General features: G+C 72.6%; 46 protein-coding genes. 28 read left to right on the top strand and 18 right to left on the bottom strand.

Annotation, left to right across the window (positions count from 1 at the left end; translation table 11 throughout):
* Positions 1-1,503: AfsR/SARP family transcriptional regulator (locus C229_RS35135; protein ID WP_026314200.1), on the bottom strand; the 1,503-nt coding region annotated here is incomplete at its 3' end.
* Positions 1,504-1,575: 72 nt separating this feature from the next.
* Between C229_RS35135 and C229_RS0127155 the strand changes: the two genes are divergently transcribed.
* From C229_RS0127155 to C229_RS35625, 4 genes are all read left to right on the top strand, one after another.
* Positions 1,576-2,655: a DUF4267 domain-containing protein gene (locus C229_RS0127155; protein WP_155885076.1), complete on the top strand. Its 1,080-nt coding sequence runs from the start codon at positions 1,576-1,578 to the stop codon at positions 2,653-2,655.
* 44 nt (positions 2,656-2,699) lie between these two features.
* The gene (locus tag C229_RS0127150; RefSeq protein WP_018658280.1) at positions 2,700-3,137 is read left to right on the top strand and encodes a MarR family winged helix-turn-helix transcriptional regulator; all 438 of its coding nucleotides are present in this window, start codon (positions 2,700-2,702) and stop codon (positions 3,135-3,137) included.
* A 104-nt stretch (positions 3,138-3,241) separates the two neighbouring features.
* Positions 3,242-4,045: an MFS transporter gene (locus C229_RS32400; protein WP_018658279.1), complete on the top strand. Its 804-nt coding sequence runs from the start codon at positions 3,242-3,244 to the stop codon at positions 4,043-4,045.
* The gene (locus tag C229_RS35625; RefSeq protein WP_018658278.1) at positions 4,030-4,317 is read left to right on the top strand and encodes a hypothetical protein; all 288 of its coding nucleotides are present in this window, start codon (positions 4,030-4,032) and stop codon (positions 4,315-4,317) included. Before C229_RS32400 ends, C229_RS35625 begins: the two co-directional genes overlap by 16 nt.
* 50 nt (positions 4,318-4,367) lie before the next feature.
* On the opposite strand, the gene C229_RS0127140 is transcribed toward C229_RS35625, so the two are convergent.
* On the bottom strand, positions 4,368-5,060 hold the full coding sequence (locus C229_RS0127140; RefSeq protein WP_026314199.1) for a hypothetical protein: 693 nt from the start codon (positions 5,058-5,060) through the stop codon (positions 4,368-4,370).
* Positions 5,061-5,306: 246 nt separating this feature from the next.
* Between C229_RS0127140 and C229_RS0127135 the strand changes: the two genes are divergently transcribed.
* Positions 5,307-6,287, top strand: a complete 981-nt coding sequence (locus C229_RS0127135) for a 4-hydroxy-3-methylbut-2-enyl diphosphate reductase (RefSeq protein ID WP_018658277.1) — start codon at positions 5,307-5,309, stop codon at positions 6,285-6,287.
* On the opposite strand, the gene C229_RS33225 is transcribed toward C229_RS0127135, so the two are convergent.
* From C229_RS33225 to C229_RS0127105, 6 genes are all read right to left on the bottom strand, one after another.
* On the bottom strand, positions 6,271-7,263 hold the full coding sequence (locus C229_RS33225; protein ID WP_018658276.1) for an AraC family transcriptional regulator: 993 nt from the start codon (positions 7,261-7,263) through the stop codon (positions 6,271-6,273). The genes C229_RS0127135 and C229_RS33225 overlap by 17 nt on opposite strands.
* A complete protein-coding gene (locus C229_RS0127125; RefSeq protein ID WP_018658275.1) occupies positions 7,260-8,351 on the bottom strand; it encodes an LLM class flavin-dependent oxidoreductase in 1,092 nt (363 codons plus the stop codon). The genes C229_RS33225 and C229_RS0127125 overlap by 4 nt, the downstream gene beginning before the upstream one ends.
* A gap of 134 nt (positions 8,352-8,485) precedes the next feature.
* Positions 8,486-8,767: a hypothetical protein gene (locus C229_RS0127120; protein ID WP_018658274.1), complete on the bottom strand. Its 282-nt coding sequence runs from the start codon at positions 8,765-8,767 to the stop codon at positions 8,486-8,488.
* An 86-nt stretch (positions 8,768-8,853) separates the two neighbouring features.
* Positions 8,854-9,249: a hypothetical protein gene (locus C229_RS0127115; protein ID WP_155885075.1), complete on the bottom strand. Its 396-nt coding sequence runs from the start codon at positions 9,247-9,249 to the stop codon at positions 8,854-8,856.
* A 376-nt stretch (positions 9,250-9,625) separates the two neighbouring features.
* Positions 9,626-10,459: an aggregation-promoting factor C-terminal-like domain-containing protein gene (locus C229_RS35620; protein ID WP_018658272.1), complete on the bottom strand. Its 834-nt coding sequence runs from the start codon at positions 10,457-10,459 to the stop codon at positions 9,626-9,628.
* Positions 10,460-10,530: 71 nt separating this feature from the next.
* The gene (locus tag C229_RS0127105) at positions 10,531-11,076 is read right to left on the bottom strand and encodes a MarR family winged helix-turn-helix transcriptional regulator (RefSeq protein WP_026314198.1); all 546 of its coding nucleotides are present in this window, start codon (positions 11,074-11,076) and stop codon (positions 10,531-10,533) included.
* 150 nt (positions 11,077-11,226) lie between these two features.
* Here C229_RS0127105 and C229_RS0127100 point away from each other — a divergent pair, with 150 nt between their 5' ends.
* From C229_RS0127100 to C229_RS0127055, 10 genes are read left to right on the top strand one after another with little or no spacing between them, the layout of a single operon-like run.
* Positions 11,227-12,030 (top strand): MlaE family ABC transporter permease, encoded by an 804-nt coding sequence (locus C229_RS0127100; protein ID WP_018658270.1) that lies wholly within the window; start codon positions 11,227-11,229, stop codon positions 12,028-12,030.
* The gene (locus C229_RS0127095; RefSeq protein ID WP_026314197.1) at positions 12,031-12,885 is read left to right on the top strand and encodes an MlaE family ABC transporter permease; all 855 of its coding nucleotides are present in this window, start codon (positions 12,031-12,033) and stop codon (positions 12,883-12,885) included.
* Positions 12,882-13,928: an MlaD family protein gene (locus C229_RS0127090; protein ID WP_018658268.1), complete on the top strand. Its 1,047-nt coding sequence runs from the start codon at positions 12,882-12,884 to the stop codon at positions 13,926-13,928. The genes C229_RS0127095 and C229_RS0127090 overlap by 4 nt, the downstream gene beginning before the upstream one ends.
* Complete coding sequence (locus C229_RS0127085; protein ID WP_026314196.1) at positions 13,925-14,998, top strand: MCE family protein; 1,074 nt, start codon at positions 13,925-13,927, stop codon at positions 14,996-14,998. Before C229_RS0127090 ends, C229_RS0127085 begins: the two co-directional genes overlap by 4 nt.
* Complete coding sequence (locus tag C229_RS0127080) at positions 14,998-16,032, top strand: MlaD family protein (RefSeq protein ID WP_018658266.1); 1,035 nt, start codon at positions 14,998-15,000, stop codon at positions 16,030-16,032. The genes C229_RS0127085 and C229_RS0127080 overlap by 1 nt, the downstream gene beginning before the upstream one ends.
* Complete coding sequence (locus C229_RS0127075; protein ID WP_018658265.1) at positions 16,032-17,069, top strand: MCE family protein; 1,038 nt, start codon at positions 16,032-16,034, stop codon at positions 17,067-17,069. The genes C229_RS0127080 and C229_RS0127075 overlap by 1 nt, the downstream gene beginning before the upstream one ends.
* Positions 17,066-18,217, top strand: a complete 1,152-nt coding sequence (locus C229_RS0127070; protein ID WP_018658264.1) for an MCE family protein — start codon at positions 17,066-17,068, stop codon at positions 18,215-18,217. The genes C229_RS0127075 and C229_RS0127070 overlap by 4 nt, the downstream gene beginning before the upstream one ends.
* Complete coding sequence (locus tag C229_RS0127065) at positions 18,214-19,533, top strand: MCE family protein (RefSeq protein WP_018658263.1); 1,320 nt, start codon at positions 18,214-18,216, stop codon at positions 19,531-19,533. The genes C229_RS0127070 and C229_RS0127065 overlap by 4 nt, the downstream gene beginning before the upstream one ends.
* Positions 19,534-19,558: 25 nt before the next feature.
* Positions 19,559-20,506, top strand: a complete 948-nt coding sequence (locus tag C229_RS0127060) for a hypothetical protein (RefSeq protein ID WP_026314195.1) — start codon at positions 19,559-19,561, stop codon at positions 20,504-20,506.
* A gap of 34 nt (positions 20,507-20,540) precedes the next feature.
* Positions 20,541-21,008 (top strand): MarR family winged helix-turn-helix transcriptional regulator, encoded by a 468-nt coding sequence (locus C229_RS0127055; RefSeq protein ID WP_018658262.1) that lies wholly within the window; start codon positions 20,541-20,543, stop codon positions 21,006-21,008.
* A gap of 4 nt (positions 21,009-21,012) precedes the next feature.
* Here C229_RS0127055 and C229_RS0127050 read toward each other — a convergent pair whose 3' ends face one another.
* Together C229_RS0127050 and rpsD are read right to left on the bottom strand one after the other, a co-directional pair.
* Positions 21,013-21,900, bottom strand: a complete 888-nt coding sequence (locus C229_RS0127050; RefSeq protein ID WP_018658261.1) for a TauD/TfdA dioxygenase family protein — start codon at positions 21,898-21,900, stop codon at positions 21,013-21,015.
* 92 nt (positions 21,901-21,992) lie between these two features.
* A complete protein-coding gene (rpsD, locus tag C229_RS0127045) occupies positions 21,993-22,598 on the bottom strand; it encodes a 30S ribosomal protein S4 (RefSeq protein WP_018658260.1) in 606 nt (201 codons plus the stop codon).
* A gap of 71 nt (positions 22,599-22,669) precedes the next feature.
* On the opposite strand from rpsD, the gene C229_RS0127040 reads away from it, so the two are divergent.
* Entirely contained in the window at positions 22,670-23,440 is a 771-nt protein-coding gene (locus C229_RS0127040) for a DUF2470 domain-containing protein (RefSeq protein WP_018658259.1), read from the top strand.
* A gap of 204 nt (positions 23,441-23,644) precedes the next feature.
* Here the strand turns inward: C229_RS0127040 and C229_RS0127035 are convergent, their stop codons facing one another.
* Both C229_RS0127035 and C229_RS0127030 read right to left on the bottom strand, forming a co-directional pair.
* Complete coding sequence (locus tag C229_RS0127035) at positions 23,645-24,793, bottom strand: DUF5925 domain-containing protein (RefSeq protein ID WP_051109150.1); 1,149 nt, start codon at positions 24,791-24,793, stop codon at positions 23,645-23,647.
* Positions 24,794-24,835: 42 nt separating this feature from the next.
* Positions 24,836-25,612, bottom strand: coding sequence for a lysophospholipid acyltransferase family protein (locus tag C229_RS0127030; protein WP_018658257.1), 777 nt, complete (start codon positions 25,610-25,612; stop codon positions 24,836-24,838).
* Between the two features lie 145 nt (positions 25,613-25,757).
* Between C229_RS0127030 and C229_RS0127025 the strand changes: the two genes are divergently transcribed.
* The gene (locus C229_RS0127025; RefSeq protein ID WP_018658256.1) at positions 25,758-26,615 is read left to right on the top strand and encodes a hypothetical protein; all 858 of its coding nucleotides are present in this window, start codon (positions 25,758-25,760) and stop codon (positions 26,613-26,615) included.
* A 15-nt stretch (positions 26,616-26,630) separates the two neighbouring features.
* On the opposite strand, the gene C229_RS0127020 is transcribed toward C229_RS0127025, so the two are convergent.
* Positions 26,631-27,305: a uracil-DNA glycosylase gene (locus C229_RS0127020; protein ID WP_018658255.1), complete on the bottom strand. Its 675-nt coding sequence runs from the start codon at positions 27,303-27,305 to the stop codon at positions 26,631-26,633.
* Positions 27,306-27,578: 273 nt separating this feature from the next.
* On the opposite strand from C229_RS0127020, the gene C229_RS0127015 reads away from it, so the two are divergent.
* Together C229_RS0127015 and C229_RS0127010 are read left to right on the top strand one after the other, a co-directional pair.
* On the top strand, positions 27,579-29,027 hold the full coding sequence (locus C229_RS0127015) for a WS/DGAT/MGAT family O-acyltransferase (RefSeq protein ID WP_018658254.1): 1,449 nt from the start codon (positions 27,579-27,581) through the stop codon (positions 29,025-29,027).
* A 10-nt stretch (positions 29,028-29,037) separates the two neighbouring features.
* Positions 29,038-29,631: an HD domain-containing protein gene (locus tag C229_RS0127010; protein ID WP_018658253.1), complete on the top strand. Its 594-nt coding sequence runs from the start codon at positions 29,038-29,040 to the stop codon at positions 29,629-29,631.
* 122 nt (positions 29,632-29,753) lie between these two features.
* Here C229_RS0127010 and C229_RS0127005 read toward each other — a convergent pair whose 3' ends face one another.
* The gene (locus C229_RS0127005; RefSeq protein ID WP_018658252.1) at positions 29,754-30,779 is read right to left on the bottom strand and encodes a hypothetical protein; all 1,026 of its coding nucleotides are present in this window, start codon (positions 30,777-30,779) and stop codon (positions 29,754-29,756) included.
* Between the two features lie 61 nt (positions 30,780-30,840).
* Here C229_RS0127005 and C229_RS0127000 point away from each other — a divergent pair, with 61 nt between their 5' ends.
* Positions 30,841-32,151 carry an MFS transporter gene (locus C229_RS0127000; protein ID WP_018658251.1) on the top strand — a complete coding sequence of 437 codons (1,311 nt, stop codon included), beginning with the start codon at positions 30,841-30,843 and terminating at the stop codon, positions 32,149-32,151.
* Here C229_RS0127000 and C229_RS0126995 read toward each other — a convergent pair.
* Both C229_RS0126995 and lpdA read right to left on the bottom strand, forming a co-directional pair.
* The gene (locus C229_RS0126995; RefSeq protein ID WP_155885074.1) at positions 32,141-32,938 is read right to left on the bottom strand and encodes a tyrosine-protein phosphatase; all 798 of its coding nucleotides are present in this window, start codon (positions 32,936-32,938) and stop codon (positions 32,141-32,143) included. The two genes, C229_RS0127000 and C229_RS0126995, sit on opposite strands and share 11 nt — an antisense overlap.
* 69 nt (positions 32,939-33,007) lie before the next feature.
* Entirely contained in the window at positions 33,008-34,408 is a 1,401-nt protein-coding gene (lpdA, locus tag C229_RS0126990) for a dihydrolipoyl dehydrogenase (RefSeq protein WP_026314194.1), read from the bottom strand.
* Positions 34,409-34,685: 277 nt separating this feature from the next.
* Between lpdA and C229_RS0126985 the strand changes: the two genes are divergently transcribed.
* From C229_RS0126985 to C229_RS0126960, 6 genes are all read left to right on the top strand, one after another.
* The gene (locus tag C229_RS0126985; RefSeq protein ID WP_018658248.1) at positions 34,686-35,378 is read left to right on the top strand and encodes a hypothetical protein; all 693 of its coding nucleotides are present in this window, start codon (positions 34,686-34,688) and stop codon (positions 35,376-35,378) included.
* A 49-nt stretch (positions 35,379-35,427) separates the two neighbouring features.
* Entirely contained in the window at positions 35,428-36,789 is a 1,362-nt protein-coding gene (locus C229_RS0126980) for an MFS transporter (protein ID WP_018658247.1), read from the top strand.
* 53 nt (positions 36,790-36,842) lie between these two features.
* Complete coding sequence (locus C229_RS0126975; RefSeq protein ID WP_018658246.1) at positions 36,843-38,195, top strand: MFS transporter; 1,353 nt, start codon at positions 36,843-36,845, stop codon at positions 38,193-38,195.
* 203 nt (positions 38,196-38,398) lie between these two features.
* Entirely contained in the window at positions 38,399-39,787 is a 1,389-nt protein-coding gene (locus tag C229_RS0126970) for a family 2B encapsulin nanocompartment shell protein (RefSeq protein WP_240487404.1), read from the top strand.
* A 39-nt stretch (positions 39,788-39,826) separates the two neighbouring features.
* Positions 39,827-41,197, top strand: a complete 1,371-nt coding sequence (locus C229_RS0126965) for a family 2B encapsulin nanocompartment shell protein (protein WP_018658244.1) — start codon at positions 39,827-39,829, stop codon at positions 41,195-41,197.
* Positions 41,198-41,208: 11 nt separating this feature from the next.
* Positions 41,209-42,243 carry a polyprenyl synthetase family protein gene (locus tag C229_RS0126960; protein WP_018658243.1) on the top strand — a complete coding sequence of 345 codons (1,035 nt, stop codon included), beginning with the start codon at positions 41,209-41,211 and terminating at the stop codon, positions 42,241-42,243.
* Between the two features lie 23 nt (positions 42,244-42,266).
* Here C229_RS0126960 and C229_RS0126955 read toward each other — a convergent pair whose 3' ends face one another.
* Positions 42,267-42,938 carry a TetR/AcrR family transcriptional regulator gene (locus C229_RS0126955; RefSeq protein WP_018658242.1) on the bottom strand — a complete coding sequence of 224 codons (672 nt, stop codon included), beginning with the start codon at positions 42,936-42,938 and terminating at the stop codon, positions 42,267-42,269.
* Positions 42,939-43,050: 112 nt separating this feature from the next.
* Here C229_RS0126955 and C229_RS0126950 point away from each other — a divergent pair, with 112 nt between their 5' ends.
* Both C229_RS0126950 and C229_RS0126945 read left to right on the top strand, forming a co-directional pair.
* The gene (locus tag C229_RS0126950) at positions 43,051-43,920 is read left to right on the top strand and encodes an esterase/lipase family protein (RefSeq protein ID WP_033424843.1); all 870 of its coding nucleotides are present in this window, start codon (positions 43,051-43,053) and stop codon (positions 43,918-43,920) included.
* Positions 43,921-43,953: 33 nt separating this feature from the next.
* Entirely contained in the window at positions 43,954-44,193 is a 240-nt protein-coding gene (locus tag C229_RS0126945) for a hypothetical protein (RefSeq protein WP_018658240.1), read from the top strand.
* Here C229_RS0126945 and C229_RS0126940 read toward each other — a convergent pair whose 3' ends face one another.
* Positions 44,194-44,838, bottom strand: coding sequence for a DUF5701 family protein (locus C229_RS0126940; RefSeq protein ID WP_018658239.1), 645 nt, complete (start codon positions 44,836-44,838; stop codon positions 44,194-44,196).
* Positions 44,839-44,928: the final 90 nt, after the last annotated feature.

Here is a 44,928-nt window from a genome sequence, read left to right as displayed (position 1 = left end):
CCGCCCCGCCACGTCCCCCAACGCGGCCAGCTCGCGCTCCCGCCCAACGAAAAGCCCACCCCCCGACACGCCCGCCCCCACACCGGACGCCCCCAACCCCGCCCCCGCACTCCCACCCACGCCCACGCCCGCGCCTGTGCCCGCGCCTGTGTTCGTGCTCATGTTCGTGCCCGTGCCTTGGCCCGTGCCCGTGCCCGTGCCCGCGCTCGTGCCCATGCCCGTGCTCGCGCCCGTGCCCGTGCCCGTGCCCGTGCCCGCGCTCGTGCCCATGCCCGTGCTCGCGCCTGGGCTCGTGCCCGCGCCCGCGCTCGTGCCCATGCCCGTGCTCGCGCCTGGGCTCGTGCCCGTGCCCGAGCCCGCGCTCATGCCCATGCCCATGCCCGCGGTCGTGCTCGCGCCTGGGCTCGTGCCCGTGCCCGCGCTCGCGTCCGTGCCTGCGCTCGCGTCCGTGCCTGCGCTCGCGTCCGTGCCTGCGCTCGCGTCCGTGCCTGCGCTCGTGCCCGTGCCTGCGCTCGTGCCCGCGCCCGCGCTCGCGTCCGTGCCCGTGCCCGTGCCCGCACCCGCGCTCACGCCCGCGCCCGCGCTCGTGCTCGTGCTCGTGCTCGTGCTCGTGCTCGTGCTCGTGCCTGCGCTCGTGTTCGTGGCCTTGGTCTCGTTTGGGGGTGTTTTTGGGTCTGTGCTCGTGCTCGTGTTCGGGGCTGTGTTGTTGGGCGGGTGGGGGGTGGTTGGGATTGGGGGGAAGGTGTCGGGGGTTTGGTTGAGGATTGCGGATTCGAGGGTGGTGAGGGTCGGGGAGGGGTCCAGGGCCAGGTGGGTGGTGAGGGTGGTGCGGGCCTGGCGGAGGGTGGTGAGGGCGTCGGCCTGGCGGGAGGAGCGCCAGAGGGCCAGGGCGTGGAGGCGCCAGGGTTCCTCGCGGAAGGGGGCGTCCTGGGTGAGGCGGGCGGCCTCGACGGTGGCGGTGGTGGTGTCGCCGGTGGCGAGGAGGGCGGTGGCGCGGAGTTCGCGGGCCGCCCAGTGGAGCTCGGTCAGGCGGGTGATCTCCGCGCGGGACCAGGGCTCGTCGGCGGCTTCGGCGTACGGGTCGCCGCGCCAGAGGGCCAGGGCGTCGGACAGCAGACGCAGGGCCTGCGCGGGCGCCGCCGCCCGCGCCTCGGTGAGCAGGTCCTCGAAGCGCCAGGCGTCGACGGCGTCGGACGGCAGACGCAGCGCGTAGCCGGGCGGGACGCTCACCAGGACGCGGGCGGGCGTGCGTGCCGGACGGTCGGGTTCCAGGAGCCGGCGCAGGTTCGAGACGTAGGCGTGCAGGGACGTGAGCGCCCGCGCGGGCGGCGCGCCGTGCCACAGGTCCTCGATGAGGCGGTCGACGGAGACCGTCCGCCCGCGCGCCGCCGCCAGGACGCCCAGCACCGCGCGCTGCCGCGGCCCGCCCAGGGCCAGCGGCCTGCCGTTCCGCTCGGCTTGGAACGCGCCGAGCACCCCGATCACCACCATGGTGACGATCATCGTATGTCACCCCAAGTGGCCTCCAAGTGCCGTCCAGGTCGCCTCCAATCGGCACCCTCCATCGTGAAGGGCATGAACACCAACGAAGCAACGACGTCCGCCGCGAACCACCTCGCATCCCCGTCAGGCGCCGCGAAAGCGGATCGGCCCGACACGCACTCCATGGTCGTCATCCACCGGGGCCTGCGCCGGGAGGCGCGGGTGCTCGCCGAGCAGATCGGAGCGGTGCGCGACGGCGACGCGCGCCGGGCGCGGGTGCTGTCCAAGCACCTGCGGGACTACCTGATCGGCCTGCACCACCACCACACGGGCGAGGACGAGCTGATCTGGCCGCTGCTCCTCGCCCGCGTCGACCTGGACTCCGACGTGGTGCTGCGCATGGAGGAGCAGCACGAACGCGTCGCCGCGACGATCGCGACCGTCCGCGAGAAGGCGGCGGGCTGGCGCGGTGACAAGGCCGGGAGCGCCGCCCTGGTCGCCGCCCTCGACGAGCACCGCGCGGTGCTGGCCGAGCACCTGGACGACGAGGAGGCCAACCTCCTCCCCATCGCGGAGCGCCACCTGACCGCCGCCGAGTGGAACGCGCAGGGCGAGCACTTCGCCCGCTCCGCCCGGCACCGGGCGCCGCTGTTCCTCGGCATCGTCCTGGAGGACGCCACGCCGGAGGAGCGCGCCGCGTTCCTGGGCGGGCTGCCCGCCCCCGTCCGCTGGGCCTGGAACGCCGTCGGACGGCCGCTGCACGCGCGCCGGGTCCGCCGGGTGCGCACCGACGAGCGCGTGTCCCGCGTCGGCCGCGTCCTGGCCGCGCTGACCGGCGTCGGCATCCTCTACGTCGGCGCGAGCTACCTCGCGGCGCCGGAGGCGACGGCGGCGGGGTTCGGCCTGCCCGCGTGGCCGACCGGTGACGCCGCCGCGTTCCTGACGCTCAAGGGCCTGCGCGACGCCGGGACGGGCCTGGCCGTGCTCGCCCTGCTGGCGGCGCGGCAGCACCGGGCGCTCGGCTGGGTGATGCTCGCGTTCGCGACGATCCCGGCGGGCGACGCCCTGACGGTCCTGGCGCACGACGGCTCCGTCGCCCGGGCGCTCGGCGTGCACGCCGCGACGGCGGTCGCGGTGCTGGCGTCGGGCCTGCTGCTGCTCCGGCGCAAGTGACGGGGGGTCCGCCGCGGGTGGGGCGGGCCGTAGGGTGTCGGCGTATGGGAGATGGCGCGGGTGCGCGCGACCGGGCGCTGGCGGAGCAGCTCGGCCTGCGGCTGCGGGGCGTGGTGCTGCTGCTGCGCAGGCTCACGGCCGACGAGGAGATCACGACGCAGCAGCTCGCGGTCCTCGGGTCGCTGGAGCGGGGCGGGCGCCGGATGACCGAGCTGGCGGACGAGCACGGCGTGCGGCTGCCGACGATGACCGCGCTCGTCAAGCGGCTGGAGCGCGACGGCCTGATCCGCCGGGGCCGGGACGCCTCGGACGCCCGGGTCGTCACCGTCGAGCTGACCGAGCGGGGCGGGACGGGCCTGCGCACCGCGCGTGATCGCCGCACCGCGATCCTCGCGGCCCGGATCGGCGCGCTCCCGGACGAGGAGCGCGCCGCCCTGGAGGCGGCGCTGCCCGCGCTCGACCGCCTCTTCCACGGACCCTGACCGCCACCGGCCGACCGCCGGAAAGGGCCTGGCTCCGCGCGGTTCGCGTCCCTTCCCGTGCCGCGCCGCCCGGAGCGGCCGCCGGTGGCATCCTCCGGCAGCCGGTGGCGGTGTGGGCGACGGCGTTCGCCGCGGTCGTCGCGTTCATGGGGATCGGTCTGGTCGATCCGATCCTGCCCGCCATCGCCGTGCACCTGGAAGCGTCGGCGAGCCAGGTGTCGCTGCTGTTCACCAGCTACTTCCTCATCACGGCCGTGGCGATGCTCGGAACCGGCTGGGTGTCGAGCCGGATCGGCGGAGAACGGACGCTGCTGCTCGGCCTCGGCATCGTCGTCCTGTTCGCCGGGCTCGCGGGGACGTCGGGCAGCGTGGGGGAGCTCGTCGGATTCCGGGCCGGTTGGGGGCTCGGGAACGCGCTGTTCGTCGCGACCGCGCTGGCGGTGATCGTCGGGGCGGCGAGTGGCGGGACGGAGTCCGCGATCATCCTCTACGAGGCGGCGCTCGGGCTCGGCATCTCGCTCGGCCCGCTGGTCGGCGCGCTGCTCGGGGACGCGAGCCGGCGCTACCCGTTCTTCGGCACGGCCGCGCTGATGGCGGTGGGCTTCGTCCTGATCGCGACGCTGCTGCGCCCGACGCCGAAGCCCGCCACGCCCACGGGCATCACCGCGCCGCTGAAGGCGCTGCGGCACGGCGGCCTCGCCACGACGGCCTTCACCGCGCTCTTCTGCAACTACGCGTTCTTCACGATCCTGGCGTTCACCCCGTTCATCCTCGGCATGGACGCGCACGGCATCGGCCTGGTGTTCTTCGGCTGGGGCGTGCTGGTGGCGGTGGCGTCGGGCTGGCCGCCGCCGGCGGCGCGGGCGTCGTCGTCTTCGCGATCCTGTCCGGCGTGCCGATCGGCATGAACAACACGGCGTTCACCGAGGCCGCGATGGAGGTGTCCGCGCACCCGCGCCCGGTCGCGTCGGCGGGCTACAACTTCGTCCGCTGGACGGGCGGCGCGCCGGCGCCGTTCGCCGCCACCCGGCTCGCCGGGGAACTGAGCGACGCGGTGCCGTACCTGGTCGGCGCGGCGTCCTGCCTGGTCGCGACGGCGCTGCTGGCCGCGCGCCGCCACCACCTCGGCGCGCTGGCCCGGGTGGACGCCGACGTTCGCCCGGAACCGGCGCCCGCATAGAAAAGCGGCGGGCGGCCCGCGCTGGGACCGCCCGCCGCCTCGCCGCCACGTCAGGACTGGCCGTTGAGCTTCAGAATCCGGTTCTCGTACATCCTCAGCACGTCCGGACGGGCCGCGTGCTTGCTCTCGTACTCGCGCAGCAGCTTGACCTGCTCGGACGAGAGCCCGCGCAGCCGGGCGCGGAGCTGCGGCAGCGTCGCGGCGTCGTAGTCGGGGACGGGCAGCTTGGCGGCGAGGGACGCGGCCTCGGCCGGAGCGGCGGGCTTGTTCTCCGCCTTGGGCTCGAAGACCTCCTGCGGCGTCGGCTCGGGCTCGGGCACCGGGGCGGGGGCGGGACGCGGGCGCGCGGCGGGCTTCGGGCTCGGGGCGGGCTTGCCGACCGCGATCTCCCGGTCGCCGGGCTCGGGCCGGGTCGCCTCGGGCCGGACGGGCGCGCGGCGCGGCGCCGGACGCGGCTTCGGCGGCTCCTCGACGCGCTCCTCGGGCCCGCGCACGCGCTCGGTCACGCCGGTGACGACCTTGCCGGCGGTGGACTGCACGTCGGTGCGGAGCCGCCCGAGGACGGGACGCACACCGCCGCCCTCGGTGATCTCCTTGTAGTCGCGGGTGACGCGGTCGCTCAGCAGCAGGGCCCTGCCCACGCCGAACATGGCGAGCCGGACGGCGTGCAGCGGAAGATCGCGGACCTGCTCGCCCACCGTGTCCTGGACCTGCTGCTTGAGGCGGCGCGGCGATCTCGTCATCGTCTTCCTTCCGTCGCGTTCCGGCCGGACACCGGACCGGCATCGTTCGGGGCACCGTAGGTTCGTCTTCAACTCTGCCCCATCGGTGCGAGGAGGGTCACCCCGGGTCAAGGGATTTCTGGCCGGGAACGGGGTGCGGTGGGTCACACTTTGCGGGCTTCACCTGAGCTTTGCCCGGTGCTTGCGGCTCCGGGGCCACCGATGGCGCACGGTGCGGTAGGCCGGGACGGCTCGTACCATGGGCGCATGACCTCCAACGACCAGCGCCGTGTCCTGCTCGCCAAGCCGCGTGGTTACTGCGCCGGTGTCGACCGTGCCGTCGAGGCCGTCGAGGTGGCCCTGGAGAAGTACGGGGCGCCGATCTACGTGCGCAAGCAGATCGTGCACAACGTCCACGTGGTGAAGACCCTGGAGGAGAAGGGCGCCATCTTCGTGGAGGAGACCGAGGAGGTGCCCAAGGGCGCCATCGTGGTGTTCTCCGCGCACGGCGTGGCGCCGGTCGTGCACGAGGAGGCCGCCGGGCTCGATCTGCGGACGATCGACGCGACCTGCCCGCTGGTCACCAAGGTGCACAAGGAGGCCGTCCGGTTCGCCAAGGACGACTACGACATCCTGCTCATCGGGCACGAAGGGCACGAAGAGGTCATCGGGACGAGCGGTGAGGCGCCCGACCACATCCACCTGGTCGACGGCCCCGACGACGTCGCCAACGTCCAGGTCCGCGACCCCGAGCGCGTCGCCTGGCTCTCGCAGACCACGCTGTCGGTCAGCGAGACCCTGGAGACCGTCGCCAAGCTGCGCGAGCGCTTCCCGCACCTGACCGACCCGCCCTCGGACGACATCTGCTACGCCACCCAGAACCGCCAGGTCGCGGTGAAGGAGATGGCCGCCGACTCCGACCTGGTCATCGTGGTCGGCTCCCGGAACTCGTCCAACTCGGTGCGCCTCGTCGAGGTCGCGCTGGAGCACGGCGCAGCCGCGTCCCACCTGGTCGACTACGCCGACGAGATCGACGAGTCCTGGCTCGACGGCGTCACCACCGTCGGCGTCACCAGCGGCGCGTCCGTCCCGGACGTCCTGGTCCAGGGCGTCCTGGCCTGGCTCGCCGAGCGCGGCTACGCCGACGTCACCGAGGTCGAGTCCGTCAAGGAGAAGGTCCACTTCTCCCTGCCCAAGGAACTCCGCCGCGACCTGCGCGCCCCCCTCCCCATCACCCCGGTCGGCTAGATCGCTGGAGCGTCGCGCGCGGCGTCTCGCCGAACCGCTGCCGGTAATGGACGGCGAAGCGGCTCATATGGACGTACCCGCACGACTGCGCGACGGCGCTGATGATCCCGGCGGCGGGCGTGGCCGCCAGCAGCCGCGCCCGCGCCCGGTCGAGCCGGATGCCCCGCAGCAACTGGGTCGGCGTCACGCCCCAGGTCTCCTGGCAGACGACCTGGACCTGCCGCACGCTGACGTTCACCGCCCGCGCCATGTCGGCCACGCCGATCGGCCCGTCGTGGTGGGCGTGCACCCACTCGCGGAGCCGTTCGGCGACCTGCGGCGGCGTGCGTCCCGGCGTGCGGACGAGGCGGGGCGTGGCGGTGTGCGGGAGGCCGAGGAGCAGCGCGGTCAGCAGCGCGTCCTCCAGCGAGCGCGCCGCCAGCGGGTGGAGGCCGTCCCCGGCGGTGGCGTCGAGCGTCGCGCACACGTACCGCCAGGTGTGCTCCACGACCTCCTCGCCCAGCACGGGCGGACCTTTGACGCCGTAGAAGCGCAGCGGCGGCGGGCTCTCGTCGTCGCCGAGATACCGGGACAGGTGGTCGGCGAGGTGCCCGGTGGACGTGGCGATGACGAGGCAGCCGCGCTCCGGGTCGGGCGTCATGCGCATCGTCTCGTCGTGGGACAGGACGAGACTGCCCTCCGCCGTCTCCTGGCCCGGCCGCCGCGCGTACCGGACGCCCATCGGGGCGATCGGCGCGCACATCGCGAACTCGCCGCCGGTCGGCGGGGTCTCCACCACCACGCCGTCGCCCCCGTACCGCACCCACACCAGGTTGACGGACCCGACGGTGAGCCCGTGCACGGCGCCGTCGAGCCTCCCGCCGGGCGTCCGGTGGATCAGGTCGTGGCCGACGGCGAGGGGTTCGACGGCGTCGTGCAGCGCGTCGATGTCGGTGCTGGCGATCCGCCGGTGCGCGCCGAGCAGTGCGTCCGTCACGGGCCCGCCACCGCCGCCGGGCCGGTCGGGACGCCCCGCGCGGCGAGCCGGGGGACGACCTCGGCCGCGAAGTAGCCGAGCTCGTCGGCGTAGTCGAGGAACGACAGCGCGATGCCGTCGAATCCCGCCGCGGCGAACGCGGCCAGGGCGTCGGCGACGTCGTCGGGGTCGCCGACGAGCGGGCAGCTCCCGTGCCCGGCGGCGAACCGGTCGCGGTGGACGGCGAGCATCTCGGGCGTGAACGACTGCGCGTGCAGCCCTTGCAGGCGCATGACCTCCTCCACGGCGGGCCAGTCGGCCTGCTCGTCGGCATAGTAGGCCAGCCGGGCCCGCGCCTCGTCCCGCGTCGGGCGGCACACGACGTGCCCGAGCGTGAAGACGCCGACCTCGCGTCCGTGCCCGGCGGCCTCGGCGCGGATCGCGGAGACGACGCCGGCGCCGTCGTCCGGGCCGCCGACGACGGTGAACGCGCGGTCGGCGTTGCGGGCCGCGAAGCTCCGCCCCTGCGGCGACGATCCGGCGTTGATCGTGGGGATGTGCCCGCTGAGCGGCTTCGGCGCCCCGACGACGTGCCGGAGCTGGAAGAACCGGCCGTCGACGTCGAACGGGTCCGGCTCGGTCCACAGCCGCCGGACGACGTCCCACCACTCCTGCGCGAGCGCGTACCGGGTGTCGTGGTCGGAGGGCAGGTTCAGCCCGAACATCTCGTATTCGGGGGCGTGCCATCCCGCGACGATGTTCAGGCCCGCCCGCCCGCCGCTGAGGTGATCGACGGTGGCGAGCTGTTTGGCCGCGACGACCGGATGGTGAAAGGCCGTGTGCAGTGTCGTGAAGATGCGGATTCGCCGCGTCTGCGCCAGCAGCCCGGACGCCCAGACGAGCGGATCGAGCGCGCTGCGATGGAACTCGGTCTCTTTCCCCCAGTCGATCCAGCGCGCGACGGGAAGCAGGAAGTCGATGCCCGCCTCGTCGGCGATCCGGGCGAGCCGCAGATTGTTGTCCCAGGTCGCGCGCCATCGTTCCGGCGCGTTGGTGATGGCGAGACCCGATTCGGTGTTGGGGGAGAAGAGGCCGAGCTGGAATGCCATGCGGTCCACCCTCGCTGACGGCGTGTCGTCGCCGCCCAGTATCGAGAGGAGAAAGGCCGCCCGGCAACGGGTTCGCATTGATCGCCGCAAAATGGCACACGATGCCACGATCGACCGCACGCGATTCCGGCGCTTCACCCGGAACACGTCGGTACCGGCACGATGCCGACCAGGTGGCCGTCGAACGCCTCGGGCGGGCGGTCGGCCGGGTGGTGCCGCGGCTCGATGGCGTAGACGACGACCTGCGCGGACGAGAGCGGGGCGCGGCGGGCCTGCTCGTTCACGACGTCCTGGACGACGTCGGCCAGGTGCAGCCCGCACGCGTCGCGGTTGTGCGCGGACGCGGACGGCTCGACGCGGGCGGTGAAGCAGACGGGCCGCTCGCAGCCGTCGATGTGGCAGGAGGGAGGGGGCATCGCGGTCTCCGGGGACGGTCACCGAAATCGAGGGGACGGACCCGGTGGCCGGACGGCGGACCGCCCGGCCACCGGGGTTCACGGCGTCACGGAGATGCCCCGCGTTGATGGCCGCCGGACGTGCCCGGTTCCTCCTTCGCGGGAGATCCGGGCTCGTCGCGTGGGTCGCTTGCCGGTGGTCGACGCGCGCTGTCCTGCCGTTCGGATTCGCCGCCGCGATGCCAGGGGAGCGCGGAGACGAGGACGTTGATCAGCGCGAGCCGGTCGTCGAACGTCTCGCCCGAGCGGTGCGTCCGCACCGCGATGTAGACGATGCCCGCCACGAGCAGCATCAACGAGATGCCGACGAGGACGGCCGCGGTCTGGGCCGGTGTCGGAGACGGCAGGTTCGCGAGGCCGGTCATCGGGTGCGGGCGAGGGTCGATTGGAACATTGTCGCCCTGTCGAATAAGCTTCAGGGCAGCCTGGTCCACAGGCTCCACAACGTGTCCTTTCTGCTGCGAAGTGGATCAAAGGGCACAGGGAGGGCCGTCGTCTCGCGTACTGATTAGGCCCAGCTGCGAGATGGGCGGCCCTTCCGCTTTTCCCGATCATCGCGCGCGGACGGGAAATCCCGTCCGATGATCTTCGCGATGATCGTTGGAATGCGCCTGCGGCGCGGATGCTGCGAGTGGTCCGGAGCCTCCGGGGCGGGGAGCTGGAGAGAGGACGCGCGCCCGTCGCCGGTTTCCGGGTCGGAGGATCGCGCCATCCAGAGTCTGCCGCGCCCGCGACCTTTGTGCAAATTGGCTACTTCCGAGGTTGCGTACGCTTATGGGCCACTAAAGCGCCAAATAGGGCGCAAATATGGCAAAACGGTCAGTACCAGTGGTTGCGTTGCCAGAAGGTCCAGGCGCCGCAGGGGTCCTTGTAGCGGGCCTTGATGTAGCCGAGGCCCCAGGCGATCTGGGTCGGGGAGCTGGTGCGCCAGTCGGAGCCCGCTGACGCGAGCTTGGAGGCCGGGAGGGCCTGGGGGATGCCGTAGGCGCCGCTGGAGGGGTTCTCCGCGCGTTCGTTCCAGTTCGACTCGCGCGTCCAGAGCTGCTCCAGGGAGGGCCAGCAGCGGTCCCAGCCGCGCAGGGCGGCCATTTTGCGGCCGTACGCCTTGTTCTGCGCGGATGAGGGGTTGGAGCGGGCGATGCGCTCGCGCTCCCGCTGCTCCGCCAGCTTCTTGCGGGCGGCGGCGTCCTTCTTCGCCTGTTCCTCCAGGCGTTTCATCTCGCGCTCGTGCTCCACGTGAGCGCGCTGCTTGGCCAGCGCGACGGCGTTGGCGGAGATCGGGTCCATGTCGGGGACGGTGATCTGCGCGATCATGTCGTTGGCCGACAGGTCCCGGACGGACGCGTCCGGGCGGGTGTCGTGGCCGCCGAGCGACTCGGGCTCCAGCAGGACGACGCCGCCCGCGACGGCGGCGAGGCCGACGACGCCGATCGTCACGTTGTGGGTGAGGACCTTCCCGGCCAGGCGCAGCCGCGACCGGCGCGGCGGCGGTTCGGCGGGGTGCTCGCCGGACTCGTAGGGGCGCGGGCCGTACGTGCTCGTCAGGTACGGGTCGGCCGGGGGCGGGGGCGTCCGCGGCGCGTCCGCGAGGGGCGGGCCGCCCTTGCGGCGCCTGCCGGGCTCGCGTCGGCGGCCTGGTTCGCTCTTCGGCATGACAGTAGGGTGCCTCATCCCGGGGCGGTCCGTGGTTCAGGCGAGGGTACGCGGCGCGGCTCCGGGGCGGTTCACAGCTCGTCGTCGCCGAGTCCGAGGCGGGCGGGCTGGAGCGCCTCGAAGATCTCGCGGTGGTGGCCGTCCAGCGCGGCGAGCGGCCCGCCGGGGGCCTCCAGCGCGGCATTGACGGCGCGGGTGACGTCGCGTCCGGCGTCGGTGATCTGGACGAGCGCGGCACGCCGGTCGCGCGGGTGCGGGGTCCGGGTGACGAGCCCGGCCCGGCGGAGCTGGTCGACGGTGAGCGTCACCGACGTGGGGTGCATCATCAGCATCCGGCTGAGCGTCGTCAGCCGGGCGCGCCCGGTTCCGGTCAGTGCGAGCGTGGTGAGCAGGAAGTAGCCGGTACGGGTGAGCCCGTGCTCTTTGAGGTGGCCTTCCAGGGCCTTCTTCATCATGTGGTGCAGCCGCCCGATCGAGCACATGGCCAGGAACGGCCAGGGGTCGCCGGGCAGGCCCTGCCCCTCCCACCGGTCGTGGATGCCCTCGAACAACGGGTCTCCGGCCGGCTCGGCGGCCGTGACCTCGGGGGGCGTCGGTCGTTGAGCGGGGGTGTGCACCGGTCGATGTTAACCGGTGCCAAAAGCTGAGGTAAGTACTCGCTTTTTAGACATGTTTCCAATAGAGTGCGTGCTCCAGATCACAGACGTGCCCGCTGTGGGAGGCCGCGTGACCCTGCACACCACCCCCGAGGGCGAGGTCTCCGGCTGATGGCGCTCAGCCTCGGCCGGGCGCCCGACCTCGCGCGCAGGCGTGTCTCGACGGCCCTGGACGAGACCGGCCTGCTGTGCGTGACCCTCCTGGAGGGGCTGCGCCGCACCTGGGACGTCCGCCAGTGGTGGGGCGAGTTCGTCGAGCAGTGCTGGTTCCTCGCCCGCGTGACGAGCGTCCCGGTCATGCTCATCGCGGTGCCGCTCGGCGCCACGATCTCCCTCCAGGTCGGCGACATCGCCCGCCAGCTCGGCGCGCAGAGCGGCACCGGCGCGCTGCTCGTCGCCGCGATGATCCAGCAGGTGGCGCCGCTGGCCGCCGCGCTGCTGGTCTCCGGCGTCGGCGGGTCGGCGATCACGTCCGACATGGGCGCCCGCAACATCCGCGACGAGCTGTCGGCGATGGAGGTCATGGGCATCAACCCCATCCACCGGCTGGTCACCCCGCGCCTGTGGGCGGCGAGCACCGTCTCGGCGCTGCTGTGCTCGGTGGTGATCCTCGCGGGCGTCATGGGGGGTTACTACTTCAACGTCATCCAGCAGGGGGTGAGCCCGGGCGCGTTCTTCGACGGCGCCACCACCCTGCTCCAGTTCCCGGACCTGGTCATCACGCTGTTCAAGGCGTGGGTCTTCGGCTTCATCGCCGCCGCGGTCGCCTGCTACATGGGCATGAACTGCGACTACGGGCCGGTGGGCGTGGGCCGCGCGGTGAACAAGGCGGTGGTGGTCACCTCGATCGTGGTGTTCACGGCGAACTACGTGCTCACCATGATCTACCAGGTCCTCTTTCCCCCGAGGTTCTGAATGGTCGCGATCTCTCCTGTGCGCAGGATCGGCCGGGCGGTGCGGCACCGCACGGCCGGCTGGTCGGATTCGCTCCAGCTCCCGGTGTTCCTCGGCCGGGTGCTGTACCACCTGTTCTTCGACATCATCCTGCGGCGCAAGTACGGCAGGACGCTCGCCAAGCAGGTCAGCGACATCACGGTCGGCGTCGGCGCGCTCGTCATCGGCGGCGGCATGATCTTCGTGATCGCGACGATGTCGCTGGCGACCGGCGCGATGGTCGGCCTCCAGGGCTATCCGGGGCTGGAGCGGATCGGCGCCGAGGCGTTCACCGGGCTGGTGGCCAGCTACTCCAACGTGCGCGAGGTGACGCCGATCATCGCGGGCGTCGCGCTCGTCGCCCAGGTCGGGACGGGCTTCACGGCCGAGATCGGCGCGATGCGCATCTCCGAGGAGATCGACGCGCTGGAGGTCATGGGCATCAACTCGCTGGCCTACCTCGTCTGCACGCGCGTGGCGGCCGGGGTGATCGCGCTGGTGCCGCTGTACCTGGTGTCGCTGTTCATGGCGTTCTTCGCGACCCGGTTCATCACGATCCAGTACTTCGGTCTCTCACCGGGCATCTACGACTACTACTTCCATCTCTACCTGCCGCCGATCGACGTGTTCTACAGCGTCATCAAGGTGGCGGTGTTCGCCTTCATCATCATGTTCGTCCACTGCTACCGCGGCTACTACGCGGCGGGCGGCCCGGTGGGCGTCGGCGTCGCGGCGGGCCGCGCGATCCGCGAGTCCACGATCCTGATGATCCTGATGAACCTGGTGCTCTCCTACATCTTCTGGGGTCACGGCAGCACGGTGAGGTTGACCGGATGAGCGACGAATCCCTCTCGGCACGCTCGCGCCTGACGTTCGGGCTGGCGGGCATCGGCGTGATCGCGGCGGCGGCGACGCTGGTGGCGCTCGGCTCCACCCCGTCGCACGGCGGCTCCACCTACTACGACGCGACGTTCCCGCGCGCCGGTCAGGGCCTCGACCCCGGCAAGTCGGACGTGAAGATCCGCGGCATCACGGTCGGGACGGTCGACGGGGTCCGCCTGAACAGGGACGGCCGCGTCGCGGTCCGGCTGCGCCTGGACGAGGGCGTGCGGCTGGCCCGGACGACGAGCGCGACCGTCGAGCCGGTGTCGGTGTTCGGCCCGAAGGACATCGCGCTCGACCTCGGCACCGGCGAGACGTCCGGCCCTTACCTGCCGGACGGCGCGACGATCACGAGGACCAAGGGCCCCGAGGACCTGTCCGACACCGCCTGGCCCGCCTACCGGCTGACCCGGGCGATCAACCCCGACGAGGTCGCGACGCTGCTGCACACGTTCGCGTCCGGCCTGAACGGCAAGGGCCCCGCGCTGAACCGGACGTTCCGCAACCTGAGCACGGTCGTGGACGGCACGCACGCCAACCGGGGCGTCCTGCGCGGCCTGCTGAACGACGTGACGGGCGTGTCCGGCACGCTCGCCGCGCACGGCGACGCCTTCAACCGGACGGTGTCGGACTTCAACCGGCTCGCGCCGGTCGTCTATGAGCGTCCCGACAAGGTGTCCCAGCTCCTGGACGAGGGCTCGCGCCTGGCCGGGACGGTCGGCGGCACGCTGAACCGGCGCGGCGAGGACATCGGCTCGCTCATCGACGGCGCGGGCGGCGCGGTCGCGGTGCTGGCCGGGGAGCGCCGCAACATCCCGGTGCTGATCGACGGCCTGAACGGCTTCTTCAACCTGCTGGCCGCCATCATCCGCACCCCCGGCCCGCAGGGCACGCAGCTCGCGCAGGCGCTCAACACGCTGCCGCTGGACATCTGCAAGACGCTGATCGACCTGTGCGGCCCGATTCCGGAGAACCCCCGCGGGAAGGCGAACCCATGAGCAGGACCGGGCGGGGCCCGCAGTGGTCGGTGATGGGGAAGTTCGGCGTGTTCGTCGCGCTGACCGGGCTGCTGACGTTCTTCATCGGCCAGCAGATCCTCGGCGCGAGCTTCGCCGACCGGTACCGGCTGACGGCGACGTTCGACGACGTGACCGGCCTGCTGGAGGGCGACATCGTCAAGGTGGCCGGCACGCCGGTGGGCCGCGTCGAGGCGATCGAGGTGGTGCGCGGCAAGGCGGTCGTGGAGATGAGGGTCGACCGGGACGTCCGGCTGCCGCGCGACTCGACGGCGGCGATCCGCTGGCGCAACGTGATGGGGCAGCGGGTCGTCTACCTGGAGCCGGGGCGGGAGACGGCGATGATGGGCGACGGCGCGCGCGTCCCGCACACGCGGTCGGTGGTCGACCTCGGCGCGGTCGTGAACAGCCTCGGCCCGCTGACGCGCAACCTCGACCCCGACCAGATCAACAAGATCCTCTTCACGTTCACCCAGGCGCTCGACGGCAACGAGCAGAACATCGGCCAGATGACGAACCATCTGGACCTGCTGCTCCAGACGCTCGGAGCGCGGCGGGCGACGATCGCGCGGATGATCGACGACTACGAGACGGTCAGTTCCGCCGTCGCCACCCGCGACCGGCAGATCGCCGCGAGCGTGGACAACCTCGCTGACCTCGCCCAGGTGTTCGCGAACAACCACAAGCTGCTGGAGAACGCCGTCGTGGAGATCGGCGGCGTCACCCGCAACCTCAACCAGGTGCTCGGCGGCCGGGACGCCGAGCTGTCCCGCATCATCGACAACCTCGGCAAGTTCAGCACGACGTTCCGCCTCAACGTCGACAAGCTCGAACAGATGGTGCAGAACCTGCCGGTGACGCTGCGGCAGCTCTTCGCCGCCGCCAACGGCGGCCACTTCCTGCGCACCAACGCGCTGTGCCTCAACCTCGTCCAGGGCCCGTGCCCGTTCCCGATGCACCTGCCCGCCGCGCCCGGCGAGGCGCCCAAGAGCAACGCCCCCACCCCGGACGAGCTGACCAGGCTCAAGGCGATGCTGACGGGAGGCAAGTGATGGCGCTGAAGTCCCTCAACGACGCCAACCGCAAGACGGTCGCGATCGTCACGCTGGCCGCGCTCGGCGCCGCCTGCGTGTTCGCGTTCGCCGTCGGCCAGCTCCGGCTGTTCGACCGCGGCTACACGATGACCGGCGAGTTCACCGACACCGCCGGGATCAAGAAGGGCCAGGACGTCCGCGTCGCGGGCGTCAAGGCGGGCCGGATCACCGGCGTCGAACCCGACTTCCGGCGCGGCCGGGTCATCGTGACCTGGCACATGAACGCCGGGATCGACCTCGGCCCGCAGACCCGCGCGGAGATCCAGACGACGACCCTGCTCGGCGGCCGGTACCTGCGGCTGTCGGGCCCGGTCGCGCGCCCCTACATGGCCGATGTCGGGGAGAACCGGCGCCGCGTCCCGCTCGACCGGACGTCGGTGCCGTTCACGGTGCCCGAGGCGCTGGAGGGCGCGCAGAACATCGTCGGGCGGCTCGACCAGAAGAGCATCGACAAGCTGCTCGTGCAGGTGGGGAAGCTGGAGTCACCGAGCGCGGCCAAGCTCAACCGCATCCTCACCAACGTGCAGGACGTGTCCCGGACGCTGAACGACTCGATGCCGCAGATCCAGCGGCTCATCGAGAGCAGCAAGTCGATCACCGGGACGCTGGCCGCCAAGGACGAGGAACTCCGCCAGATCATCACCTCCAGCCAGGTGCTGCTGAACACGCTCGTGCAGCGCCGCAACGAGCTGGCCGCCACGATCGGGGACGGCAACCGGACCGTGCGGACGCTGTCGAACACGATCTCCCGCAACCAGAAGCAGATCGACACGCTGCTGGAGAACCTGCACCTGCTGACGACGCGGCTCGCGCCGAACATGGACGCGCTGAACACGAACTTCTCGCTGCTCGGCCCGACATTCCAGCAGATCGCGACCTTGAAGGGAAACGGACCGTGGATCGAGGGGTTGCTGACGGGTCTCGGCCCGCTCCAGCCGCCGGGCCCGATCTCGACCCGCCGTCCGCCCGCCGACGCCCGGGGAGGCAACTGATGCGGCTCCGGACCTGCGTGATCGCCGCGCTGGGGCTGGCGATGGCGACGTCGCTGGGAGGCTGCTCGGTGGGGTCGTCGCCGGGCACCCGGACGCTCACCGTCGAACTGCCCAAGGCCCGCTCCTTCTACAAGGAGTCGAAGGTCAAGGTGATGGGCGCCGACGTCGGGCTCGTCGACAGCGTGGAGAGCCGCGGCGACCGCATCCTGGTCCGGTTCCACATCGACCGGGAGGTGCCGCTGCCGGAGAAGGTGCACGCGTCGGTCGTCCCGCTGAACCTGGTGGGGGAGCGCAACCTGGTGCTGCACCCGGCGTGGAAGCCCGGCGACGCGCGCTTCACCGGCGACCGCATCCCGATCGAGCGCACGCACGTGCCCGTCGAGGTGGACGACGCGCTGTCGTCCTTCACCAACCTGGCCAACGCGCTCGACCCGACGAAGGTCAACGACGCGCTCGGGGACGCCGCCGGGACGCTCAACGGCAACGGGAGGACGTTCAACGCGACGCTGGAGCAGAGCGCGCGGCTGGTGGAGAACATCGCCGGGCAGGACCGGGAGCTGATGGAGGTCGCGCAGAACCTGGACCGGCTCGCCGGGGTCGTCCGGGGACGCGAGCAGGTCCTCGGCCAGGTCATCCGCGACTTCGGCGAGGCGAGCCGGGTGCTGAGCGCCGAGCGCGGCGAGATCCAGCAGCTCATCTCCGGGGTGCTGGAGCTGTCGAAGAACGGCGGCAAGCTCATCGACCGCTACGAGGGGCAGCTCCCCTACGACCTGATGGTCCTGACGAAGGTCGCGCTGACGCTGAAGGGCAACGCGAAGGAGCTGGCGCAGCTCATCGACGTCCTGCCGGGCATCAGCGACGCGTTCATCGGCGGCTTCAACCCCGACACCAAGTCGCTCCAGCTCCGCTTCGCCACCGACGCGTTCCTGCGCACCTGGCTGAAGGGCCTGCTGGGCACCGACGCGGTCAACTGCCCGCTGCCCGCGCCGAACTCCAACTGCCCGTGGAAACCGTTCCCTGAGGGAGGCCGGCCGTGAGACGACGGCTCCTGATCCTGGCGCTCACCGCCGTGCTGGCCGTGCCGGGCTGCTCGCTGCGGACGGCGGGCGCCCCCAAGGGCGACCTGACGCTCACCGCGACGTTCGACGACGCGCAGGGCCTCGTCGCCGGGCACGCGGTGAAGATGTCGGACGTCAACGTCGGCAGCGTCGCCAAGATCGAGCTGGCGCCCGGGTACAAGGCGAAGGCGACGCTGTCGATCCAGGACGACGTCCGGCTGCCGCGCGGCACCCGCGCCGAGATCAAGGTGACGTCGCTGCTGGGCGAGAACTACGTGGACCTGGTGCTGCCGCCGGGCGGGCGGCTGGACACCGGGCCGTTCCTGGCGGACAACGCGGCGATCACCGACACGAGCGTGCAGCCGGCGTTCGAGCAGGTCGTCGGGCAGGCGGGGCCGCTGCTCCAGGCGCTGGCGGGCGACGACGTCGCGACCGTCGTCAACGCGGGCGCGGCGGCGCTGGACGGCAACGGGGAGCGGCTGAACTCCACGATCGCCAAGTCGGCCGACCTGCTGCGCCTCTTCGCCGACGAGCGCCGCAAGCTCGGGCAGGCCGTGGACGACTTCGCCAGGCTGGGCCGGTCGCTGGCGAACGGCTCGGGCGAGCTGAGCCGCGCGCCGGGCGAGCTGGAGCGGGCGACGCGGCTGCTCCGGCAGAACAAGACCAAGATCCTCGACGCGGTCGAGGAGCTGACGAAGATGTCGCGGGAGCTGAACGACAAGGTGCTGGAGGGACGGGTCGTGCGGTTCCGCACGCTGCTCAGCGACCTGGACCCCGTGCTGGCGCAGCTCGGGAGCAACCGGCGGCGGCTCACCGGGCTCGTCGAGGGGCTCGTCACCTTCAGCGACAAGCTGCCCAAGGCGACCTGGGACGGGCAGATCCTGCTGTATCCCATCCTTCGCCTCACCTGGCCGGACGGAAGTCCGCTCATCCCCGGACAGAACGTTCCCGGCCGTGATCCGAAGTCCGCTCAGAACCCCGCGAAGCCGAAGAAGAGCACGGAGAAGCCCACCGAGGAGAAGAAGGACGAGCCGCCCGCACCGCCTCCGGGCGGCGGCGTGCGGCTGCCCGAGGAGATCCGCCGGGCCTTCCCCGACCTGGCGCGCATGCTGGAGCAGGCCAGATGACCAAACGCGTGACGATCAACCTCGTGGTGTTCGGCGCCCTGGCCGCGCTCATGGTCGCGTGGGCGCTGACGAACGTCATCCGCTTCGACCTCTTCACCCGCCCGTACAACATCAGCGTCGAGTTCGCGTCCTCGCCGGGTCTGCACCCGGGCTTCGAGGTCGACTACCTCGGGCTGCGCATCGGCAAGATCGACTCGGTGCGGCTGGCGGGCGACAAGGTGGTCGTGAAACTCGACATCGACAAGGACGTCGAGGTGCCGCGCGGCGTGCACGCGGCGGCGGCCCGCAAGTCGGCCGTCGGCGAGCCCGTCGTGGAGCTGACCCCCGCGCCGGGCCAGGCGAGCGCGGCGCCGATGCGGCCCGGCGAGCGCATCCCCGTCGAGCGGACGACGGTGCCGCCCAAGTACGGCGACCTGTTCGGCGCCGTCGTCCAGTCGCTCAAGGCGATCGACCCCGACGACGCCAAGGTGCTCGTGCACGAGCTGGCCGAGGGCTGGAGCGGGCGCGAGGGCTCGCTGCGGCAGATCATCGACGGCGGCGACCAGCTCACCGCCACCCTCGCGGAGAACAGCGAGCTGCTCGACGGCCTCACCAAGGACTTCGGCCGCATCACCGGCGTCCTCAACGAGAACCGGGGCAGCCTCGGCGCGGGCATCGACAACGTCGCCGCGCTGACCGCCGCGCTCGCGCAGGTGCGCGGGGAGCTGGCCGAACTCCGCGACCGGGGGCCGGGCCTCCTGCGGACCGTCAACACGCTGTTCGACAAGACCGGGCCCGACTTCGAGTGCACGATCGCGTCGCTCGGCGACGTCAGGCTCGGCGCCCGCAACCCCGACTACCTGACCGACCTGCGCCGGGTGCTGCGCGCCGCGCCGGAGCTGAACACCGTCCTGCGCGACGTCATCGGTGAGGAGGGCGGCAAGCCGGTGCTGAACGTCGTCTTCCAGATCACGCTGACGCGGACGGCGGCGCTGGAGTACAAGTACCCGCTGGCCCAGCCGGGGGTGAACAAGAAGCTCACCTGCCCGGGCGGGCGCGACCCGGCCGTCGGCCCGCAGAAGCCGTACCGGGCCAAGGACCCCGGCGCGACGATCCCGACGCACGACCCGTCGATCGGGCGGGACGCGCAGCTCAACGCGAAACCGGCCGCCAACAATGAGTCCGAGGGGACTTCTACGGGTCCGCCCCGTTGGCTAATGTTCGTTCCCCCGGTGCTCGCCCTCGCGGTGCTGTACCGGATCGTCACGGGTTCGGTGCCCGCGTTCGCGCGGCGCGCGCGTCCGTCCCGGCGCCGGCGGCGCGGGACGAAGGACTGACCTACCCACCCCGAGGAGTGCGACAGTGACAGCCAAGACCACGCGGGACGCCGCCGGGGACGACACCCCGGCGGAGGAGGTCGCGGCCGAGCAGGACGCCGAGACGGCGGAGGCCGCCCCGAAGGCCGCGCCCGCCAAGCGCAAGCGGCGGGTGCGGGTCATCGAGGTCATCGAGGACGACGACGATGACCTGGAAGAGGTCCTGGACGCGCTGGACGCCGAGGAGGCCGCGCCCGCCAAGCCCGCCGCCAAGGCCAAGGCCAAGGCCGCCAAGCCCGCCGAGGTCGTCGAGGACGAGGACGACGCGGAGCCCGAGCCCGTCGCCGCCGCGCCGAAACCGCGCCCCAAGCCCAGGAGCAGGCCCGAGCCCGAGCCGCCGTCCCGGACGGTGTTCGGCCTCGCCGTCCCCGCCGCCGTCGCGATCGTCGTCGTGGTGGCGCTGCTGGCGTCGCTGGCGCTGTGGCAGTGGCAGCGGGCGAGTTCGGCCGCGTCCGAGCGGGACGCGCGCGGCGAGGTGGAGAAGGTCGCGCTGGCGTACGGGAACGTCGCGGTGAACTACAGCGCGGGCACCTACCGCGCGCAGATCGCCAAGGCCGAGGCGCTGATGGCGGGCGACCTGCTGGAGCAGTACCGGCAGACGACCGTGCCGAACCTGGTGAAGCTGTTCGACCAGGACAAGTCGCAGGCGGCGATCTCGTCCAAGGCCGTGCAGGCGTTCGTGGGCGACGTCAACGAGCGGTTCGCGACGGCGGTCGTCCAGGTGGACATCCAGGGCGGCGACGGCAAGACGGGCACGACGGAGGTGCCCGCCAACCTCATCCGGCTCGCCCTCGCCAAGATCGACGGCTCGTGGAAGGTGACGCGCCAGTACGCGTCCGGCCAGAATGACCAGACGCAGACGGGCGGCGGGGGACTGCCCGCGATCCCGAACCCGTCCCCGTCCGCGACGGTAGGCGAGAAGCCGAAGGACTGAGCCCCCGCCGGTCGCAGGGGAGGGGTGGTCGGCCGTGGGGCACGAGGGCGCGGGTGACGTCGTGCGCGAGTTCGGCGCGCTGCTGGGCGCGGCGGCGCTGCTGGAGCGGCTGGCCGCGCGGGAGCTGGAGCGGCGCTGCGGGCTGCGGCACGCGGCGTTCGAGGTGCTGCTGCGGCTGTCGCCGCGCGGCGAGCGGTGCCCGTCGATGGGCGATCTGGCGGACGAGCTGATCCTGACGAGCGGCGGCATGACGCGGCTCATCGACCGGATGGAGGCGGGGGGCCTGGTCCGCCGGGTCCGGCCGCCGTCCGACCGCCGCCGTCAGCACGTCGAGCTGACCGAGGCCGGGCAGGCCAAGCTGGACGAGGCGCTGGTCGTCCACGAGGAGACCCTGACCCGTCATTTCGCCGGTCCGCTCACCGCTGAAGAGCGCGCCGCGCTCGTCGCGTCGCTGACGACCCTGCGCGCCGCCGCCCGCGCCGACCTCGGCGCGTTGCCCTAGCGCGTCACAGGTAGCGGGCGGCGGCGGCCTCGGCCGGGGCGTCGTGGCCGGTGACGCCGTCGACGCCCTTGGGGACGCCGTCGTCGACGGCGTCGGGGCAGTTGACGGTGACACGGTGCATCTTGCGGCGCTGGGTGTAGTCCGCCACGGCATAGTGCTGCGTGGGCCGATTGTCCCAGAACGCGAGGGTGCCGACGCGCCACTTGAGGCGGACCTGGAACTGCGGGTCGCGGACGGCGTCGAACAGCAGCGGCAGCAGCGCCTCGTTCTCGCGGCGGGACAGGCCGATGAGCCGGGTGACCGACGAGCGGTTCACGTACAGCGCCTTGCGTCCCGTCTCGGGATGGACCCGGACGACCGGGTGCACGACGGGCGGGTTCTTCTCCTGGAGTTCCCGCAGGTCGATCCGGTGGCCCTTGTCGATGGCCTTGGTGACCGACATCGTCAGGTCGTGCTCGGCGTACAGCTCGTCGGCGAGCCGCTGGAGCCAGGGCGCGAGCGAGTCGTAGGCCAGGTACATGTTGGCCCACAGGGTGTCGCCGCCGACGCCCGGCAGGAGGACGGCGCGCAGCAGCGAGCCCATGGGCGGGCGCGTCATGAACGTGTTGTCGCTGTGCCACTGGTCGCCGCCCTCGCCCTTGGGGTCGGTCTGGTCCAGGACGTGGACGGGGCTGCCCGAGGTGTCCATGGGCGGCAGGTTCGCGGTGCCGAACTGCTTGGCGAAGACGACGTGCTGCTCGTCGGTGATCTCCTGGTCGCGGAAGAACAGCACCAGGTGCTCCAGGAGCCCGTCGCGAATCCGCTGGATCTGTTCGGCGTCGAGCGGTTCGCGCAGCTCGACGCCGGTGACCTCCGCGCCGATGTTCCGCGTCATGGGGTGGAATTCGATCATTGCGGTGGCCTCCATCGGTGACCTAGCCAAGCAATCGCTAGGTTGATGCTAACCGATGGAGGCGCACCCCTGTCCAGACCCCCGGAACCGGGTCACCGCGAGTAGTACTCCACGACGAGCTGCTCGTCGCAGATCACGGGGATCTCCTTGCGCTCGGGAAGGCGGACGAGGCGGGCGACGAACGCCTCGGGACGCGACTCCAGGTAGCCCGGGACGTTCTCGGCGTGCGTCCCCGTCGCGGCGACCTGGAACGGCACCATGCTCCGGCTGCGCTCGGCGATCGTGATGACGTCGCCCTCGCGGAGCCGGTACGACGGACGGTCCACCCGGCGGCCGTTGACCAGGACGTGCCGGTGCACGACGAACTGGCGCGCCTGGTAGATCGTCCGGGCGAAGCCGGCGCGCAGGACGAGCGCGTCCAGCCGGCGCTCCAGGTCGATGATCAGCGCCTCGCCGGTCTTCCCCTCGACCTTGGCGGCCTTGTCGAACGCGTTGCGGAGCTGCACCTCGCGGATGTTGTACTGCGCGCGCAGGCGCTGCTTCTCGCGCAGCCGCACCTTGTAGTCCGACTCGGTCTTGCGGGCGCGGCCGTGCACGCCGGGCGGGTAGGGGCGCGCCTCGAAGTACTTCACGCTCTTGGGCGTCAGCGGGATGCCGAGCGCCCGGGACAGCCGCACCTTGGGCCGGGGGTTGTTCATGACCCTCCTCAAGTGGTTAGGTAAACCTTAGTTAGGCAAGCCTAACCTATAACGAACCCGAGGAGATCCTGGTGGCCGACACCGAGCAGGCGGCGAACCGCCCCACCCCGGCCGAACGCGCCCGCACCCTCGCCTACGGCGTCGCCGACGGCGTGCTCGTCACCCCCGGCGTGCCCTACGCGCCCGTCCCCGCCCACATCACCGGCGACGACGGCGTCCCGCTGCTGCTCATGCCCACCGCGTCCCCCGTCGTCGCCGCCCTCGTCGGCAACGAGGACCTGCCCGCCACGCTGCGCATCTCCGACGTCGCGCCCGTCGCCTTCCCCGACCGCGTCCGCGGCCGCGCCTGGCTGCACGGCTGGATCTCCCAGGTCCCCGAGGACGAGCGGCGCGCCGCCGCCATCCGGCTGTCCCGGCTGCACCCGCGTCCCGAACTGCTCGACCTCGGCCGCCCCGGCCACGAGGACGGCGCCTGGACGCTGCTCAGCCTCGACATCGCGCAGATCGAGATCGACGACGCCTGGGGCGGCGACACCCTCGAACCCGAGGACTACGCCGCCGCGTCGCCCGACCCGTTCGTCGCCATCGAGGCCGGCGTCCTCGCCCACCTGGACGGCTGCCACCGCGACGAGCTGCGGGCGCTGCTGCCGCGCCTGGCCGGCAAGGACCCCGACATCCGCCCGCTCGGCCTGGACCGGCACGGCATGTGGGTCCGCTGCGCCATCCCCGGCGGCGAGCCCCGCACCGCCGACCTGCGCATCGCGTTCGCCGAGCCCGTCGAGGACATGGCCGGGCTGCGCGCCGTCTACCGGCGCCTGTTCACGCCCGCCGGGAAAAGATGAACCGGAGCTGCGCATCCCCCGATGCAGCACAGCCCCGGTCCGTTGTGCGCCGGCCCGGCAGGGTCCTGACGGTTCGTCCACCCCGCAGAGGAGAACCGGGAGGCCCTGCCGTGACCGACACGAGAAGCATCCCGCGCCGCGGACGGCCCGCACATCGGGGAAAACACTGACTTCCCCTGAGTACGTGCCCCTACGTAGCGGCCCCTACAGGTAGAACCCGGTGGCCGTGCCCGCCGGAGCCGGGACCTTGCGCCGCTCACCGCGCCGCAGCGCGACCAGCTCGGCCAGCGTCGCGCCGTCGGCGTCCAGCGCCGCGTCCGGCGCCGCGCCGTCCAGCCACGTCCGCGACTCCTGCGCCGTCAGCCGTCCCACCTCGATCTGCGCCAGGCAGCGGCCCGGACGCACCACCGCCGGATGCAGCCGCGCCAGGTCCTCGTTGGTCGTGATCGCCACGAGCACCTTCTGGCCCTGCCCGAGCATCCCGTCGGTCAGGTTCAGCAGCCGCGACAGCGCCTGGCCCGTCGACTGCTTGGCCTCGCCCCGGATCAGCTCGTCGCAGTCCTCCAGGATGAGCAGCCGCCAGCGGTGCTCGTCGTCGTCGTGGTCGCCGAGCGCCACGCCCATCAGGTAGTTGGTGTTGCCGAACAGCGACTCGGGGTCGAGGACGCAGTCCGCGCGGCACCACGCGCCCCACGCCCGCGCCAGCGCGCGCAGCGCCGTCGTCTTGCCGGTGCCGGGCGGGCCGTGCAGCAGGAGCAGGCGGCCCTGGACGTCGTCGGGGCGCACCGCCATGACCTCGTCGAGCCCGGCGACGACCGGCGCCGTGTAGTTCCGGCGGATCTCCGCCCACGGGTCGGCCGCGATGGCGCGCTCGGTGCGCAGCGGCCCGTGCGTGCCGAGCCGCCAGAAGCCCATCTCGATGTTGGTGTCGTCGGTCTTCGGCGGGTCGGTGGCGTCGTCGGCGCACTCGTCCAGCACCGCGTCGGCCAGTTCCGCCGACACCGCGTTGACGAGCACGTGCGCCCGGCCCGTCTTCCACCGGTGCGACACCAGCGTCCAGCCCTCGCCCTCGGCCAGCACCGACGTGCGCTCGTCGTCGCCGTAGGAGCGCAGCACCGTCGCCGCCGACGGGAGCAGCGGCGCGTCCGGCTTGACGTGGTCGAGCGAACGGGTCCGCGCGCACGGCTGCTCGCCCGCCGCGAACGGACGCAGCGCGAGCATGCCCATCACGTCCGGCGGTGTGCAGGTGTCGTCCACGCTCAGGACGACGGGCAGCGTCAGGTCGGCGCCGGAGGCCGTGGCGACCTCCGGGGCCTCGACCAGGTGCAGGAAGTCCCGGGGGCGTTCGGTCATGGACTCGATCATCGGGCCGGGCCGCCGCCCCCGTCCACCGATTTAGTCCTGTCCGGCGGCCTTCTGCGCACGCCGGGCGGCGCGGGCGTCGGCCTCCTCGGCGTCCAGCCGCTCGGCCTCCTCCGGCGTGGGGGCGGTGCCGCCCAGGTAGGCGGGCTGCCACCAGCCCTCGCCCTTGGCCGGGACGTCGGGGTACTCGCGCTGCGCGCGCTCCAGCAGCTCGGACATGCGAGCCCGCAGGTCTTCGGTGACCTGGTTGTAGTCGTCGCCGCGCTTGGGGTACATCGGTTCCCCGATGAGGATCGTCACCGGCACGTTCCGCTGGAACAGCCGCTTCTTGCGGCCCTTCGTCCACAGCCGCTGCGGACCCCAGATCGCGATCGGGAGCAGCGGCACGTCGGCCGCGACCGCCATCCGCACCGCGCCGCTCTTGATGTCCTTCACGGTGAAGGACCGGCTGATCGTCGCCTCGGCGAACACGCCGATGATCTCGCCGCCCTTGAGCGCCGTCAGCGCCGCCTTGTACGACGACGCCCCGGACTCCCGGTCGACCGGGATGTGGTGCATGCCGCGCATCAGCGGTCCCGAGACGCGGTGGTCGAAGACCTCCTTCTTCGCCATGAAGCGGGTCAGCCGCCCCGCCGGATGCACGGCGAGCCCGGCGAAGATGAAGTCGAGATAGCTGACGTGGTTGCTCACCAGGACCGCACCGCCGGTGGCCGGCACGTTCTCGGTGCCCTCCAGGCGGAACTTCAGGTTCAGCGCCTTGAACATGCCGAGGGCGGCCTTGATGACCGGCGGGTAAACGATTTCCGACATGGCGCCACAGTATCGCGCGCCCGCGCGCGTACCGAGGGCGTGTGCCGGAGGGCGTGGAGCCTCAACCCGGGGATGGGTCACACAGAGCGGGTGAACTTTGAGAGGGTAGGAGCGTGGCCCGGCTCGGAAGGAAGGGGAGGATGCGATGAGCGTGGAACCGTTGGACGCCGCGGCGGACGTGCACGCTCTGATCCGCGAGCTGCTGCCCGCCGTGTCACCGTCGGCGTGGTTCGACGGCGGCACCTCCGAGATCGTCCTGCCGATCGGCCGGTCCGAGGCGCGGGCGTCCACGTGGACCGTCCTGGAGCGCTGCGCCCGCGAGGAGCGGATGCAGTGGCCCGAGCTGGTGTCGGAGTGGGTGGAGGAGGTCGGGCACCGCGCGTTCCTCGCCGTCGGCGAGATGGAGCTGTTCGGCGACGTGCGCGAGCTGCTGCGGCTGCGGATCGTCCCCAAGCTCGATCCGCGCGACCGGGAGGGGCTCGTCGTCGTCCCGGCGGGCGACCACTTCGACGCGATGGTCATGATCGAGCACCCCCGGTACGGCGGGCCGCTCACGCGGGCGCGCGCGGGCCTGCTCGGGCTCAGCAAGCTCGGGTACGTCATGACGAACACGCGCGACCGCGAACTCGCGGACGTCGCCGTGCACGACCAGCCGCTGCTGCCCGGGCAGGACGTCCGCGTCGTCACCAAGCCCGGCAGCCGCTACGTGTCCGCGCTGCTGTCCCAGGTCGACCGGTTCCTCCCCGAGCCGACCGAGCACGGCGCGCTCGTCGGCGTCCCGTGTCACAGCACGCTGCTGCTGTACCCGATCACCGCGACGTCGGTCCGCGGCGTCCTGCCCGTGTTCGCCGAGGTCATCGCCGAGATGCACGCCACCGCCGACGACCCGTGCGCCCCCGGCGTCTACTGGAGCCACGGCGAGCGGCGCCTCACCCCGCTCAACCCCGGGCACCTCCCGAACGACGGGGAGTTCGCCGCGATGCTGCGCCGCCTGCCGCGCTGAGCCGCCCAGGTCGGGTCAGGGGAGTTTCCAGTCGATGGGGGCGGCGCCCTGCCGGGTGAGCAGGTCGTTCGCGCGGGAGAAGGGGCGCGAGCCGAAGAAGCCGCGGTCGGCGGACATCGGGCTGGGGTGGGCCGACTCCAGGGCGGGGACGTCCGGCATGAGGGGGCGCAGGTTGCGGGCGTCGCGGCCCCACAGGATCGCGACGAGCGGCCGGTCGCGCGCGGCCAGGGCGCGGATCGCCTGTTCGGTGACCTCCTCCCAGCCCTTGCCGCGATGGGACGCGGGCTTGCGGGGGAGCACGGTGAGCGAGCGGTTGAGCAGCAGCACGCCCTGGTGCGTCCACGGGGTGAGGTCGCCGTTGGACGGCGGCGGCAGGCCGAGGTCGTTGCCGTACTCCCGGAAGATGTTCACCAGGCTGCCGGGCAGCGGCCGGACGTCGGGGGCGACGGAGAAACTGAGGCCGACCGCGTGGCCGGGGGTGGGGTAGGGGTCCTGCCCGACGACGAGGACCCGCACCTCGTCGAACGGCTGCTGGAACGCCCGCAGGATGTTCGCCCCGGCCGGGAGGTAGCTGCGTCCGGCGGCGACCTCGCCGCGCAGGAAGTCGCCCATCGCGGCGATCCGGTCCGCGACGGGTGCCAGGGCGGACGCCCAGCCCGCTTCCATGATGTCCGTGAGTGGTCGCGCCATGGGCGACCACCCTAATGCCGCGAACCCGGGACGTTTCCCGGAATCGGCACTCCGGCCCGGAGCGTTCCGAACGGCCGCGAACCGAAGATTCTCCGCCGGGCCGGGTCGAACGTGGGGAAAGTCTCCGTCATGGAGGGGTCCATGCCGGAGATGAACGGAGCAAAACGTCCCGTTAAGGCCCTGTTAATCCACTACTGCCGGGATTGACCTACTCACCGGTAGTCCGTAGTTCCTTAGAGTGATGCCCGCGACGATCCAGACAGGACGGCCCGAATGAGCCAGCTCTCCGCCGTGGACGCCACCTTCCTGAACGTCGAGACCGCCACCCATTCGGCGCACATCGCGGGTCTCGGACTGCTCGATCCGGCGTCCTGCCCCGGCGGGCGTTTCACCCCGGAGGCGGCGGCCGAGCTGATCGCGCGGCGCGCGCACCTGGCGCCGCGCCCGCTGAAGCGGCGGCTCGTCGCGGTCCCGTTCGGGCTCGACCACCCGTACTGGGAGGACGACCCCGACTTCGACCCCGCCCGGCACATCTCCGAGATCACGCTGCCGGCCCCGGGCGACGACGAACAGCTCGCCCGCGCCGTCGCGCTGCTGCACGAACGGCCCCTCGAACGCGACCGGCCGCTCTGGGAGATGACGATCGTCCAGGGCCTGTCCGGCGGCCGGGCCGCGCTCTACGTCAAGGTCCACCACGCGGCGATCGACGGCGTCCTCGCCGCCGAGACCATCGCCGCCCTCCTCGACCTGTCGCCCGAGCCGCGCGACGTCCCGGCCGACGACGCCGCGCCCCGGCGCGGCCCCGGCCCGCTCGCCATGGCGGGGACCGGGCTGCTGCGGATGGCGACGCAGCCGGTGTCGGCGGCGCTGGCGGCGGCGCGGTCGGTGCCCTACCTGGACGAGATCCCGGGCCTGGGCACGGTGCCGGGCGTCGGCGCGGTCGCGCGGCTCGCGCAGAGCGCCCTCGGCCACGAAGAACCGCCGCCCGCCCCGGCGGCGGCGCCGCCCACGCCGTTCAACCGGCCGATCGGCGCGGGCCGCGCGGTCGCGTTCGGCTCTCTCGACCTCGCGGAGGTCAAGGCCGTCAAGCACGCGCTGGGCGGCAGCGTCAACGACGTCGTGATGGCGCTGTGCGCGTCGGCGCTGCGCACCTGGCTCGACAAGCGCGGCGACCTGCCGGACGTCCCGCTCGTGGCGGGCGTCCCGGTGTCGCTGCGGCGCGCGGGCCGCGCGTCCGGCGGCGACGCGGGCAACGAGGTCACGATCATGACGACGCCGCTGGCCACCCACGTCGCCGACCCGGCTTCGCGCTACGCCGCCGTCCGCGCCGACCTGACGGCGATGAAGCACCGGTTCGCCGCGTCGGCGGGGGCCTGGGCCCGCGACATCGCGGGCATGGTGCCGCCGCCGCTGGCCGGGCCGCTGACGCGGCTCGCCCTGCGCGCGGCGCCCGCGACGGGGGTCCTGCCGCTCAACATCGTCGTCTCGAACGTGCCCGGTCCGCAGTTCCCGCTCTACCTGGGCGGCGCGAAGGTCCTCGCGTACTACCCGATCTCCGTCATCACCGACCTCACGGGCGGTCTCAACATCACGGTCTTCTCCTACGACGGTCACCTCGACGTCGGGATCGTCTCCTGCCCCGCGCTCGTCCCGGACCCGTCCGACCTGCTCGACCACCTCACCGACGCCCTGGACGAGCTGAAGCACCTCGCCCGGGAGTAGGGTCGCCCGCATGCGGGTGCCGGGGGACGACGAGATCCGGCGGTTGCACGAGCGCTGCGCGCCGACGCCGGAGGCGTTCGCGCTGGTGTACGCGCACTGCGCGATCGTGTGCGCCGTCGCAGAACAGCTCATGGCGCGGCGCGACGACGTGGACGCGGCGCTCGTGCGCGCCGGGTGCCTGCTGCACGACCTCGGCGTCTACCGGCTGTTCACGGCCTCCGGCGAGCTGGACCATGCCCGTTATATCCGGCACGGGGTGCTCGGGCACGAGATGCTCGCGGAGCTGGGGTTCGCTGAGACGCTGTGCCGCTTCTGCTCGCGGCACACGGGCGTCGGCCTCACCGCCGCCGACGTCCGCGACCAGGGGCTTCCGCTCCCGCCCGGCGACTACCTGGCCGAGACGCCGGAGGAACGTCTCGTCATGTACGCGGACAAGTTCCACACCAAGACCCGGCCCCCGGCCTTCGTCGCCCCCGAGACCGCCGCCGCGAGCCTCCACCGCTTCGGCCCCGCCAAGGTCGCCGCCTTCACCGCACTGCGCGCCGACTTCGGTGACCCCGACCTCCCGGCGCTCCAAGCGCACTACGGCCACGCCCTCGTCTGACCGGGCGGGCCGCCCGCACCCGCCGGGCCAGGGCGTTGCAGGGCGCGTCGGGGGACCGGCGCCCTGGGTGCCGGGTCGTGCGCAAGCGCGGCGTTCCTTGATCGGGTGGCGTCGAGGTCGTGTCAGGGGAGCAGGGCGGCGCGGTGGTGGCGGGTCAGGGTGAGGGCCGCCGCACCGGCGGGTTGCAGGGGGGACGGGTCGGGGTCGTCCAGGTGGCGGGTGGAGACGCGGCCCTCGTCGTTCTCGGGGACGAGGGTGTCGAGGGCGGCGTCGTCCACGGTCAGGACGGTGAGCAGGTCCACGGCCAGGGTGAGGGGGTCGACGCCGAGCCCGAGGACGTGGACGGGGCCGGGCGGGACGCGCAACGCGGACGTTTCCGCCTCCGGGACGCCGTGCAGTTCCTCCGCGTACTCGCGGGCGATCAGGGCGCCCAGGTCGAAACCGGGCGGCTGGAAGACGCCCACTGGCATCACCTGGAAGAGGCCGCCCGCGTGCGCGACCTTCGCCGGGTCGCGCCAGTGCGCGACGTACCGGCCCGAGCGCGTCAGCGTCACCGTCGTCACGGCGAGCAGCGCGGGGCGGCGCGCCAGATCGCACGGGTCACCGATCCGCGCGCGCAACGGCAGCCCCGGCACTCCGGCGGCCAGTTCGTGCGCCACCGCCTCCCCGACGTTCACCCCGTCGAAGTACCGCGCGGCCCCGAAGCGCAACGCGCCATCCGCGCTTTCCGCCTTGTCGACGCCGTTCGTGCCGTCCGTGCCGTTCGTGCCGTCCGTGTCGTACGCGCATTCTGTGCTTTTCGTGCTTTCCGTGCTCTTCCCGGTAGGGAAAGTGGCTGACAGGAGGCGGTGGGCGGGGCGGTTCTCGAAGATGCGCGGGGGGTCGAGGGCGGCGAGGGCGGCGGCGTAGGTGGTGAAGCCGGGTGGCAGGTCGTTCGGAGGGTCGGCCACGGCGGGAGGAATCGGGTGTTCGTCCCAGGCCAGGGTCACCGCGTCCAGGGGCACGGGGTGCGGGAGCGTCCATTCCGGGCGGGTCAGGAGCGTCGTGCCCGCGACGCGTGGAACGTCCGGGTACAGGGACGCCGCGCGGAGGCCGAGGTCGGCGCGTGCGGTGGTGAGGAACGCCCGTGCCGCCCGCCAGTCCGTCATCCGTCCCACTCTACGGCCGGGCCGGACCGAGCCCGCGAAGTGCCGCATATCCTGGTCAACCGTGATTCACGAGCGGACCAAGCGGACCGCCTGGGCCGTCTGGGGCGTGGGCGTCGCGGCCTACGTCGTCGCGATCCTGCACCGGACGTCGTTCGGCGTCGCGGGCCTCGACGCGGCCGAGCGGTTCGGCGCGTCCGGCGGGATGCTCGCGACGTTCGCGGTCGTCCAGCTCCTCGTCTACGCGGGCTGCCAGATCCCCGTCGGGCTGCTGCTCGACCGGCTCGGGCCGCGCGTCATGGTGGCGGGCGGCGCGCTCGTCATGGCCGCCGGGCAAGGGCTGCTGGCCTGGGCGCCGGACGCGGGGACGGCGCTCGCCGCGCGCGTCCTCGTCGGCGCCGGGGACGCGATGACGTTCATCAGCGTCCTCAACGTCGTCACGATGTGGTTCGCGTCCCGGCAGATCCCGCTCGTCACGCAGCTCACCGGGATGCTCGGCCAGCTCGGGCAGATCCTCAGCGCGATCCCGCTGCTGGCGCTGCTGCACGGCCCCGGCTGGACGCCGGCGTTCGGCTCGGCGGCCGCGCTCGGCGTCCTCACCGCCGTGCTCGCGCTCGCGGTGCTGCGGGACGTCCCGGGCACGGTGCGGGCGAAGGCGCCGTCCGCGCGGGAGGTCGGACGCGGCCTCGCCGAAGCCTGGCGCAACCCCGGCACCCGCCTCGGCCTGTGGTCGCATTACGTGACGCAGTTCGCGCCGAACACGTTCTCGCTCATGTGGGGCTACCCGTACCTGGTGTCCGGGCACGGTCTGCCGCCCGCCACCGCGAGCACGCTGCTCACGGTGTTCGTCGTCGCGACGATGACGAGCGGCCCGCTGGTCGGACGGCTCGTCGGACGCCACCCGCTGCGCCGGTCGTGGCTGGTCCTCGGCATCGTCGGGGTGATCGTCGCCGCGTGGACGGCGGTGCTCGCCGTCCCGCCGCCCGCGCCGACGTGGCTGCTCACGGTGCTGGTGCTGTGCGTCGCGCTCGGCGGCCCCGCCGCGATGATCGGCTTCGACTTCGCCCGGACGTTCAACCCGCCCGCCCGGCACGGCACCGCGACGGGCATCGTCAACGTCGGCGGCTTCGTCGCCGCGCTGCTGACGATCCTGCTCATCGGCGTCGTCCTGGACGTCCTGTCACCCGGCGCCACGTTCACGCCCGAGGCGTTCCGCGCCGCGTGGACCGTACAGGCCCTCGTCATCGTGACGGGCGTGGCGGGCGTCCTGCGCACCCGCACCCTCACCCGCCGCCGCATGATCGCCGAGGGGCACCCGGACGCGGCGGTGTTCGCCCGGACGCGACCGTCGGCACAGCCCCCGGTCAGCCGGTGAGGCCGGTGCGGACGCGGTCCAGCAAGGCGTCGTCCGCGCCGAGTCCCGCGCTCAGGAACCCGTCGAAGGACCCGTACCGGGCCGTGGCCTCGTCGAACGCCGCCTCCAGGTAGGCCGGACGCTGCTCCAGGAGGGGGCGCAGGAGTTCGGGGTCCTTCATCTGGCCGGTGCGGCCCAGGTAGTCGAGGAGCTTGCCGAAGCCCTCGCGGTGATAGTCGTTCGAGCGCAGGTAGTCGGCCATGATGACGTCGCCGGAGACGCCGAGGATCGTCAGCACGATCGCGGCCATCCATCCCGTGCGGTCCTTGCCGGCGGTGCAGTGGAACAGCAGCGGCAGCGCCTCCGCGTCCCCGATCGCGCGCAGCGCGGCGGCGAACGCGGCGCGTTCGGCGTCCACGGCGACGAAGTCGCGGTTCACCTTGACCAGGATGCGCTCGGTGCGCCCGCCGCCGAACACCTTCTCCTGCTCGCCCGGATCACCGGCGGCGATCACCTGGTAGAAGCGTTCGAGGTCGCCGCCGCCGACGGGCAGCGCGACGTGCGCGGCGCCCGGCGGCAGCCGGTCGGGCCCGTTCGCGGCGGTCTCGTGGTCGGTGCGGAAGTCCACGACGGTGCGCAACCCGGCGAGCCGGTCGACGTCGGAGTCGGTGAGGGTGTTGAGCGCGTCGGCGCGCAGCAGCCGCCCGGCGGGCAGCGTGCCGCCGCCGGGCAGCGGCAGGCCGCCGAGGTCGCGGACGTTGGCGGCGCCGTCCAGCCGCAGATGGCCGTGTTCGTCGTCGGGGTGCATGATCCCCATGGTGGCGCACAGGACGGGCGCGGCCGAGCGCGGGTCCGTCCTGTGCGCCGACGGTGCCGACTACAGGTTGATCATGTGCCCGGCCAGGCCGTGCACGGCCTCCTTGACGGCCTCGCCCAGCGTCGGGTGGGCGTGCACGTTGCGGGCGACCTCGTGGACGGTGAGGTCCCACTGCTGGGCCAGCGTCAGCTCGGGCAGCAGCTCGGTGACCTCGGGGCCGATGAGGTGGGCGCCGAGCAGCTCGCCGTACTTCGCGTCGCTGATGATCTTGACGAAGCCGTCGCCCTCGCCCATGCCGAGCGCCTTGCCGTTCGCGCTGTAGGGGAACTTGGCGACCTTGACGTCGAAGCCCTTCTCGCGGGCCTGCGCCTCGGTCCAGCCGAAGCTGGCGACCTGCGGCTGGCAGTACGTGGCGCGCGGGATCATGACGTAGTCGAGTTCCATCGTCTCGGCGTCGGCGATGGTCTCGGCGGCGACGACGCCCATCGACTCGGCGGCGTGCGCGAGCATCAGCTTCGCGGTGACGTCGCCGATGGCGAAGATGTGCGGCACCGACGTGCGGCAGAACCCGTCGATCTCGACGGCGCCGCGCTCGGTGAGGGCGACGCCCGTCTTCTCCAGGCCGTAGCCCTCGACGTTCGGCGCGAACCCGATGGCCTGGAGCACCTTGTCGGTCTCCAGGACGCGCTGCTCGCCGTCCTTGCTGATCGTGACCTTGACCTTCTCGCCGGAGTCGTCGATGGCGTCGACGCGGGTGCCGGTGAGCACCTCGACGCCGAGCTTGCGGTACCGCTTGGCGAGTTCCTTGGAGACGTCGGCGTCCTCGTTGGGGACCATGCGGTCGAGGAACTCGACGATGGTCACCTTCACGCCGTAGTTGTGCAGGACGTACGCGAACTCGACGCCGATGGCGCCCGCGCCCGCGATGACGATGCTCTCGGGCAGCTCGGAGCTGAGGATCTGCTCCTCGTAGGTGACGACGCGCTCGGACAGCGACGTGCCGGGCAGCAGCCGCGTGTGGGCGCCGGTGGCGAGGATGCAGTGGTCGAACGTGACGGTCTCGCCCGATCCGTCGGACTTGGCGACTTCCAGGGTGTTGGGGTCGGTGAACGTGCCACGCCCGTCATAGGCCGTGATCTTGTTCTTCTTCATCAGGTACTGGACGCCCTTGACGAGCTTCTCCGACACCTGGCGGCTGCGCTCGTAGGCGACGCCGTAGTCGAAGGACACCGATCCCTCGACGTTGATGCCGTACTTCTCCGTCTCGGTGGTGAAGATGTGGGCCAGCTCGGCGTTGCGCAGCAGGGCCTTCGAGGGGATGCAGCCGACGTTGAGGCAGACCCCGCCCCAGTACCGCTCCTCGATGATGGCCGTCTTGAGCCCGAGCTGTGCCGACCGGATCGCGGCGACATATCCACCCGGGCCCGCGCCGAGGACCACGACGTCAAAGTGTTCGCTCATATCCGGCAACGATATTCGCCTCCGGCCGGTCGCCGCACCTCGTTCGGCCCGGCGGGGATACGCCGTCGGCGGACTGTTAGTGTCGGAGGTTCCGGCCGCGTTCGACGACGACGCGGCCTGGCGGGACGGATCGGCCCACGAGTCCCGGCCGTCGACGCACGGCGCGCGCCCCGCCTGGAACACATCACGAGACCGGTGACGTTGTGGCTACGTCGGCCGTCCGCGTCGCCGCACGGCTCCCCGGCGCGGGCCCGTCCACGGCAGAGGAGATGCACGCGTGAGGATTCCCAAGCCCGTCAACGCCGCCCTCGACTGGGTGGAGCAGCACCGCAGCGCCGTCGCGAGCGTGCTCGCGCTGGTGCTGGCCGCGTGCGCGGGCCTGGCCGCCCCTCCGGCGATCGGGTATCCGGCGGCGGCGTTCATCCTCGGGCTGGCGCTCGGCGGGTTCATCGTGCACGTGCGCGGCACCCGCCGCGTCGGCCGCTACCGCGCCGAGGTGGACGAGCTGCTGCGGCAGAACGGCCGGCTGCGGCACCGCAACACGATCCTGGCCAGCGGCGTTCTGACCCGCGAGTCGCAGGTGACGCAGGCGCTGCCGTCGATTCCCGAGGGCGGCGGGCCGATCCGCGTCGACACGCCCGACGCGCACGCGACGCAGTCGCTCCCCGAACTGCCCGACGACGCGCCCGGCGAGCTGACCGGCGTCCTGCCCGACGACGTGATCCGCCAGGTGGTCGCGCCGGCCGAGGAGCGCGAGCGCGACCTGACGACCGACCTGCTCGGTGAGCGCACCGGCGAGCTGCCCGCGCTCGACGAGGGCGGCAAGAGCCCGGCCCGCGACACCGCCGAACTGGACGACGCCGACCTGCCCGACGCGCACGGCTCAGAGCCGCAGCACCGCGCCCCGGCGTCCCGCGCGCCGCACAAGGGCAGGCCGCACCGCTCCCGCAAGGCCCGCAAGGAGGCTTAGGCCCCCCGCGGTAGTTAAACCCGTTCGATCCCGGGGGATCGAGCGGCGCATGACCAAGGCGCCCGATCCCCCCGATCACGAGCCCGACGAGCGGACGGTCCGCAAGGCCGTCCTGGCCTCGGCGATGGGCAACGCCGTGGAGTGGTTCGACTTCGGCGTATTCAGCGCCGGGGTGGTGACCGCCATCGTCGGCACGGTGTTCTTCCCGCCCGACGACGGCGGCGGCGCGACGCTCCGGTCGTTCGCGATGATCGCGGCGGCGTTCCTGGCGCGTCCGTTCGGCGGCCTGTTCTTCGGGCCGCTCGGTGACCGCATCGGACGCAAGCGCGTGCTGGCGATCACGATCATGCTGATGTCGGGTTCGACGTTCGTCATCGGGATTCTGCCGGGATACTCGACGATCGGGTGGTTCGCCCCGCTGGCGCTGCTGCTGGTCCGGCTCGTCCAGGGGTTCTCGACGGGCGGCGAGTACGGCGGCGCCGCCACGATGATCGCCGAGTACGCGCCGACGCGCCGCCGGGGCTTCTTCGGCAGCTTCCTGGAGTTCGGCACGCTGGCCGGATACGCGGCCGGGGCCGCGCTCGTCCTCACCGTCCAGCTCGTCCTGGGCGACGACGCCATGCACGCCTGGGGCTGGCGCATCCCGTTCCTGCTCGCGCTGCCGCTCGGCATCGTCGGCCTGTTCATCCGCAGCCGCATCGAGGACACCCCCGAGTTCCGCCGGATGGAGGAGCGCGGCGAGAAGGCGCGCACACCGGTCCGCGAGACGCTCACCGGGCACTGGCGGACGATCCTGCGGCTCATCTGCATCGTCATCCTGCTGAACGTCGGCGTCTACACGCTGCTGACGTTCATGCCGTCGTACCTGATCGACGACCTGGGCGTCAGCGAGGTGACCGCGCAGCTCATCACGATCGGCGTGGAACTGGCGATGATCACGGTGATCGTGCCGCTCGGCGCGCTGTCGGACCGCGTCGGCCGCAAGCCGCTGCTGCTGTTCGTCGCGTTCGGGTTCCTGCTGCTGTCGTGGCCCGCGTTCCGGCTCATGCAGACCGACCACTGGCTCGGCGTCGCCGCCGGATACGCGCTCATCGGCGGACTGCTGGTGCCGATGCAGGCGGTGATCGGCGCGACGTTCCCGGCGATGTTCCCGACGCGGGTCCGGTACGGGGCGTTCGCGATCGGCTACAACGTCTCCACGTCGCTGTTCGGCGGGACGGCGGCCGTCGTGGTGGGGTCGCTGATCAGCGTCACCGGGTCCAACGACGTCCCGGCGTTCTATCTGATGCTCGCCGCGCTGATCGCGCTCGTCCCGCTGCTGACGCTGCGCGAGACGGCGGGCGTGCCGATCGACCGGGCGGGCGAGCCGGACGCGCCCGCGCCGGAGGGGCTGCGCCGCCGCGCCGGGTAGCCTTTCCCGCGCGGAGAGTTAACGAAGTCGATCTTGCGGGAATCACCGCGCCCGTGAGCACCGACGTCGCACCCCGGCCCGACGAGCGGACGGTCCGCAAGGCCGTCCTGGCGTCCGCGCTGGGCAACGCCGTGGAGTGGTTCGACTTCGGCGTGTTCAGCGCGGGCGTCGTGACGGCGATCGTCGGCACCGTGTTCTTCCCGCCGGACGACGGCGGCGGCGCGACCCTGCGGTCCTTCGCGATGATCGCCGCCGCCTTCCTCGCCCGCCCGTTCGGCAGCCTGTTCTTCGGGCCGCTCGGTGACCGCATCGGCCGCAAGCGCGTCCTCGCGATCACGATCATCCTCATGTCGGGCTCGACGTTCGTCATCGGGATTCTGCCCGGGTACGCGACGATCGGCTGGTTCGCGCCGGTCGCCCTGCTGCTGGTCCGGCTCGTCCAGGGGTTCTCGACCGGCGGCGAGTACGGCGGCGCCGCCACGATGATCGCGGAGTACGCGCCGACGACCCGGCGCGGTTTCTTCGGCAGCTTCCTGGAATTCGGCACGCTCGCCGGATACGTCTGCGGCGCCGGGCTCGTCCTGCTCACCCAGCTCGTCCTCGGTGACGCGGCCATGCGCGACTGGGGCTGGCGGCTGCCGTTCCTGCTCGCGCTGCCGCTCGGCGCGGTCGGCCTCTACGTGCGCAGCCGCATCGAGGACACCCCCGAGTTCCGCCGGATGGAGGCCACCGGCACCAAGGCGCGCTCGCCGCTGAAGGAGGTCCTGCTGCGCCACCGCGCGACGGTGCTGCGGCTCATCGGCATCGTCGTCCTGCTCAACGTCGCGGACTACACGCTGCTGACGTTCATGCCGAGCTACCTCATCGACTTCCTCGGCACCGCCGAGATCACCGCGCAGCTCATCACGATCGGCGTCGAACTCGTCATGCTGACGGTCATCCTGCCGCTCGGCGCCCTGTCGGACCGCATCGGCCGCAAACCGCTGCTGCGCACCGCCGCCGTCGGGTTCCTGCTGCTGTCGTGGCCCGCGTTCCGGCTCATGCAGACCGACCACTGGCTCGGCGTCGCCGCCGGATACACGATCATCGGCGGGCTGCTCGTGCTCATGCTCGCCGTCGTCGGCGCGACGTTCCCGGCGATGTTCCCCACCGAGGTCCGCTACGGCGCCTTCGCCATCGGCTACAACGTGTCCACGTCGCTGTTCGGCGGGACGGCCGCCGTCCTGGTCGGCTCGCTCATCGAGCTGACCGGCTCCAACGACGTTCCCGCGTTCTACCTGATGCTGGCCGCCGCCGTCGCGCTCGTCCCGCTCGGCCGCATCCCCGAGACGGCCCGCGTCCCCATCCACCTCGCCGGACGCCCCGACGCGCCCGAGCCGATCGGGCTCGGACTGCGCCGCCGCTGAGCCTCCGGGGACGGAGGTCGCCAGTGCGGGCGGGGTGACGAAAGTGCTCCGGGAGGTGAGGGAAACCTTCTATTGTGATCCCGTCATCACGGTCGGTAGTGTCGCCTGTGATCGCACGCCCACACAGCGTGCACCGCGCCCCCCGGCGCGGCCACGTCACCACTGAGGATCCCCTCCTCCTACACGGAATCGGCGGTGTGAACGTGACCGAACAGCAGCTCAGCCTGAGTACCTCCGCGGCACGGAACCTGGCGACGACGACCAAGACCGTTCCGCAGATGCAGGGCATCTCCTCCCGGTGGCTGCTCAAGCTCCTGCCCTGGGTGGAGGCGCACGGCGGCGCCTACCGCGTCAACCGGCGGCTGTCCTACACGGTCGGCGACGGCCGGGTGACGTTCGTGCGCACCGGCGCCGACGTCCGCGTCATCCCGCTGGAGCTGGGCGAGCTGCCCCCGCTGCGCGGCTTCGCCGACGAGGAGCCGCTCACCGCCCTCGCCGGGCGGTTCACCCAGCACGAGTACGGGCCCGGCGAGGTCATCGTCAGCGAGGGCGACCCCGTCGACGACGTTCACCTCATCGCGCACGGCAAGGTCCAGCAGCTCCGCGCGGGCGAGTACGGCGGCGACGCCGCGCTCGGCGTCCTGGCCGACGGCGAGTTCTTCGGCGCGAGCGCCCTCGTCGACGACGACGCCACCTGGGACTCCACCGCCCGCGCCGCCACGGCCGTCACGGTCCTGACGCTGAGCCGCACCCAGTTCGCCGAGGCCCTCGACCGCTCCCCGGAGCTGCGCGAGCACATCGACGCCTACCGCGACGCGCCCTCCCGCGCGACCGACGACAACGGCGAGGCGGCCATCGACCTGTCGTCCGGCCACCGGCAGGAGGACGACCTGCCCGGCACCTACGTCGACTACGAGCCGTCGCCCCGCGAGTACGAGCTGAGCGTCGCGCAGACCGTGCTGCGCGTGCACACCCGCGTCGCCGACCTCTACAACGAGCCGATGGACCAGACGCAGCAGCAGCTCCGGCTGACCATCGAGGCGCTGCGCGAGCGGCAGGAGAACGAGCTGCTCAACAACCGCGACTTCGGGCTGCTGCACAACGCCGAGTTCTCCCAGCGCCTGCACACCCGCACCGGCCCGCCCACCCCCGACGACCTGGACGAGCTGCTCACCCGCGTCTGGAAGGACCCGGCCTTCTTCCTCGCCCACCCCAAGGCCATCGCCGCGTTCGGCCGCGAGTGCAGCCGCCGGGGCGTGTACCCGACGGCGATCGACGTCGGCGGGCACCGCGTCCCGAGCTGGCGCGGCGTGCCGATCTTCCCGTCGAACAAGATCCCCGTCAGCGAGACCCGCACCAGCTCGATCCTGCTGCTGCGCACCGGCGAGTCCGAGCAGGGCGTCGTGGGCCTGCACCAGACGGGCCTGCCCGACGAGGTCGAGCCCGGCCTGTCCGTCCGCTTCATGGGCATCGACGACAAGGCGATCCTTTCGTACCTGGTCAGCGCCTACTACTCCGCCGCCGTGCTCGTCCCCGACGCGCTGGCCGTCCTGGAGAGCGTCGAGATCGCCGGCGGCGCCGATGCCGCCTGAGCTCGACCCGCCCGCCTCTCCCCGCAAGGACGGTGACCCGTGACCGAGCACCAGTTGTCCCTGTCGACCTCCGCCGCGCGCAATCTGGCGACCACCACCAAGACCCGCCCGCTCATGCAGGCGATCACGCCGCGGTGGCTGCTCGGGGCGCTGCCCTGGGTGGAGACGCGCGGCGGCACCTACCGCGTCAACCGGCGGCTGTCCTACACCGTCGGTGACGGCCTGGTGACGTTCGTCGCCACCGGCGCGTTCGTCCGCGTCGTCCCCGCCGAGCTGACCGAGCTGCCGCCGCTGCGCGGTTTCGGCGACGCCGACGCGCTCGCCGCGCTCGCTGACCGGTGCGTCCAGCGCGAGTACGCGCCCGGCCAGCCGCTGGCCACGGCGGGCGCCCCGGTGGACGAGGTCTACCTCATCGCCCACGGCAAGGTCGAGCAGGTCCGCGCCGGTGAGTACGGCGGCGAGGCGTCGCTCGGCGTGCTGGCCGACGGCCGGTTCGCCGGTGAGGCCGCGCTGCTCGGCGGCAGCCCCGCCTGGGACCGCACCGTCCGGGCCGTCACCCCGGCGACCGTGCTGGCGCTGCCCGCGTCGGCCGTCGCGGACCTGGCCGCCCGGCACCCCGGGCTGCGCGACCACCTGGAGGAGTACCGCAACGCGCCGCGCCCGCCCAGCAACCGGCAGGGGGAGGCGGCGATCGAGCTGGCGTCCGGGCACGACGGCGAGGCCCTGCTGCCCGGCACCTACGTCGACTATGAGGGCTCGCCGCGCGAGTACGAGCTGAGTGCCGCGCAGACGCGGCTGCGCGTCCACACCCGCGTCGCCGACCTCTACAACGGCCCCCACGACCAGACCCGCGAGCAGCTCCGGCTGACGATCGAGGCGCTGCGCGAACGCCAGGAGCACGACCTGGTCAACGACCGCGACTTCGGCCTGCTGCACAACGCCGACCTGCGGCAGCGCATCTCCACCCGCACCGGCCCGCCCACCCCCGACGACCTGGACGAGCTGCTGTCGCGGCGGCGCGGCTCGCGGTTCTTCCTCGCCCACCCGCGCGCCATCGCGGCGTTCGGCCGCGAGTGCACCCGGCGCGGCGTCTATCCCGAGCCGGTCCCGCACGAGGGCCGGACGTTCCAGGGCTGGCGCGGCGTCCCGATCCTGCCCTGCGACAAGATCCCGGTCAGCGCGGGCGGCACCAGCTCGATCCTGGTGCTGCGGACGGGGGAGTCCGAGCAGGGCGTCGTCGGCCTGCGCCGCACGGGCGTCCCCGACGAGGTCGAGCCCGGCCTGTCGGTGCGGTTCATGGGCGTGGACGACAAGGCGATCCTGTCCTACCTGGTCAGCGCCTACTACTCCGCCGCCGTGCTGGTCCCCGACGCCCTGGGCGTCCTGGAGAACGTCGAGATCGCTTCCTGAGAGGAACCACCATGTCCGCCGCACCGGAGACGACCGCCGGACGGTCCGTGCCCGACGTCCTGGCCTGGAGCCGCGCCCTGCTCGACCCCGCCCTGCGGGCGGCGGTCGGGGAACTGTCGGGGGAGATGCGGCGCATCGCCGAGTACCACTTCGGCTGGCGGGACGAGCTGGACCGTCCCGCGTCGGCCCCGGCGGGCAAGGCGCTGCGCCCGACGCTGGCGCTGCTGTCGGCCGAGGCCGTCGGCGCGGACGCGGCGGACGCCCTCCCGGCGGCCGTCGCGATCGAGCTGGCGCACAACTTCTCGCTGCTGCACGACGACGTGATGGACGGCGACGTCACCCGCCGGCACCGCCCGACCGCGTGGACGCTGTTCGGCGCCAACGCGGCGATCCTGGCGGGTGACGCGCTGCTGGCCTGCGCGACCGAGGGGCTGGCCGCCGACGAGGTCGGGGGCGCCGCCGTCCGCACGTTCGGCCGCGCGGTCCGCGAGCTGGTCGAGGGCCAGTGCGCGGACGTGTCGTTCGAGGAGCGCACCGACGTGACGCTCGCGGAGTGCCAGGCGATGGCGGCGAAGAAGACCGGCGCGCTGATCGGCGCCGCGTGCGCGCTCGGCGCGATCTTCGGGGGCGGCGATCCCGCCCGCGTCACGCATCTGCGCCGGTTCGGTGACCGGCTCGGGCTGGCGTTCCAGATCGCGGACGACCGGCTCGGCATCTGGGGCGACCCGGCGGTGACGGGCAAGGCGGTGCACGCCGACCTGGTCCGGCGCAAGAAGTCCCTGCCGGTCGTGGCGGCGCTGAACGCGGAGACCCCGGCGTCGGCGGCGCTGGCCGAGCTGTACCACGGCTCCGAACCGCTCACCCCGGACGACGCCGCCCGCGCGGCCGTCCTGGTCGAGCAGGCGGGCGGGCGGGCCTGGGCCGTCGCCCGCACCGGCGAGCTGCGGGCCGAGGCGCTGGCCGAGCTGGCCGAGGTGGGCGCGCCTCCGGCGCCGCTGCACGAACTGACGCTCCTCGCGGACCGTCTCGTCCACCGCGACCACTGAAGGTCCGGTGTCGCCGCGCGGTCTCAGGGCCGGGCGGCGACGCCGGTGCGGACGGCGGCGTAGAAGGCCGTCAGCGCGGTGATGAGGGCGTCGGTCGCGGCCGGGTCGGCGGGGTCGGCGTCCAGCAGCCAGTCGGCGATGAGGTCGAAGAGGCCGCCGATGAGGCCGATCGCGGCGCTGCGGGCGGCCGGGGGCGCCGGGGCGAGGCCCTGGGACCGCCAGAGCGCCTCCACGAAGGAGGCCGCCCAGCGGCGGTTCTCGCGGCGCTGGCGTTCGACGGCGGGGGAGACCGCGACGCCCTGCCCGAACGTGACGGCGGCGATGCGGGGGTCGTCGATGAGGGCGTGCGCGAGCGCCGACAGCAGCGCGTGCTCGGCGTCCTCGCGGTCGCCGGTGACCGTGGCCAGCCGCTCGGTCATGCGGGTCTTCAGGTGCTCGGTGGTGCGGCGCAGCAGCGCGAGGTAGCAGTCCTCGCGGCTCTCGAAGATCTCGTAGAAGCCCTTGGTGCCGACGTAGGCGTGCTGGCAGAGCTGCTCGATCGAGGTGTTGGGGTAGCCCTGGCCCGCGAACAGTTCCAGCGCGGAGTCGAGCAGCCGTTCGCGGCGCTCGGCGCGGCGCTGCTCGGCGTCCAGGCCACGGATGCGCCGCCGCTGCGGGGACTTGGGGGCGGGCGGTTCCGCCTGCGCGTGGCTCATCCCTCGAATTTACCGGTGAACACGCGGCGCGCCAGTTATCAACAAGGTTCCTAGTTATGAACAAGATGCCGTGTTGTAATCGAGGCTCCCACCCTCTCCCGTGGAGGCCACGATGCTCCTCCGCTCGTTCCGTACTCTCCTGCTCCTCGCGGTCGCGGCGCTCGCCGTCGCGCTCGCCGGGCCACCGCCCGCGTCCGCCGCCGCGCCGGGCGGCGGGTTCAACGACGACCGCTGCCGGCCGTCGGCCGCGCATCCCCGGCCCGTCCTGCTCCTGCACGGGCTGGGCGGCAACGGCCCCGGCAACTACCTGCGGCTCGGCCCGCAGCTCGCCGCCGACGGATACTGCGTCTGGGCGCCCACCTACGGGATGCCGCTGCCGCCGATCCCGGTCGGCGGGCTCAACGCGATCGACGCGTCCGCCCGCGAGGTCGCGGGGATCATGGACGGCATCCTGGCCCGCACCGGCGCCGCCAAGCTCGACGTCGTCGGGCACTCCGAGGGCGGGTTCCTCTCGCTGTACGTGCCGAAGAAGATCCCCGGCCAGGCCGCCAAGATCGACCGCGTCGTCGCGCTCGCGCCGCCGACGCACGGCACGTCGTTCGCCGGGCTCGTCGATCTCGGGCACCGGCTCGGCATCATGAAGCAGGTCAACGAGATCATGGCGGCGGTCGGCTGCGTCGCCTGCACCGAGCTGACGACGGGAGCGCCGACGATCGCGCGGCTCAACGACGGGCCGATCGCGCAGCCCGGCATCTCGTACACGGTCATCGCGTCCACGTCGGACGCGCTGGTCACGCCGCGCGGCGTCTCGTTCGTCCGGGAACCGGGCGTGACGAACCTGGAGATCCAGGACCGCTGCCCCGCCGACACGGTCGGGCACATCGGCCTCGCCTACAGCGGCACCGTCGCCGCGCTCGTCGGCAACACGTTCGACCCGGCGCACCCGAAGCCGGTGCCGTGCGAGCGGGGGCTCCCGTTCTGACGTTCGCTCATATGTTCGACTAGAGTGACGTGCGTGGAGACCGAGAGCCTCGATGCCGCACCGTCCGCCTGCCCGTACGGGCACCGGCTCGAACCGGGGCGGGTGCTCGTCGGCTGGTCGCCGTGCGTGTGCCCGCCCTGCGCGAACCGGGCGCGCGGACGGCGCGGCCATCGGACCTACCTCTGTCTCGCCTGCAAGGACGAGCACGTCACGACGGTGTGCTACCGCCCGCACCACGTCCCGGCGTGCGAGCCGACGCACCGCTGGCCGTGATCACGCCGCCGCGCGTCCGGCGGCGTGCGCCATGCCGAGCCAGGTGTGCGGATTGCCCTCCCAGCACCAGCCGAGCTTGGGCGCGCGCTCGCTGATCCACAGGGCGGGCACCCGGCGGTCGCCGCAGCGCGAGCCGCCGAGCGAGAAGCACTTGTTCTTCTCCAGCAGCTCCGGGAACTGCGTGACGAGCGCGACGCCCTCCTCGATCGTGAGCAGCGTGCGGTCCTTGCCCGCGATGGCGGCCATCGCGTCGTTCGGCACGGCGCCGCAGAACTCCTCGCCCCGGTCGGCGTCGAACAGCACGTGCGCCGGATCGCCGGGCGGCCGGGCCTGCTCGGTCGGGACGAACGCGGGCAGCTCGCCCTCGGCGTAGTGCCGGTCGACGAGGCCGGGCTTGCGGCCCCGGGCCAGCCGGAGCAGCGGCACCGTCCGTTCGGCGGGGGCCAGGTCGCGGCCGGGGACGAGCACGAACGGCGCCCGGCCCGGCGCGGCGGGCGGCAGGTCGCGGCCGGTCACGACGGCGCGGAGCGGGGCGAGCACGGCGGCGAACTCCTCGTCCGTGCGTCCCGTCAGCGCGGGGTAGCCCTTCTCCAGCAGGACGGCGACCTGGCGCTCGAACTCGGTGACGGCGGGGGACTCGGGCATGGGCGGACCACCTCTCGGACGACTAACACCGTACAACATACGGAGTTTCACGCCGTATTCCCACCCGGGCGGAGAGAAGTGGTGAGCGGC

Origin of the sequence: Actinomadura flavalba DSM 45200 (assembly GCF_000374305.1) — a bacterium.
Lineage (GTDB): Bacteria > Actinomycetota > Actinomycetes > Streptosporangiales > Streptosporangiaceae > Spirillospora > Spirillospora flavalba.
Note: the sequence above shows the minus strand (reverse complement) of the source record. Positions and strands in the feature narration are given on the sequence as shown.

Coding starts and splice junctions, on each gene's coding strand:
- C229_RS0127085 (WP_026314196.1), top strand. CDS start 13,925: ATGAGCAGGACCGGGCGGGGCCCGCAGTGGTCGGTGATGGGGAAGTTC.
- C229_RS0126980 (WP_018658247.1), top strand. CDS start 35,428: ATGACCAAGGCGCCCGATCCCCCCGATCACGAGCCCGACGAGCGGACG.
- C229_RS35620 (WP_018658272.1), bottom strand. CDS start 10,459: ATGCCGAAGAGCGAACCAGGCCGCCGACGCGAGCCCGGCAGGCGCCGC.
- C229_RS0127090 (WP_018658268.1), top strand. CDS start 12,882: ATGAGCGACGAATCCCTCTCGGCACGCTCGCGCCTGACGTTCGGGCTG.
- C229_RS0127120 (WP_018658274.1), bottom strand. CDS start 8,767: ATGCCCCCTCCCTCCTGCCACATCGACGGCTGCGAGCGGCCCGTCTGC.
- C229_RS0127075 (WP_018658265.1), top strand. CDS start 16,032: ATGCGGCTCCGGACCTGCGTGATCGCCGCGCTGGGGCTGGCGATGGCG.
- C229_RS0127065 (WP_018658263.1), top strand. CDS start 18,214: ATGACCAAACGCGTGACGATCAACCTCGTGGTGTTCGGCGCCCTGGCC.
- C229_RS0127030 (WP_018658257.1), bottom strand. CDS start 25,612: ATGTCGGAAATCGTTTACCCGCCGGTCATCAAGGCCGCCCTCGGCATG.
- C229_RS0127095 (WP_026314197.1), top strand. CDS start 12,031: ATGGTCGCGATCTCTCCTGTGCGCAGGATCGGCCGGGCGGTGCGGCAC.
- C229_RS0127150 (WP_018658280.1), top strand. CDS start 2,700: ATGGGAGATGGCGCGGGTGCGCGCGACCGGGCGCTGGCGGAGCAGCTC.
- C229_RS0126940 (WP_018658239.1), bottom strand. CDS start 44,838: ATGCCCGAGTCCCCCGCCGTCACCGAGTTCGAGCGCCAGGTCGCCGTC.
- C229_RS0127020 (WP_018658255.1), bottom strand. CDS start 27,305: ATGGCGCGACCACTCACGGACATCATGGAAGCGGGCTGGGCGTCCGCC.
- C229_RS0127080 (WP_018658266.1), top strand. CDS start 14,998: ATGGCGCTGAAGTCCCTCAACGACGCCAACCGCAAGACGGTCGCGATC.
- C229_RS0127035 (WP_051109150.1), bottom strand. CDS start 24,793: ATGACCGAACGCCCCCGGGACTTCCTGCACCTGGTCGAGGCCCCGGAG.
- C229_RS0127050 (WP_018658261.1), bottom strand. CDS start 21,900: ATGATCGAATTCCACCCCATGACGCGGAACATCGGCGCGGAGGTCACC.
- lpdA (WP_026314194.1), bottom strand. CDS start 34,408: ATGAGCGAACACTTTGACGTCGTGGTCCTCGGCGCGGGCCCGGGTGGA.
- C229_RS0127015 (WP_018658254.1), top strand. CDS start 27,579: ATGAGCCAGCTCTCCGCCGTGGACGCCACCTTCCTGAACGTCGAGACC.
- rpsD (WP_018658260.1), bottom strand. CDS start 22,598: ATGAACAACCCCCGGCCCAAGGTGCGGCTGTCCCGGGCGCTCGGCATC.
- C229_RS0127135 (WP_018658277.1), top strand. CDS start 5,307: ATGACCTCCAACGACCAGCGCCGTGTCCTGCTCGCCAAGCCGCGTGGT.
- C229_RS0126955 (WP_018658242.1), bottom strand. CDS start 42,938: ATGAGCCACGCGCAGGCGGAACCGCCCGCCCCCAAGTCCCCGCAGCGG.
- C229_RS0127025 (WP_018658256.1), top strand. CDS start 25,758: ATGAGCGTGGAACCGTTGGACGCCGCGGCGGACGTGCACGCTCTGATC.
- C229_RS0126960 (WP_018658243.1), top strand. CDS start 41,209: ATGTCCGCCGCACCGGAGACGACCGCCGGACGGTCCGTGCCCGACGTC.
- C229_RS0127005 (WP_018658252.1), bottom strand. CDS start 30,779: ATGACGGACTGGCGGGCGGCACGGGCGTTCCTCACCACCGCACGCGCC.
- C229_RS0127100 (WP_018658270.1), top strand. CDS start 11,227: ATGGCGCTCAGCCTCGGCCGGGCGCCCGACCTCGCGCGCAGGCGTGTC.
- C229_RS0126995 (WP_155885074.1), bottom strand. CDS start 32,938: ATGCACCCCGACGACGAACACGGCCATCTGCGGCTGGACGGCGCCGCC.
- C229_RS0127125 (WP_018658275.1), bottom strand. CDS start 8,351: ATGGCATTCCAGCTCGGCCTCTTCTCCCCCAACACCGAATCGGGTCTC.
- C229_RS0127155 (WP_155885076.1), top strand. CDS start 1,576: ATGAACACCAACGAAGCAACGACGTCCGCCGCGAACCACCTCGCATCC.
- C229_RS0127010 (WP_018658253.1), top strand. CDS start 29,038: ATGCGGGTGCCGGGGGACGACGAGATCCGGCGGTTGCACGAGCGCTGC.
- C229_RS0127140 (WP_026314199.1), bottom strand. CDS start 5,060: ATGACGAGATCGCCGCGCCGCCTCAAGCAGCAGGTCCAGGACACGGTG.
- C229_RS0126950 (WP_033424843.1), top strand. CDS start 43,051: ATGCTCCTCCGCTCGTTCCGTACTCTCCTGCTCCTCGCGGTCGCGGCG.